This is a genomic window from Sporosalibacterium faouarense (genome assembly GCF_016765695.1).
GTDB classification, from domain to species: Bacteria; Bacillota; Clostridia; order Tissierellales; family VENL01; genus Sporosalibacterium; species Sporosalibacterium faouarense.
In genome coordinates this window covers 57,672-106,341 of record NZ_JAETGO010000068.1, presented here as the reverse complement: position 1 = coordinate 106,341, position 48,670 = coordinate 57,672, and the positions used below count along the sequence as shown (strand labels likewise).

At 30.6% G+C, this 48,670-nt stretch carries 43 protein-coding genes and 1 other annotated feature (1 of these 44 running past the window's edge); of the genes, 27 read left to right on the top strand and 16 right to left on the bottom strand.

Going from position 1 to position 48,670, the window contains the following annotated elements:
* Positions 1-190: 190 nt before the first annotated feature.
* The 5 genes from JMO20_RS13370 to JMO20_RS13350 all read left to right on the top strand — a co-directional run bounded on the left by JMO20_RS13370 (position 191) and on the right by JMO20_RS13350 (position 5,429).
* On the top strand, positions 191-1,327 hold the full coding sequence (locus JMO20_RS13370) for a pyridoxal-phosphate-dependent aminotransferase family protein (protein WP_202710185.1): 1,137 nt from the start codon (positions 191-193) through the stop codon (positions 1,325-1,327).
* Positions 1,328-1,466: 139 nt separating this feature from the next.
* Entirely contained in the window at positions 1,467-2,438 is a 972-nt protein-coding gene (locus tag JMO20_RS13365; RefSeq protein ID WP_202710184.1) for a phosphotransferase, read from the top strand.
* 70 nt (positions 2,439-2,508) lie between these two features.
* Positions 2,509-3,162, top strand: a complete 654-nt coding sequence (locus JMO20_RS13360; protein ID WP_243414739.1) for an NUDIX hydrolase — start codon at positions 2,509-2,511, stop codon at positions 3,160-3,162.
* Between the two features lie 67 nt (positions 3,163-3,229).
* On the top strand, positions 3,230-4,783 hold the full coding sequence (gene cls / locus JMO20_RS13355; protein WP_202710183.1) for a cardiolipin synthase: 1,554 nt from the start codon (positions 3,230-3,232) through the stop codon (positions 4,781-4,783).
* A 145-nt stretch (positions 4,784-4,928) separates the two neighbouring features.
* On the top strand, positions 4,929-5,429 hold the full coding sequence (locus JMO20_RS13350; protein WP_202710182.1) for a GAF domain-containing protein: 501 nt from the start codon (positions 4,929-4,931) through the stop codon (positions 5,427-5,429).
* 176 nt (positions 5,430-5,605) lie between these two features.
* Here JMO20_RS13350 and tyrS read toward each other — a convergent pair whose 3' ends face one another.
* The 4 genes from tyrS to JMO20_RS13330 all read right to left on the bottom strand — a co-directional run bounded on the left by tyrS (position 5,606) and on the right by JMO20_RS13330 (position 8,839).
* Positions 5,606-6,835, bottom strand: a complete 1,230-nt coding sequence (gene tyrS, locus JMO20_RS13345; RefSeq protein ID WP_202710181.1) for a tyrosine--tRNA ligase — start codon at positions 6,833-6,835, stop codon at positions 5,606-5,608.
* 26 nt (positions 6,836-6,861) lie between these two features.
* Entirely contained in the window at positions 6,862-7,338 is a 477-nt protein-coding gene (locus JMO20_RS13340; RefSeq protein WP_202710180.1) for a GNAT family N-acetyltransferase, read from the bottom strand.
* Positions 7,339-7,454: 116 nt separating this feature from the next.
* Positions 7,455-7,657, bottom strand: a binding site (T-box leader).
* A 288-nt stretch (positions 7,658-7,945) separates the two neighbouring features.
* On the bottom strand, positions 7,946-8,317 hold the full coding sequence (locus tag JMO20_RS13335) for a class II SORL domain-containing protein (RefSeq protein WP_202710179.1): 372 nt from the start codon (positions 8,315-8,317) through the stop codon (positions 7,946-7,948).
* A gap of 147 nt (positions 8,318-8,464) precedes the next feature.
* On the bottom strand, positions 8,465-8,839 hold the full coding sequence (locus JMO20_RS13330) for a class II SORL domain-containing protein (protein WP_202710178.1): 375 nt from the start codon (positions 8,837-8,839) through the stop codon (positions 8,465-8,467).
* A gap of 396 nt (positions 8,840-9,235) precedes the next feature.
* On the opposite strand from JMO20_RS13330, the gene JMO20_RS13325 reads away from it, so the two are divergent.
* Entirely contained in the window at positions 9,236-10,372 is a 1,137-nt protein-coding gene (locus JMO20_RS13325) for a THUMP domain-containing class I SAM-dependent RNA methyltransferase (RefSeq protein WP_202710177.1), read from the top strand.
* Between the two features lie 93 nt (positions 10,373-10,465).
* Positions 10,466-10,813: a cupin domain-containing protein gene (locus JMO20_RS13320; RefSeq protein WP_202710176.1), complete on the top strand. Its 348-nt coding sequence runs from the start codon at positions 10,466-10,468 to the stop codon at positions 10,811-10,813.
* Positions 10,814-10,881: 68 nt separating this feature from the next.
* Here JMO20_RS13320 and JMO20_RS13315 read toward each other — a convergent pair whose 3' ends face one another.
* A complete protein-coding gene (locus JMO20_RS13315) occupies positions 10,882-12,243 on the bottom strand; it encodes an MATE family efflux transporter (RefSeq protein ID WP_202710175.1) in 1,362 nt (453 codons plus the stop codon).
* Positions 12,244-12,636: 393 nt separating this feature from the next.
* Between JMO20_RS13315 and JMO20_RS13310 the strand changes: the two genes are divergently transcribed.
* Positions 12,637-13,788: a Card1-like endonuclease domain-containing protein gene (locus JMO20_RS13310; protein ID WP_202710174.1), complete on the top strand. Its 1,152-nt coding sequence runs from the start codon at positions 12,637-12,639 to the stop codon at positions 13,786-13,788.
* Positions 13,789-13,900: 112 nt separating this feature from the next.
* On the opposite strand, the gene hcp is transcribed toward JMO20_RS13310, so the two are convergent.
* Positions 13,901-15,547 carry a hydroxylamine reductase gene (gene hcp / locus JMO20_RS13305; protein ID WP_202710173.1) on the bottom strand — a complete coding sequence of 549 codons (1,647 nt, stop codon included), beginning with the start codon at positions 15,545-15,547 and terminating at the stop codon, positions 13,901-13,903.
* A 352-nt stretch (positions 15,548-15,899) separates the two neighbouring features.
* Between hcp and JMO20_RS13300 the strand changes: the two genes are divergently transcribed.
* The gene (locus tag JMO20_RS13300; RefSeq protein ID WP_202710172.1) at positions 15,900-17,393 is read left to right on the top strand and encodes a B12-binding domain-containing radical SAM protein; all 1,494 of its coding nucleotides are present in this window, start codon (positions 15,900-15,902) and stop codon (positions 17,391-17,393) included.
* A 115-nt stretch (positions 17,394-17,508) separates the two neighbouring features.
* Positions 17,509-18,567 carry a 4Fe-4S dicluster domain-containing protein gene (locus JMO20_RS13295; protein ID WP_202710171.1) on the top strand — a complete coding sequence of 353 codons (1,059 nt, stop codon included), beginning with the start codon at positions 17,509-17,511 and terminating at the stop codon, positions 18,565-18,567.
* Positions 18,568-18,587: 20 nt separating this feature from the next.
* Here JMO20_RS13295 and JMO20_RS13290 read toward each other — a convergent pair whose 3' ends face one another.
* Both JMO20_RS13290 and JMO20_RS13285 read right to left on the bottom strand, forming a co-directional pair.
* Positions 18,588-19,580, bottom strand: coding sequence for a DUF4003 family protein (locus JMO20_RS13290; protein WP_202710170.1), 993 nt, complete (start codon positions 19,578-19,580; stop codon positions 18,588-18,590).
* Between the two features lie 77 nt (positions 19,581-19,657).
* On the bottom strand, positions 19,658-20,503 hold the full coding sequence (locus tag JMO20_RS13285; RefSeq protein ID WP_202710169.1) for a hypothetical protein: 846 nt from the start codon (positions 20,501-20,503) through the stop codon (positions 19,658-19,660).
* Between the two features lie 174 nt (positions 20,504-20,677).
* Between JMO20_RS13285 and JMO20_RS13280 the strand changes: the two genes are divergently transcribed.
* Entirely contained in the window at positions 20,678-21,202 is a 525-nt protein-coding gene (locus tag JMO20_RS13280; protein ID WP_202710168.1) for a cob(I)yrinic acid a,c-diamide adenosyltransferase, read from the top strand.
* 130 nt (positions 21,203-21,332) lie between these two features.
* Here the strand turns inward: JMO20_RS13280 and JMO20_RS13275 are convergent, their stop codons facing one another.
* Both JMO20_RS13275 and JMO20_RS13270 read right to left on the bottom strand, forming a co-directional pair.
* Complete coding sequence (locus JMO20_RS13275) at positions 21,333-21,698, bottom strand: DUF5362 family protein (RefSeq protein ID WP_202710167.1); 366 nt, start codon at positions 21,696-21,698, stop codon at positions 21,333-21,335.
* A 195-nt stretch (positions 21,699-21,893) separates the two neighbouring features.
* Entirely contained in the window at positions 21,894-22,406 is a 513-nt protein-coding gene (locus tag JMO20_RS13270; RefSeq protein ID WP_341534029.1) for a peroxiredoxin, read from the bottom strand.
* 174 nt (positions 22,407-22,580) lie between these two features.
* Here JMO20_RS13270 and JMO20_RS13260 point away from each other — a divergent pair, with 174 nt between their 5' ends.
* The 6 genes from JMO20_RS13260 to nadC all read left to right on the top strand — a co-directional run bounded on the left by JMO20_RS13260 (position 22,581) and on the right by nadC (position 28,953).
* Complete coding sequence (locus JMO20_RS13260; RefSeq protein ID WP_202710165.1) at positions 22,581-23,699, top strand: SpoIIE family protein phosphatase; 1,119 nt, start codon at positions 22,581-22,583, stop codon at positions 23,697-23,699.
* Between the two features lie 255 nt (positions 23,700-23,954).
* Positions 23,955-24,779, top strand: a complete 825-nt coding sequence (locus tag JMO20_RS13255) for an ATP-grasp domain-containing protein (RefSeq protein ID WP_202710164.1) — start codon at positions 23,955-23,957, stop codon at positions 24,777-24,779.
* A gap of 234 nt (positions 24,780-25,013) precedes the next feature.
* The gene (locus JMO20_RS13250; RefSeq protein WP_202710163.1) at positions 25,014-25,319 is read left to right on the top strand and encodes a hypothetical protein; all 306 of its coding nucleotides are present in this window, start codon (positions 25,014-25,016) and stop codon (positions 25,317-25,319) included.
* A gap of 325 nt (positions 25,320-25,644) precedes the next feature.
* On the top strand, positions 25,645-26,556 hold the full coding sequence (gene nadA / locus JMO20_RS13245; protein ID WP_202710162.1) for a quinolinate synthase NadA: 912 nt from the start codon (positions 25,645-25,647) through the stop codon (positions 26,554-26,556).
* A 12-nt stretch (positions 26,557-26,568) separates the two neighbouring features.
* Positions 26,569-28,107 (top strand): L-aspartate oxidase, encoded by a 1,539-nt coding sequence (gene nadB, locus JMO20_RS13240; protein ID WP_341534028.1) that lies wholly within the window; start codon positions 26,569-26,571, stop codon positions 28,105-28,107.
* Between the two features lie 15 nt (positions 28,108-28,122).
* Positions 28,123-28,953, top strand: coding sequence for a carboxylating nicotinate-nucleotide diphosphorylase (nadC, locus tag JMO20_RS13235; protein WP_279380133.1), 831 nt, complete (start codon positions 28,123-28,125; stop codon positions 28,951-28,953).
* A 196-nt stretch (positions 28,954-29,149) separates the two neighbouring features.
* Here the strand turns inward: nadC and JMO20_RS13230 are convergent, their stop codons facing one another.
* Positions 29,150-30,382 carry an aminopeptidase gene (locus JMO20_RS13230; protein WP_202710161.1) on the bottom strand — a complete coding sequence of 411 codons (1,233 nt, stop codon included), beginning with the start codon at positions 30,380-30,382 and terminating at the stop codon, positions 29,150-29,152.
* A gap of 157 nt (positions 30,383-30,539) precedes the next feature.
* On the opposite strand from JMO20_RS13230, the gene JMO20_RS13225 reads away from it, so the two are divergent.
* Positions 30,540-31,877 carry a glucose-6-phosphate isomerase gene (locus JMO20_RS13225; RefSeq protein ID WP_202710160.1) on the top strand — a complete coding sequence of 446 codons (1,338 nt, stop codon included), beginning with the start codon at positions 30,540-30,542 and terminating at the stop codon, positions 31,875-31,877.
* A 39-nt stretch (positions 31,878-31,916) separates the two neighbouring features.
* Positions 31,917-33,431: a DUF92 domain-containing protein gene (locus JMO20_RS13220; RefSeq protein ID WP_202710159.1), complete on the top strand. Its 1,515-nt coding sequence runs from the start codon at positions 31,917-31,919 to the stop codon at positions 33,429-33,431.
* Between the two features lie 185 nt (positions 33,432-33,616).
* On the opposite strand, the gene JMO20_RS13215 is transcribed toward JMO20_RS13220, so the two are convergent.
* Both JMO20_RS13215 and JMO20_RS13210 read right to left on the bottom strand, forming a co-directional pair.
* The gene (locus JMO20_RS13215) at positions 33,617-33,799 is read right to left on the bottom strand and encodes an H-type small acid-soluble spore protein (protein WP_202710158.1); all 183 of its coding nucleotides are present in this window, start codon (positions 33,797-33,799) and stop codon (positions 33,617-33,619) included.
* Positions 33,800-34,051: 252 nt separating this feature from the next.
* Positions 34,052-34,345 carry a nitroreductase family protein gene (locus JMO20_RS13210; RefSeq protein WP_202710157.1) on the bottom strand — a complete coding sequence of 98 codons (294 nt, stop codon included), beginning with the start codon at positions 34,343-34,345 and terminating at the stop codon, positions 34,052-34,054.
* Positions 34,346-35,009: 664 nt separating this feature from the next.
* Here JMO20_RS13210 and JMO20_RS13205 point away from each other — a divergent pair.
* Positions 35,010-36,005 (top strand): zinc dependent phospholipase C family protein, encoded by a 996-nt coding sequence (locus JMO20_RS13205; RefSeq protein ID WP_202710156.1) that lies wholly within the window; start codon positions 35,010-35,012, stop codon positions 36,003-36,005.
* A gap of 137 nt (positions 36,006-36,142) precedes the next feature.
* Positions 36,143-38,524: a bifunctional diguanylate cyclase/phosphodiesterase gene (locus JMO20_RS13200; RefSeq protein ID WP_202710155.1), complete on the top strand. Its 2,382-nt coding sequence runs from the start codon at positions 36,143-36,145 to the stop codon at positions 38,522-38,524.
* A 27-nt stretch (positions 38,525-38,551) separates the two neighbouring features.
* Here the strand turns inward: JMO20_RS13200 and JMO20_RS13195 are convergent, their stop codons facing one another.
* Positions 38,552-39,898, bottom strand: a complete 1,347-nt coding sequence (locus tag JMO20_RS13195; RefSeq protein ID WP_202710154.1) for a Na+/H+ antiporter NhaC family protein — start codon at positions 39,896-39,898, stop codon at positions 38,552-38,554.
* A 153-nt stretch (positions 39,899-40,051) separates the two neighbouring features.
* Here JMO20_RS13195 and JMO20_RS13190 point away from each other — a divergent pair, with 153 nt between their 5' ends.
* The gene (locus JMO20_RS13190; RefSeq protein ID WP_202710153.1) at positions 40,052-40,651 is read left to right on the top strand and encodes a 5' nucleotidase, NT5C type; all 600 of its coding nucleotides are present in this window, start codon (positions 40,052-40,054) and stop codon (positions 40,649-40,651) included.
* A gap of 107 nt (positions 40,652-40,758) precedes the next feature.
* Here the strand turns inward: JMO20_RS13190 and JMO20_RS13185 are convergent, their stop codons facing one another.
* On the bottom strand, positions 40,759-42,045 hold the full coding sequence (locus JMO20_RS13185; protein ID WP_202710152.1) for an MFS transporter: 1,287 nt from the start codon (positions 42,043-42,045) through the stop codon (positions 40,759-40,761).
* Between the two features lie 188 nt (positions 42,046-42,233).
* Here JMO20_RS13185 and JMO20_RS13180 point away from each other — a divergent pair, with 188 nt between their 5' ends.
* On the top strand, positions 42,234-42,914 hold the full coding sequence (locus JMO20_RS13180) for a response regulator transcription factor (protein ID WP_207753504.1): 681 nt from the start codon (positions 42,234-42,236) through the stop codon (positions 42,912-42,914).
* Positions 42,914-44,284 carry a sensor histidine kinase gene (locus tag JMO20_RS13175; protein ID WP_202710151.1) on the top strand — a complete coding sequence of 457 codons (1,371 nt, stop codon included), beginning with the start codon at positions 42,914-42,916 and terminating at the stop codon, positions 44,282-44,284. Before JMO20_RS13180 ends, JMO20_RS13175 begins: the two co-directional genes overlap by 1 nt.
* 27 nt (positions 44,285-44,311) lie before the next feature.
* Here the strand turns inward: JMO20_RS13175 and JMO20_RS13170 are convergent, their stop codons facing one another.
* Positions 44,312-45,775 carry a GerMN domain-containing protein gene (locus JMO20_RS13170; RefSeq protein ID WP_202710150.1) on the bottom strand — a complete coding sequence of 488 codons (1,464 nt, stop codon included), beginning with the start codon at positions 45,773-45,775 and terminating at the stop codon, positions 44,312-44,314.
* Positions 45,776-46,043: 268 nt separating this feature from the next.
* Between JMO20_RS13170 and fabG the strand changes: the two genes are divergently transcribed.
* The 3 genes from fabG to JMO20_RS13155 form a co-directional block, all read left to right on the top strand.
* Positions 46,044-46,784, top strand: coding sequence for a 3-oxoacyl-ACP reductase FabG (fabG, locus tag JMO20_RS13165; RefSeq protein ID WP_202710149.1), 741 nt, complete (start codon positions 46,044-46,046; stop codon positions 46,782-46,784).
* 125 nt (positions 46,785-46,909) lie between these two features.
* Complete coding sequence (locus tag JMO20_RS13160) at positions 46,910-48,088, top strand: acetyl-CoA C-acetyltransferase (protein ID WP_202710148.1); 1,179 nt, start codon at positions 46,910-46,912, stop codon at positions 48,086-48,088.
* Positions 48,089-48,357: 269 nt separating this feature from the next.
* A protein-coding gene (locus JMO20_RS13155; protein ID WP_202710147.1) for a sigma-54 interaction domain-containing protein crosses the window boundary here: on the top strand, positions 48,358-48,670 show its 5' end (the start). The gene runs 1,103 nt beyond the window's last position; the window shows 313 of its 1,416 coding nt (coding positions 1-313); the start codon lies at positions 48,358-48,360; the stop codon falls past the right edge of the window.

Below are 48,670 nucleotides of genomic sequence, written 5' to 3'. Positions count from 1 at the left end.
GGTGGAGTAGAGTCTCCATCTGAAGCCCCGATGTTCTGCTTTAGCAGAACGAGTTCACTAAGTGGATTACATATTTACAAATTAAATATGATGTTGCTTGGAATTTAAATATGCAATTTCTTTAAATATCTGTATTGAGATTAATTAAGAAATTTGAAGTTTAAAATTAGTGTTAGAAAGGAGAGTTACTATGAATAAGAAAATGATTATGACACCAGGTCCAACTAGTATTCACGAAGATGTAAGATTGGCAATGGCAAAACCCATTACAAATCCTGACTTAGATCCAGAGTTTTATGAGTTCTATAAAAACACTGCTGAAAAGATAGGCAAATTAATGAATACAGATAATGAAGTTCTTATTTTATCAGGGGAAGGTATATTAGGTTTGGAGGCGGCATGCGCTTCATTAATAGAGCCAGGAGATAAAGTTCTTTGTATAGAAAATGGAATTTTTGGAAGGGGTTTTGGTGACTTTATTAAGATGTATGGAGGAGAATGCACTTTTTTCTCTGGAGATCCTAGAAGGTCAATTGATATTCACAAGCTAGAGGACTTTTTGAGCGAGAATAATGATTTTAAACTAGCTACAATGGTACATTGTGAAACCCCTTCAGGAATGTTAAATTCTATCAAAGAAATATCTCTGCTCCTTAAAAAGTATAATATATTAACAGTAGTAGATGCAGTATCCTCAATAGGAGGAGAAGATGTAAAGGTAGACGATTGGAAGATTGATATTGTTTTAGGAGGATCTCAGAAATGTTTATCTGCTTCACCAGGATTAACATTTTTGAGTGTAAGTGAAGATGCATGGTATTCTATTAGGAATAGGAAGCAGCCTATAATTGGATACTATTGTAATCTAAATATATGGCAAGACTGGTACAAGAAGAAATGGTTTCCATATACACAACCGATTAGTGATATATATGGTTTAGAAGTAGCCGTGGATAGGCTACTAAAAGATGATAAGAAATTCAAGAGACATGAAAGAATCGCTAATGCAGTTAGATATGCATTAACAGAGAGTGGAATTGAACTTTATCCTAAGGATGGATGGTCAAATACTGTAACTTCCTTTAAAACTCCTGGGGGAATAAAGGAAGAAGAAGTTAGAAATTATCTAGTTAATAATTATGGAATTATGATTGCCGGAGCATTTTCTGATTTAGCTGGAAAAGTTATGAGGATCGGTCATATGGGAGAGAACTGTAGAGAAGAAAAAGTGTTTATGACATTGAAGTGTTTAGATAAAGCTTTGAGATCATTTGGAATAAAATTAAAAAAAGAAATACATAAGGAATTTATAAATTGTTTAGATTAGATAGGGGTGGATACACCTCTATTTTTTATTAAGGAAGTTTTTGAAAATAAATTCTACAGGAGATTAGGAGAAGTATTCCATTTCAAAATATCAAGAAATATTATAAAATAAAGTAAAACTATAGTTATGGGGGATTTAGATGCTACTGCCAGAAATAAGAAATTGGAAGCATTGGGGAGAAATTTTCACCAATGAAGAAATATGGTTACCAATTGTGAAAGCAATATGTAGTAATGAAGGAATATGTTTTGATAATATTCGGGCTGGATATCCTGGCACAAATGCTGTTTTTATATTGGATAATAAATATGTTATAAAAATCTATCCAGAGAGATGTCATAAGGATTATGAGCATGAGGTAGAAGTGCATAAAGCATTACAAGAAAATAGAAAAATACCTATACCTAAAGTTATCTGTAATGGAAGTTTTCAAGATAGGATAGTTTGGCCATATATGATAATGGAATATAAATATGGTAAAGCAATAAGGGATATAAGGGATAAGATAAGCCACGAAAATTTAATGGATATATATAAGGATCTAGGTGAAATAGTAAAAGAAATACATAATACATCTTCAATTAAGCTAGAACAAATGGGTACTTCAAATATTAATTGGATAAAATTTGTTAATAATAGGGAAAAAAATTATATAAAAAATAATAAAGGCATCAGTAGGTTATCAAATACAGCTAAAATAAAGATACCTAGTTTAATCCGACAGTGGTTTGAGAATAATAAAGACTCCTCCTTGAATTTAGTGAATGGAGATTTAACTGAAGATCATTTATTATTAGAGTTTAAAAATAGCAAATGGCAAATTTCATCAATAATAGACTTAGCTGATAGCCTGATTGGTCAAAAGGAATATGAGTGGGTTCCTCTTTGGTTTGGTTTAATTAATAGAAACAAGTTAGGAATGGAGACATTTATGAATGCATATGATTCAAATACTGCATTAGATGAAGAGTTTAGAGAAAAAGCTATGGTATTTACTTTTTTACATCAATTTGGAGAGGAAATTATAGATGAAACTCTGGAAAAATTAGGGGTAAGTAACGTTGAAACTATTGATGAATTAAAGGATATTTTGTGGCCAAATTTTAAATAGTGGAAATTACATGTTCATAATTATAAATCAAATAGAATCTTGTGTAAAATTTAAACATGGGATTTCCATAATGAAGAATACTATATATAAGGAGATGTTTATGGATTTAAATACTATTAAAAATAAAATTGAAGGAAGAAATGCTAAGCCTTTAAACGTAGTAAAAAAGTACTCTGTAATATTACCACTAGTAATTGTTGATGGAGAATTACATATACTATATGAAGTTAGATCAAAAAATTTAAATACTCAGCCAGGTGAAATATCATTCCCTGGAGGTAAAGTTGAAGAAGGAGAAAATTATAAAGAGGCAGCAATTAGAGAGACCTGTGAAGAATTAAATATATGCAAGGACGATATTAAGGTACTAGGAGAGTTAGACTATATAGTATCTCCCTATAATTTTAAGTTACATATATATTGTGGAATTATAGATAACGTTGATGTAAATGATATACGATGTAATAAGGACGAAGTTGATCATATATTTACAGTTCCATTGAACTATTTCCTAAGAAATAATCCAATGGAGTACAATATAGAATTGGAAACAGTTATAGGAGAAGATTTTCCATATCATTTAATTCAAAATGGGAAGGAGTATAACTGGAGAAAAGGATTATATCCTGTATTTTTTTATGAATATAATAATTATGTTATTTGGGGCATGACTGCAAGATTTACGAAAAACTTTATAGATATATTAAATGGAGAAGTAAAGTGAAGTTTTGCCATATAGTGTTTAGGGTATTTATATAATAGATCTTAATTAAAAAAAGTGTGGTGATATTATGACTATAACTAAAAAATCAATAGCAACTCTTATTTTAATAATCGCTGCCGTTACCATAATAACAATTTTTATTTTTGGTATTCAAACGATTGATATTTATAAGGAAGTATTTAAAAGATTAGGTAAATTCTTAGGATTATTTCTTACCTTGTATACTGTATTTATAGCAATAGTAATATTTATGGAAAGCAAGAATCCATCTAAAACCGTTGCTTGGCTCATGGTGTTATTTATTATACCTTTTCTAGGCTTTATTTTATATATTTTTTTAGGTCAGAACATCAGAAAAAAATATAAGTATAAGAAGAAGAAGTATAATGATTATAAACATCTATCTAATAATGTGAGTACTCAGAAAGAACTTCTAAGGGAATCAGGAATCTTTAAAAACAAAGGTAGTAAAGTTAAAAGTAGACTGATTAATTTATTATTAAAAAATTCAGATTCACCATTTACTATAAATAACAAGGTGGAAATTTTGACAGATGGAGTTGCTACTTTTAGTGCTATAATAGATGAACTAGAGCAAGCTACTCATCATATTCATCTTGAGTATTTTATTATAAGAAATGATGAAATTGGGAATAAGATTAAGGATATTTTGATAAAGAAAGCGAATGCAGGGATAGAGGTCAGATTAATATATGATAGCGTAGGTTGCTGGAAAATAGGCAAGAAGTACATTAATGAGATGAAGCTTGCAGGGATAAAGGTATTTGCCTTTTCTCCAACAGCTATACCAGTACTAAGTAGAGAGCTGAACTATAGGAATCATAGAAAAATAATAGTTATAGATGGTAAAGTAGGGTTCTTGGGAGGACTTAATATTGGAGATGAATATCTAGGCCACGATCCAAAACTTGGCTATTGGAGAGATACCCATATGAAGATAAAAGGAGAAGGAGTTTATAGTCTTCAAAATATATTTTTAAAGGATTGGGAATTTGTTTCAGGTGAATATGTATCATCAGAAATATATTATCCAAAGTTAAAGTACTATGGTGAAGAATTGCTACAGCTTACATCTAGTGGACCAGATTCAGACTGGAAATCTATAATGCAAGCATACTTTACAATGATTTCTAATGCAGAGAATAGGATATGGATTGAAACTCCATATTTAGTACCAGGAGAAAGTATTACCACAGCTTTAATGGCAGCTGCGCTAAGTGGAGTAGATGTAAGAGTAATAATTCCAAATAAACCCGATCATTTACTAGTTTATTGGGCATCTAGAGGGAATGTAGAAGATTTATTAAGGGCGGGTGTAAAGGTTTATACATATGAGAAGGGATTTATACATAGTAAAGTGCTTCTTGTTGATGGGTCTGCTGCCACAGTGGGAAGTGCAAATTTAGATATTAGAAGCTTAGAGATTAACTTTGAGGTTAATTCATTTATTTATGATGAAGATGTTATTAATAGGTTAGAGGATGACTTTAAAAATGATTTAAAACATAGTAATGAAATTTTATTGGAAGAATTTTCAAAGCGTAGTATTTTCGAAAAATTTAAAGAGTCATTGGGAGTTCTCTTTTCTCCATTATTATAAATTATTAATCTAATCCTATATATACAAGTAAAAGTCTTTTGTATTATAATTATATATATTAAGAAATTTCATAAATAAATCGAATAATTATTTGAAATGAATTATGAAATTTTTACATATTAAGTATTTTGAAAGAGGTGATTGAATGCAACAGATAAAAAAGATAAAGACTGATGATAAGAAGAAGTTCTATAACTATGTAAATCTAAAGCTTACTGGATTAATCTGTGAAGAACCTGATTGGCTTGCTAATCTTTCTAATGCTTCGGCACTTTTATGGCTATTACTGGATGATATTAATTGGGTAGGGTTCTATCTTCATAAAAATAATGAGCTAGTATTAGGCCCTTTTCAAGGGAAACCAGCATGTACTCATATTGAAATAGGCAGAGGAGTATGTGGTACAGCAGCTGAAAGTCTAGAGACACAATTAGTTAAAGATGTACATGATTTCCCTGGACATATTGCATGTGATTCTGCATCTAAATCTGAAATAGTAGTGCCAATAGTTAGGGACGAGCAGTTAATTGGTGTGTTAGATGTCGACAGTCCTATTGTTGATAGATTTGATGAAGAGGATAAGGTATATCTAGAGAGATTTGTAGCTACTTTAAACAAGTATATGGACTGGAGTAATATAAAATAGAATCTATGTTTCTAAAGAGTTTTCTTATGTTTTTATGGGAATTATATAAAACTCTTCTCTAGATTAATCATTGATATTAATCACTTTTAGAGAAGAGTTTTATTTATGTTTTATGCAGATTTTATGACTTATAATAAATCTTGTTAGGGTATCAAATTAATGTATTCATTTGCTTATTACTTTATAATAACTTGATGATATACTTTTTTACCTTTTCTTATCATTAGCTTACCATCTTCAAAATCATTTAGAGATACTTCTAATCTAAAGTCAGTAACTCTATCCTCATTAACATAAACTCCACCTTGTTTAACTAGACGTCTAGCTTCACCATTTGAGCTTGTTAGTCCTACTTCTGTTAATAATGCTAGTATACCCATACCTTCATCAAACATAGAAGAATCAAGCTCTGTTGAAGGAATGGAAGCTGCCTTATCACCACCAGTAAATAGAGCTTTTGCGGCATCTTGAGATTTCTTAGCTTCTTCTTCTCCGTGTACGATTTTTGTTACTTCAAAAGCTAGTACTTCTTTTGCTTTATTGATTTCAGAACCCTCTAATGCTCCTAGTCTTCTAACTTCATCCATAGGTAAGAAAGTTAATAATGCTAAACACTTTTCTACTACCTTATCATCAACATTTCTCCAATATTGATAGAAATCATAAGGTGTGGTTTTCTTAGGATCAAGCCATAGAGCGCCATCTTCAGTTTTTCCCATTTTCTTACCGTCAGGGGTAGTGAGAAGAGTGAAGGTCATAACATATGAGCTCTCTCCTTCTTTCTTTCTAATTAAATCAATTCCACCTAGCATGTTTGACCACTGATCATTTCCTCCTACTTGAAGTTTACATTCGTATTTTCTATTAAGCTCTAAAAAATCATAAGATTGCATTATCATGTAGTTAAATTCAAGGAAAGTAAGTCCTTTTTCCATTCTTGACTTATAACACTCTGCGCTTAACATTCTATTAACTGAGAAATGTGCACCGATTTCTCTTAGAAATGGTAAATATTCTAAATTCATAAGCCAATCAGCATTATTATCCATAATTGCTTTATCGTCTTCGAAATCTATAAATCTTTTCATCTGTTCTTTAAAGCATTCAGCATTATTGTTAATATCATCTAAAGTAAGCATTTTTCTCATGTCAGTCTTTCCTGTTGGGTCACCAACCATAGTTGTTCCCCCACCAATTAGAATTATTGGTCTATGTCCAGCTTTTTGCATATGGGATATGGCCATTAAAGTTAGGAAATGACCTGCTGTTAAACTATCGGCAGTAGGGTCATACCCACAATAAAAAGTAACAGGTTCCTTTCCAAGTAATTCTCTAAGCTCATCTTCGTGGGAAGTTTGTTCAATAAAGCCTCTTTCCATTAAAATATCAAAAACATTTCTATCCATAGTATTCCTCCTATAATTAATATTTTTTATAAATCAATATACATGGTTTTATTTATGTCAATAAATCCTTTGTTAGAATAAAACTCTACTGCATCTTTATTAAAGGTATAAACCTTCAATTCCACTCTTTTTATACCATTTATATTAGACCAGTTAGTTACTTCCTTTAACAATAAATCTCCAACTCCCAGGTTTCTGAAACCTCTCTTAACTGCTATACTATCTAACTGAACCCATTTTCGCTTTTTAAGAATTGGAAAATCAGGTGATTCAATAATATAGCATTCAGCTAGACCAATAACTTTAGATTCATATTCAGCAACAAACAAAGCCTTGGAAGCATCGTTAATTAATCCTTCAATATAATTCCTTGATCTACCAATGGTATTAGGCTTGACGAAAAGCTCAGTATGTTCTTGTCTATGAAGTTCATCAAGTTCTGAATATATAGTACATAAGTCATGATAATCTTCTATCCTTGCTCCTCTGATTTGAATAGCCATATTAATCTCCCCCTTTATAATAGGTGAAGAAGTTATATAATTCATGATTAAGTATATATTGTATAAAGTTCTATATATAAAATCTTCTCAGAAAAATAAAAAGAGTCTTCTATCCATATAAGGACGAGAAGACCCGTGGTACCACCTTAGTTCACATCAAAAGATGCCTCTATGTCATAGTAACCCTTGACTAGGGCAATGTTTTCCATTGAAACTCCAGAGTGTAATTCATCTTCTTATGAACTGCAACTTTTCACCAACCAGCTTGCTCTCTAAATATTTAGTCATAAGAGACTACTAATTCCTTCAACGTTTATAATTTTCATTTAATTTGCTTTATATAATATTATAATGTTTGCTATTTTGTCAAGTGAAAATTGTATTATTATTATACTAAATCGATGATGATTTGTGATAGATTGTAATTAATCTATGAAACTGTATATTTACTAACTAAATATTTCTTTTACATGATTTGATCCCAAATAGAAGTCAATTATTCAATCTCTTTATTCATAAAATTAGTTGTATAGTAGCTGAATACTGGAGTCATAATGATAGAAACTTGAATAATATTTTAATGTGCAAGTTTGTCAATCAAATCTAATTAAAACTTTAATTCGGCTTTATTTTCCCACAGACCGTGAATATTACAGTAAGCCATAGCGTAGATAAAACCTGGTTTATTTAGAACTACATTAGTAGCTCCTGATGGTTCAGTATATACTCCAGCTTCACCGTGGGCAGTAAAATCAAAATTGGCTATTTGGATTGGGAATTTACCGTTTTCTTCAAAATAGAAGACTTTAATCCATTTAATGTGATGCTCAAGTTTATTGGGATGTTTAACTTCATCACCGATTGAAACCTTTAACTGAAAACCTTCGCTTTTTTTTACACTATCAGGCAAGTGAATTACAGGAACGTGTTTTTCACCTTTCCAATCGCCTGTTTGTAGTAGTTGACCTAAGCTTTGCATGATTACTCCTCCTTATCTAAATTTAATTTATATCAAGTTGTAATTTCTAATTTATTATTACCTATAATTTCAATAATATAAATGAAAATAAAAAAGTGACCGTTTTGGTTACGGTCACTTAAGAGTAGCTATAAATTAAGTAGAAAATTATTCTACTGTGATATCTATACTATTTTCCCACAATCCGTGGATATTACAGTAGCTTAAAGCATGAATAGTTCCTGATTTATTTAGTTTAACATGAGTTAAACTAACTGGTTCATCAAACATGTCTCCTTCGCCATGGGCAGAAAATTGGAATGTACCTAGCTCAACTGGAAACTTACTACCTTCTGCATGGAAGAACACTTTAAACCATGAAATATGATGCTCTAAAGTATTAGGATGCTTAATTTCGTCACCAATAGAAATTTTTAAATCAAAGCCTTCTCCAGCTTTAACTTTTTCAGGTACATGAATTACAGGAACATGCTTTTCGCCTTTCCAATCGCCCGTTTGTAAAAAATCTTTTAAACTTTTCATAAAACAATTCCTCCTTATTAATTTGAACTAATAATTTTATACCCAAATAATTTTAATAACAACATTTTTTTAGAAAAAAGGATAAAATTAAAGGATAAAATTACATGAAGTTCTGTTCATTGGGTTAAAAAACAATTATATGAGAAACTTTTGTAATTTAATCCTATATATACTTATGCAAGATTTAATTTGTTATGTGTATTATGAAGTTTTTCTGTAAAACTAATGATATAGTACATAAAGATTCCAGTTTCAGATATTAATTTTAGTGTGATTTTCAATATCTAAATTTCTTCTCTTAGTATAAAGTATGCTATAATGGATTTTTTCCAATAATATCTGTATAATGTTAATTAAATAGAAAAAGCTTAGAATATTTTATTAGGAGAGATATAAATGTCCACAGTTGAATTAATAGCAACTTCTACCTTCGGATTAGAAGCAGTTGTAAAGAGAGAAGTAACAGATTTAGGATTTGATATAATTTCTGTAGAAAATGGAAAAGTAACTTTTAAGTCAGATTTTTCAGGAATAGCCAAGGCTAATTTATGGCTTAGATCTGCTGATAGAGTTTTATTAAAAATTGGAGAATTTAAGGCAGAAAGCTTTGAAGAGTTATTTGATAAAACAAAAGCATTACCCTGGGGCGAATGGATTACTCAAGATGGAGAATTCACAGTTACAGGCAAATCAATAAAGTCTAAATTATTCAGTGTTCCCGATTGTCAGTCCATAGTAAAAAAAGCAGTGGTAGAAAAGCTAAAAGAAAAATATGAAGTTGATTGGTTTGAAGAAACTGGAGCTAAGTATACTATTCAAGTAGCCCTACTTAAGAATATTGCGACTTTAACTATTGATACCAGTGGAGAGGGATTACATAAAAGAGGATATAGAGAAACGGCTTTAGAAGCCCCTCTTAAGGAAACACTAGCTGCAGCGATGATACAGCTTAGTTTTTGGGATAAGAATAGACTATTAGTAGACCCCTTTTGTGGATCAGGGACTATACCAATCGAAGCGGCAATGATTGGTAGAAATATGGCACCAGGGCTACATAGAAAATTTGCATCTGAGGAATGGCCCCAAATTGGTGAGAAGATATGGAAGGAAGAAAGGGTAAAAGCGTTAAAGGCTATTAGACAAGATGTAGAAATAAATATTATTGCTTCAGATATAGATAAAAGGGCAATTGAAGTAGCAGAAAATAATGCTTTTGAAGCTGGAGTAGATGACTGTATAGAATTTAAGAGTATAGATATGGCAAAATTAAGGCTTAATGAAAAATATGGTGTAATAATATGTAATCCACCCTATGGAGAAAGATTAGGAGAAAAGGAAGAAGTAAGAGAATTATATAAGACTATGGGTATAAAGTTTAATAAGCTAGATACTTGGTCTAAATATGTTATAACTTCTGAGGAAGATTTTGAAAAATACTATAAAAAGAAAGCTGATAAAAAAAGAAAATTATATAATGGTAGAATAAAAGTAGATTATTATCAATATTATGGACCAAGACCACCTAAAAAATAAGGAAAATATAATAGATGAGGAAATTGTATGCAAAGATATATTTAAATTGTAAATATGCAATTTTTTCAAATATAAATAAAGGAGGAGTAAGAAATGATAGTTTCTCATAAAAGAAATGTGAATGGAACTAAGCTTGAAAGCCCAGAGGTAAAGAATGCATTGATGAAGGTGCTAATATCACCTAAGGAAGGCTGGGAAGGGCATGTTATGAGAATAATCGAATTAGAAGAGGGAGGATATTCTCCAAGACATACTCATCCATGGCCACATATAAATTATATAATTAGTGGTAAAGGAATATTGCATCTAGATGGAGAGGACAATGAATTGGAAGCAGGCTCTTTTGCATATGTTCCTGCTGGCAAGTTACATCAATTCAAAAACAATGGTAGTGAAAAGTTTGAGTTTATTTGTATAGTTCCAGAAGAAGGACATAAATAAGGAAAGTGCATATTGAAATTTTGTGCAAGATTATATCCTTTGAATAAGAGCATAAGAAAAGAGGGCGATTAAATAGCCCTCTTTTTTACTACCTTAGTTTCCCATCTTCCAGTCATATATAAGCCTAAACCAACTAAACAAATTACAGCATTACTCAAAATCATTGCATACCATACTGAGTTAGCACCTAAATTAGTATAGTTCTTAAATATAATAATCAGTGGAATTCTTACTGCCCAAAGTCGACCCATCATAATAATCATTGCCATTATAGTATGGCCTGACCCTTGAAAGGTTCCTATAAATATTTGGAAGAAGCCCATAAGAGGTATAGCTGTCACTATTAATTTAAGGTAAAAGGTCCCTTGGCTAAGAACGTCAGGATCTTTTGTAAACAATCCTATTACACTCTCTGAAATCATAAAAATAATTGACCCGCCAATAACTAGAACTACAGTAGATAATATTGCACTAGTTTTAACCGCTTTTTTTGCTCTATGGAGGTTATTTGCACCAAGGTTTTGCCCTACTATTGTAGCTAAAGCATTACCGATTCCCATGGCAGGCATTAGAATTAGAGAATTGATTCTATTTCCAATACCGAAAGCAGCCATTGTTGATTGGCCAAAGGATATTATAAAAATATTCAATATAGCAAACCCTAAGGCAGAAGTAGACTGGCCTAAAGATGATGGCCATGCCACTTTAATTAGCTTAGTTAAAACCTTTTTATTCCATGCTAAATGTCTCTTATGAAGACGTATACCTTCATTCGATAAGAAAAGTCTATATACAGCATATAAGGCAAATATACCCCTAGCAGTTATAGTTGCAATTGCAGCTCCTCTGATACCTAAGTCAAAGTAAAGTATAAGTATAGGGTCCAATATTATATTTAATGCAACTGATAATCCACCATAAATCATAGGGGAAACAGTATCACCTTGCCCCTGTTTAATTGAATTGAATCCAAAGAAAACAAACATAGTAGGAAGCCCTAATAACATCAAACTTAAAAATTCAACTGCTCTATTATAAAGCTCTCCTTCGCCACCCATAGCTTTAACAATATAAGGTGTTAAAAAATAACCTATAACACCTAATACTAAAGATGCTATAAAAGTGAAGGATATAACTTGACCTGCTACTTCAGTTGCGTCTTCTAAATCATTTGAGCCTGTATATTGGGAAATAAGTGCAGTACCAGCTATAGCAACTCCCATTCCCAATGACATCATAAAGAAAATGATAGGCCAAATAAGGGTCATAGCAGCTACTTCAGTCTCCCCTAATTTACTTACCCAAAAAGTATCGGTAAGATTATATATAGTTTGAATAAAATTATTGAGCATAATAGGTAAAGCAAGGGTAATGATTACCTTTGTCATATTTCCATTAAGTATTAAATCTCTTTTTTGTTTGAATTTCATATTATTCCTCCAATTACTTCACCAGTAAGTAATAAAATTTCAGTCCTTCATCATTATATCATGATTTATTTCGAGTATCAAAATAAATTTCTTTTTTATTTCTTCTCTAAGATAAGCAAACGTAGTAAAATACTAAGACGGAATTGTTTTTATAAATAAAATTGGAATGTGTTTATTGGACTAGCGAAAAATTAAGCAAGGGATTTAAAAATAGTTATGTAATTTAAATAGCAAGGGATTCCATAAATTATATAGAATATAAAGTATATAAGTAAAGAAATTGCACGTCAAAAGATTATTCGAATTTACGAAAAATATTTAATTTATAAATAGGTAGTTTCCTCAAATAATTATATATGAGGGATATTATTACAAAAATAGGGGGCAATTATGATGTATAAGGTTTTAATAAACTTATTAAGTGAGAATAACAATGATAATCTTATTCCTATAATGAAATTTAGACCTGAGGTGATAGTATTCATTTTTAAAAATAAAAGAGAAGATATAGAGACATTTAATGAAATTAAAAAATTTTTAGAAGAAAGAATGGATGGAGTAAAGGTAGTTGGAGAGAAGATTAAAGGGAATAGTATTTTAGTAATCGAAGAAATAATATCTAAGTATAAAGGTCAGGATTCATGTGTGAATTTATCGGGAGGAAGTAGAGTAATGGGGATAATAGCCTCTAAATGTGCACATAAATATGGAATTGATAATATAACTATGGATATAGATAATGGATTTATGCTCAGATCTGATGGAAAACAATCTTTAAAGTTAGACAAAGAATTAACTGATATATCAATTGAAGATATAATAGAAAGTACTGGTGGAGAGATTCTCTCAGAGAATAGCTTTACTATAGATATATTAATGAAATATGGTATTGTGAACTATATAATAAATAACACAGATATTTGGCATGAGTTTACAAGGATCTTTGCTGATAGAAAAACGACTATATCCTTTAGTTTTCTAGATAAGCCCCTTGAGATGTTGATAAAATGGGATAGAGTTAAGGATGATATCAAAAAAATCTTAATAGATTTTATGGATAGATTAGATAGAACGGGTCTCATAAATATATTTTATAATACTGAAAAATCAATGAGATTTAAGTTTAGAAATATTGGTCTAAAAAAATATTTTCTTACTTCAGGTAGCTGGCTTGAATCAGTGGTTTATAGTGCATTTAAAGATGTGAAAAACGCCGATGATATTAAAAGTGGAGTTTTCTTTATGTGGGATGATGATGCTAAGGATATTAGAAATGAATTAGATGTAATGGCTTCAATAGATTCCAAACTTATATGCATATCTTGTAAGGATACCTCAAGATTCGATGAAGATGATTTGAATGAATTGCACGTTTACTCTGAAAGATTAGGGGGAAAGAATGTAGTAAAAATACTCGTATCAACTAGTGAATCTTATAAGGGTACGACTGTCCATAGGGCAAGGGAGATGAATATTAGATTAATCCAGTTTGATGGTAATATGGATAGACTAGTAAAGAATCTTAGAAAGGCTATAAAAAAATAGTCAATAGACAAACCACAATAAAAAGCAGCCACTATTTATGTGACTGCTTTAATATTGCTAATAATCGTTCTAGTATATTTATAATACAATTAATTATATAATTTGCTTTAAATTAAGCTCCTAAGAACATTTTCATATCATCTTCTACATTAGTAATTCCGCCGATTCCAAACTTCTCAACTAAAACATTTGCTACATTTGGAGATAGGAATGCAGGTAGAGATGGCCCTAAGTGAATATTCTTCACTCCTAGGTATAATAGAGCTAGAAGAACAATTACAGCTTTTTGCTCGTACCAAGCTATATTATATGAGATTGGAAGCTCATTAATATCGTTTAATTCAAATACTTCTTTTAATTTTAAGGCAATAACTGCAAGTGAGTATGAGTCGTTACATTGTCCAGCATCTAATACTCTAGGGATTCCACTTATATCACCTAATTCTAATTTATTATATCTATATTTTGCACATCCAGCAGTAAGAATTACTGTATCATTTGGTAACTGCTCTGCAAAGTCTGTATAATAACTTCTTCCCTTCATTCTACCGTCACATCCAGCCATTACAAAGAATTGCTTAATTGCACCTGACTTAACAGCATCTACAACTTTATCTGCAAGTTGCATAACTTGGTTATGAGCGAATCCACCAACGATTTCTCCCTTTTCTATTTCTGTTGGAGAGTCACATTTTTTAGCATGTTCGATAATTGCAGAGAAGTCTTTTTCTCCATTTTCGTTTTTATCTATATATTTAATACCTTCAAAACCAACTGCTCCTGTTGCATAAACTCTATCTTTATATGAAGCTTTAGGTGGAACAAGACAGTTTGTAGTCATTAAAATAGGTCCGTTAAACTTTTCAAACTCTTCGTTTTGTTTCCACCAAGCATTTCCATAGTTTCCAACAAAGTGATCATATTTTTTAAATGCTGGATAGTAGTTAGCTGGTAGCATTTCACTGTGAGTATAAACGTCTACACCAGTTCCTTTAGTTTGCTCTAATAACTGCTCCATGTCTTTTAGGTCATGGCCACTAATTAAAATAGCAGGATTATTTTTCACTCCAATGTTAACCTTAGTTAACTCAGGGTTACCATAAGTTGAAGTATTAGCCGTATCTAATAAAGCCATAACATCTACACCATACTTACCTGTTTCCATAACTAATGCAACTAATTCGTCAGCAGTTAAGCTGTCATCAGTTGTAGCAATAAGAGCTTTTTGAATAAAAGCATCTAATTCTTTATTGTGACTATCAAGATTCATGGCATGATGATAATAAGCTGCCATACCTTTTAGTCCATAAATAGTTAGTTCTCTTAATGATCTTACATCTTCATTCTCTGTTGATAGAACACCTACTAATTTAGCTTTTTCTTCAAAAGCTTCAACAGAATTTGCAAACCATAAAGCTGAATCATGGTTTATATCGTCCACATTTCCACCAGCTTCAACTACAGATTTTTTAGTTTCTTCACGTAAGCTTAACGCCTTTTTAATTCTTTCAATGAATTCTGCCTTATTGAAGTTAGCATTTGTAATAGTTGTGAATAAACTTTCAATTATAAACTCATCAGCTTCATCAGTTAAAATATTAAGGTTTCTAGCCTTAGTATTGTAGAATGAAATTCCCTTTAAAGTATAGATTAATAAATCCTGTAAATTAGCTACATCATCAGGTTTACCACACACACCCCTTACTGTACATCCTTGACCTTTTGATGCTTCTTGACATTGATAACAAAACATACTCATATACAATACCTCCTCATTTTATCTAGTATTTTATAAATACACTTGAAATTTTATTTTAAATACGCATCTATGGGATTATTATGCGTAACAAGTACTTAAGTTGGTAAAATCAAATGTTTGCTTATCCCTTACAACTATATGATATCTGATAGAGTAATCTACCACTGTGATTGCTATCAAAGTAAATTGTGATGTATATCACAAAATAGGAAATAGTGTATTTAAATACTATAAAATAGGAAATAATCTAAATGATTGAGGAAATTGCATACTAAAATTTTATATGTAGAAATATATTTAATTTGTAAATATGCATTTCCTCAATCAAGAAAATCAGTTGGAGGGTTTATTTATGAATAAGGTATTATTAATTGGATTTTATAATGAAAAGGCATTAGGAGTTAAATATCTAGCAAATAGTTTAAATAAAAATGGGTTTGTTACTAGTATTGTATATTTTAAAGAGTTTAATAGTGTTAAACCAAGTAAAGGTAGTGAAGTAGAGATAAATTTATTATTGAAATTGATTGAGGATGTAAAGCCAAATTATATAGGATTAAGTGTTATGTCATCACTATATCTAGAGACCGTTATACAGGTCAATAAAGCCATAAAGGCTGAATGTGATATTCCTATAATATGGGGTGGAGTATATCCTACTCTATTTCCAAAGGATACAATGAAGTATGCAGATTATGTAATTAGAGGAGAAGGAGAATTAGCTTTAGTTGAGTTGTTAAGAGAATTAGATAGAAATGGAAACATTGAAAAAGTAGAAAATCTAGCATATGAAACAAAAACTAAAAATATTAAAATAAATGATGTGAGACCTTTAGTAAGTAATCTAGACGAGTTGGGCTATCCACAAATAATGAACAAAGAAAGCTACTTTATACATAATAATAAAATTGAAATAGGTGATCCCCAGGAAAAAGATATAGTCTATGAGATGACTGCATCAAGGGGATGTCCTTTTACATGCTCATATTGTAGTTCTATTAATTTAAAAAGGTTATATATGCACAAAGGCAAATATGTTAGGTTCAGAAGTGTTGATAGTGTTATTAATGAGTTAAAAGATGTTAAAAATAGGATAAAGAGATTAAGAGTAATTCATTTCTGGGATGAGATATTTTCAGACGATCCTAATTGGATTAAAGAATTTGAAAAAAGGTATAAATCTGAAATTAATTTACCATTTAAAATATGGGGGCATCCATTGAAGATAAATCAGAGAACAGTCAAAGGTCTAGTTAATGCAGGGTTATATCAAATGGTAGTAGGAATTCAAAGTGGATCGCCTAAAATAAGAAAAGATATCTTTCATAGAGGAGAAACTCAAGAGGATATCATAGATGCTAGCAGAATATTATCCCATAATAAGGTTCCTAAAGTAATATATGACCTTATGCTTCAACATCCCTTTGAAACAACTGAAAGCTTAATAGAGACATTTGAGCTCTGCTTAGAACTAGCACATCCGTTTGAATTGCAGATTCATGGGTTAAATTTCTTACCAGGGACAGATATCGTAGAAAAAGCAGTATTAAATGGATATCTAACAATGGAAGAAATGAAAAAGACTATGTATGGTAATATAGACAAACAATATGACGCATATTGGGGAGTTGAAGATAGAGATAAAAAAGAGGTTGATAATATTTGGGTTTCTCTAATATATCTTACTCAATTTCCTAAATTAAAGCCAGTGGTCGAATTATTGGCAAATGAAGTTAGAAAAGGACATAGTAAGAGTGTAGTTATTACATTGCAAAAAATCATGTCTCATGCTAAAATGTTTAAAAGCTTGGCACAAAAAGCCAAGTTAGCTTCAGGTTTAAAGTGACCGTGTAAATAGGCAAGCTCCTTACTTTATATTTAATCTTACAAAATTATAAATAGATAAACATTATGGATCTTGCTCAATTAATAATTAGAGTCTTAAAAAAAGGAGATATATAATGAAAAGAATCGACGAAAGAGATACTATGTTTGCGAGAATGAATTATAAAGAAGGAACTGAGCAGTATAATGATTATTATGAAAGAAATAAAGACAAGAAGGAAAAAGATGATGACATAAGACAAAGACCTCAAATATGTGGAGAAGGTACTGCAACATATAGCCCTATTAATTCACCTATAGCAGATGCTAATTTTAGGTTTTTAAGTGATATAAAGGCGTTATCGGAGGGACCTGTAAACCCTAATAAAGTAGAGATAAATGAGGATGAAATGACTAGAAAAATCAAAGGATTGACACTTCATTATGGAGCTAAATTAGTAGGTGTAACTAAAATGGAGGACTATCATTATTATAGTCATAGGGGAAGACATGAAGAAGTATATGGCGAAGAAGTAAAGGCAAATCATTCCTACGGGATAGTTTTTGCAGTGGAGATGGACAAGCAAATGATTAATAGGTCTCCACAGGTATCAGAAGTTATAGAAACTTCAAAGGCCTATGTAGATGCAGCTATAATAGGGATGCAAATTTCATACTATATTAGAGAACTAGGGTACGAAGCAAGAAATCATATGGATGCCAATTACTTAGTCGTTGCACCATTAGTGGCTATGGATGGTGGTATAGGAGATATAGGGAGAAATGGAATTCTTATTACCAAAGAGTATGGTCAAAGAGTAAGGTTAGGTGTAGTAACTACGAATATACCTTTAGTTTGTGACGAAAGAGTTGATTTTGGGGTTAGAGAATTTTGCAAGGAATGTAATAGATGCATTAGAACCTGTCCAGGAAAGGCCATACCATCAGGAGATCCTGTAGAAATAGATGGTATTGAAAGATGGAAGATAATACAGGAAGACTGTTATAAAATGTGGAGGAGTTTAGGAACGGACTGTGGCATTTGTATAAGTAGTTGTCCCTTTAGTCAAGGTGTGCCTTTAGAAATGATTGAGAGAATAAAAGACTCTAAGGAGACAATAAGTGAAGCATTAAGGAGGCATGACGAAAAGCATGGCATAAGGCCATATATAAAAGAGCCACCAGAGTGGCTCTAAAATTTTAGAAATTATGAAAATTATCCAATAGTAGCTGCTGAAGTGGCAGTAATAGAAGATATTAGTGCGGCATTTTGTGCTTGAACTAATGCCTCTATTGATGTGCTAATACCTGTTTCAATAATGGTTATATCATCGTAGAGGTTTTTTATTACACTTGAAATAACTAATAAAGTAGCCATTGTTAGGTTCATATCCTTTGAAGATTTAAACTCTTTAGTATTATTAAATCTATTAGAAATCTCATTTATTAGTGTTATTTCTTCATCTAGCTCTCTGTCTACAATAGACATCAAACCAATTTGAGGATAGTGCATTTTTCTGATTTTCAAGTCTTCATTAATTAGTTGCTCAAGCAATCTATTACATCTATTGATAATAAGTAGTTTATTTTCAGTGTTTGTTAACATGAGTATGTGAGATAAAAACTGTAAGTCATTTCCCTTTTTAAAGTCAAGCTGTGATAGATTAGAATAATAAAACTCAATTTCTTCCATTAGCACTTCAGTTGGTAATTCGGATTTAGATAACAGTATAGCTAATGGATAATCACCTTGAGATGTTAAGAAAAAGTGATAGCCTTTCATACCTTTGTAAATAGCCAAAGCTTTATCAATTCTCTCCTCTAAGCTAATATCATGTTGTCTAGTAGTCATCAAAGCTAAAGCAGATATAATAGTGTAAGGACCCTTTTTAAGGCCTGATGATACTAATAAATCATGCAACTCAATTAACTCATTAAAAGCCTTTTTAGGCTCATCAAACTTAGTAATTAAACTGGCGGCTGTTGTAAACCTTTGATGAGAGCGTAGTGTTGAGAATATACTAGCATTCTTTCTTATATATTCACTTAAGTCTATGAGATCACTTAATACGAATTTCTTTTCATTTATAGTATATAAAAGCGATATCATCATTAAAATTTGATTATTAGTTTTCCATTTAAGTTCCCTATAAAGTTCATGATAGATTTCTAAATAGTTTTCTACACTCTCATGTATGTGACTATTCAAAAAACCAACCCCTTTTTAAAGTATTTGCTTATATTATAGCATAAGTAATGAAAAATATCTTAAGTCTTAATAGCTGATTATTTTTTTATAATAGAAGATTTGGAAAGTATTTCTTTATCACATAAATCAATAGTATCATTATTCGGTGCTAGAATGTATAGGACGAAGGTCATTTTATATTCATCAATATATTTAGCATAAATTCTTCCCTTTAGAGTTCTTATTGGAAATTCTTCTTTAGTATAGTATTTAGATATAGGCTCACCATATTGCAAATAACCTCTTTGATGTTCTTTATACTTATGAATGGGAGTATTTGTTTTTATAGTGGAATCTATCTTCATCCATTGATTTAATCCCAAATAACTTATATTCGTTTCAATATTGTCAACTTTACTTTCAAAGATACGTGAATTGCTAGGACATCCCAGAGAAGAAAGAACTAGCTTTAATTGATCATACTTTGGAATTTGAGTTAGTTCTTTTATGTTTATGGAACCATCTTCGTTAAAGCCATACATATTGTCAGGATTCTCATTATTATATATGACATATCCACCGTAGAAACTGCCAAAATAGGGAGAATTAGGGTCATAATAAGAGGAGCATCCTTCTAAGGCCTTAAAGTGTCCAAAATTATATAAAATAGTCAAAGATAAATCCTGATCTGTATATTTTGAAAAACCTTTATCGCTGTTAAAATACATCATGAAAGGATACCAATCTCTTTTTAAGGTACTATTGCCTCCAGGAATGTTAAAGTCAATATTTTTTTCACATAAAATACTCTTTTTTTCTTGTAATAGACTATAAGGAAACATAATAATATAGCTTCTAAACATAAAATAAATGGGAGTTAGAGAAAATAGGTAAATAGCTAACATAATAAGTAGTATCTTAAAAAATCTTTTCTTAAAAACCATAGACGCCTCCTATTTGACACTAGTTACTATTATATATTTCCAATTTATATAAATAATAATAGTTTTTCAATTTAAATACAATGATATCAATAAAAAAAGATATAAAAGAGTGATTATGGGTAAATATAAAGATAATGATAAAAGCCTTTTTATTAATATTAAGGAGTGATTAGAGTGAATATATATACCAAAACTGGAGACAAGGGAAAAACTAGTCTTTTTGATAGCAAAAGAGTGTCTAAGGATGATCTAAGAGTTGAAAGCTATGGAACTATAGATGAACTTAATTCTCATTTAGGCCTAGCTAAGAATTTCATTGAAGATAAAGAAATGTATGACCTTATTCATGATATTCAGAGAAAACTTTTTAATGTAGGAGCTGAACTTGCAACTAGTGAACCAGAAAAAACGCCAGTCAAGATAAAAGAAGAGGATATAGCCTTTCTAGAGAAAATGATAGATAAATTTATGAATAAAGTAAAAAAACCAGATCACTTCATAATACCTGGAACTAGCAAACCAGCTGGCTTTCTTCATATAGCAAGAACTGTTTGCAGGAGGGCAGAGAGAAGAATAGTTTCATTATCTGGAGAAGTAGAGGTAAATCCTTTTCTTGTAAAGTATGTTAACAGACTTTCGGATTTGATTTATACATTGGCTAGGGTTTCAGAAAAAGAATTAGATGAAGTTGAATTTTAAAAAGAAGTAGTTTCTTTTGAACAGATTATGTTTTTTTATAATAGATAGGTTATAGAATGAAGACATTAAAATACACTCTGGATAGAGTGTATTTTAATGTCTATTCGCAGTTTTCTTGTTAGCAATCTCTTTAATAGTAGAAGCCCTGACTCATAGAAATAAATGATACAATTGCAATAATAAAAGAAATAATACCTAAAGCTAGAGAAATGATAATTAGAATCCCTTGAATTTTAAAATATGAACCTAAATTTTCAAATATACTATTAATTTGGTCACTGCTACCAGATAAGTAAAGGTCAATAGAAGCCTTAGTACTTCTAAGCTTGAGACCTAAAATAATAGCTAAGACTCCAGGTATGATACCTACAATTGAAATACAAGATAAAATTCCAGAAATAATAGTCATAATTCCAACAAAATTCACCCATTTGCTAAGGGTTTCCATTAACAATCTATCAGGGGTAGTATAAGTAGGTTGATTGTTATTTTCCATATTGACACCTCCTATTTATGAGTTTCTTACAACCATTATATATAATATAAAACAATTATATAACAAAAATGGAAAACTAATCAATAAATAGTATGGTTACATAAGTAAGGAAATTGCATAAAATTTTAATATGCAATTTTTTCAAGTATTAAGGGATAACTTTACAAATAAAGTTATCCCCTAAAGTTATTGTAACTATAAGGTTTCTTGACCTTCTTCCCAGTTTACAGGACAGGCGGCTCCTGCTTGCAAAGCTTTAAGAATTCTAAGGATTTCTTCAATATTTCTTCCTACATTTGTGTTATAGATTGAATATTGTTGAAGATTACCATCAGGGTCAATAATAAAAGTCCCTCTTAAAGCAATTCCACCAGCTGCATCATAATAAACTTCATACTCCTTTGAAATTTTCTTATCATAATCTGCAAGCAGAGGGTAGTCTATGCCACCTAGACTATCAATCCATGCCTTATGGGTAGGAATACTATCTGTGTTAGCACCTAAAACAACTGCATTAAATTTTTCGAATTCTTTTAACCTACGGTTAAATTCGGGAACCTCAGTGCTTCAGACAGGAGTAAAGTCTAATGGATAGAAGAATAAAACTACCCATTTTCCTCTTAGTTTACTTAAAGTGATATCTTTATCTTGAGTACTTGGTAGAGTAAATTCTGGTGCTTGTTCTCCAATTTTAATAATAATGTTCACCTCCAAAACAATAAATAGATAGATTTTATAGTACAGCCAACTAATATTAATTATGTCTATAAATAAAAAATTAATTCATGTTTTTATTTTAATCAACTCTTTTTATTTATCTATGTTATAATAAGCTTATATGGAGAAAGTGATAAACTTTTTTCCTTAAATGAGGGGGATAATATGCTAAATAAGAAAATGACTATATCTTCTGAGAAAATAAAGGGTCATACAAGGCTTAATTATGATATATTAGATGGAATGGTTGATTGGGTAAGAGTGATTGATACAAATAATATAATTATATATGCAAACAAGCCTATGAAAGATGAACTTGGAGAGGACATCGTCGGTAGTGTTTGTTATACAGCATTAGGTAAATGTTGTAGTTGCAAAAGATGTATAACCAATACAACTATTACCACAGGATTTCCGTCTGAAAAAGAAGAATCAGTAGGTGATAAGATATATTCTGTAAAAAGCTCACCAGTAAAGGATAAAGATGGAAATATATATGCAGCTGTAGAAGTATTTAGAGATGTTACTAGAGAAAGAATCTTAGAAAGAGAAATAAAAAAGAAGAATAAAAAAATGAGTAAGGATTTAAACTTTGCAAAGACACTCCAAGAAAAAATATTACCATCTAAGGGTCAATATGATAATGTTAATATTGATTATATATATAGACCATCAGAGATGTTAAGTGGTGATATTTTTGATATATTCCATATTGATAAAAACCATATTGGAATTTACATCAGCGATGTAGTTGGTCACGGAGTGACATCTTCAATGATGACTATGTTTATTAGGCAAACTATGAAAGCTATTAAAGATGAAATATTTGAACCTGGTAAAGCTTTATCTGAACTCCATAAGAGGTTTTTATCTCTAAACTTAGATGATGATAGATACTTCACAATTTTCTATGGTGTTTTAGACAAACGCGATAATATTTTTAAGTATGCTAATGGTGGACATAATAGTATTCCGATATTGTTTAACAAAGATAGATTTCGATTGCTTGAAGCAACTGGTTTTCCAATTTCATATTTATTTGAAAACATTGAATATGAGGAAAAATTAATTAAGCTAAAGCAAAGAGACAAAGTGGTTTTTTATACTGATGGTATAATAGAGGCTAAGAATAATTTGCGTGAACAGTTTGGGTTAGATAGACTTGTAAATATAGTTAAGAACTCAAAAGATAAACTAATAAACAATATAGAAAGAGAAATATATGATTTTAAATGTGATGAACAGGAAGATGATTTCGCTATTTTAACAATGGAAATACTTTAAATATAAAATTAGTCGTATTAATACGGCTAATTTTATTATTTCATATACAGTCTATAATGGAATCGATGTAGCCATATATACAAAGTATATTTTAAGCTAAGGTAAGCTAATGATAAAAATTAAATTAAAGCTTCTTATCTTAAAAAGAGTTTGGAATATAAAAATGTTAAAAAAATACTATTGACTGTACCATTGTATGGTTGTAATATATTCTTAGTGTATTTTTCTTTAACCTAAGGAAGGGGGATGGCAGCAGTGAAGTTAATTTCTTTTAATCCATTTAGAACCATTGGAATACCGGGGATAACATATATTAAACCTGAGAATTTATTTAAGGAAATTGAAATAGTAAAAGAGGCAGATTATATTCTGTTTCCAGAATATTGGCAAGTGAATTTATTGGTATATGGGTTAGGGAAGAAAATATTCCCTAATATTAGCACATTCCATTTAGGTCATAACAAGATAGAAATGACTAGGGGGTTATGGGCAACCTTCCCTGAAAATGTACCATATACAAAAATAATGGGTAGAAACGATTCAGCTGTTGCTGCTACCATTGATGTAGTTGAAGATGAACTAGGATACCCCTGTGTGGCGAAGGAAATCAAAAACTCCATGGGTCAAGGTGTGTTCCTTGTTAATAATAAACAGGAATTAAAAGAGTATATTAATAGGAATGAGACTTTATACATTCAGGAAAAACTACCAATAGATAGAGACTTAAGAGTTGTATATGTTGGAAATCAAGTTATAGCTGCATATTGGAGAATTGCCCAAGAGGGTAGTTTTCATAATAATGTTGCTAAGGGGGGATCCTATAGTTTTGAAAACATCCCAATAGCTGCGGTAGATTTAGTTGATAGAATAGCGAAGGAATTAGGAATAAATCATGCTGGCTTTGATGTGGTTGAAGTCGGTGATAAATATTATATATTAGAGTTTAACGTTCTTTTTGGTAACGAGGGGCTCAAAAGTCTAGGAGTGTCAGTAGAAGATAAAATATACGAATATATTTTATCAGACTTAGGTCCACATAAACCAATAACTCCTCCAATGGGAAAGAAGAGAATATCTTAAGAGTTGGATTGATTTCAGCTCTTTTTTTATACAGTTTTCATATATTTTATTTACAAGTATGTGATATTTTGGTGATATTATATAGTATGAGGAGAACTATGTTATTTTATTAACAATTAATTTAAAATCAAACTAACTGAATATAAATAGTCTCTAAGGGTATATAGTTAACACAAAGAAAGTTATTGTTTTGAAGTATTTAATAATAGGAAAACTTATTAGGAGGGTTCGCAAATGGATAACTTTAAAAAGATAAATCGTGGAGATTTAGCATTATTTTCTTTTGATACAAAATCTGGCAACCAACTTATATTTTCCTTAAACTTGAGCGATGCTAATGACAATATAGATATTGCTTCGGTAATTAAAAATGAAGATATAATAGAAGTAAGAGAATATATAGAAAATCGGCTTAATAAGTTGTATTACAAAAGAAATGTAGATAAAAATGAAGAGCTTGAGGAAATAAAAGTGAAAGATCTTAAGAGTGAAGAACTGATAGAATTTGCACTTAAGCTCTTTGAAATGATTAGTGAATAAATATAAGATATTAGTAGTGATAGTGTAAAGAAAAAGCTAAATGTTGACAGGTTTTTAACATAACTTTGTTCATAAATAAACAAAGTTATGTTTTTTTATTTTGTTATTGGAGTATTGGATTCAATATGATAGTATTATAATGATAAAAAAACTTTTTAGTTTAAATATAGATATAAATCAATTGAATTATGAGTTAAAATGCATATAATATCAAATAATATGTAAATATAACACTACAATTGATTACTTTGTTACAAAATGTTATACTTTTCTTATACAGGCGACTAAAAACTGTAAAAACAAATACTTAAAGGAGTAATGTCAAATGAATCAAAAAGATATGATAAAAGAAATAGATAGGTTAAAGAAGGAGAAAGATGTTATAATTTTAGCTCATAATTATCAAGTCCCTGAAGTGCAGGAAGTGGCCGACGTGATTGGAGATTCATTAGCTTTAAGTAGAGCTGCAGCAGAGGTTGATAATAAAGTTATTGTTTTCTGTGGAGTGCATTTTATGGCAGAAAGTGCAAAGATACTTTCACCAAATAAAAAAATACTTTTACCTGCTAAGGATGCAGGTTGTCCAATGGCAGATATGATAACGGCTGAAGATCTAAAAAAATATAAAGCTGAAAATCCTAATACTACGATAGTAACCTATGTAAATTCATCTGCAGAAGTTAAAGCAGAAAGCGATATATGTTGTACATCTTCAAATGCTTTAAAGATAATCGAAAGCTTAGATGCGGAGAATATTTTATTTGTACCAGACCAAAATTTAGGTAGATATGTGAAAGAAAAAGTTAAAAATAAAAATATAGAGTTATGGCCTGGATTCTGTATAACTCATCATAGAGTTAAGGGAACTGATGTTGATAAAGTTAGAAAAGCTCATCCTGATGCAGAGATATTAGCTCATCCAGAATGTAATGAAGAGGTTGTTAATGCAGCAGACTTTGTTGGAAGCACTTCTCAGATAATCAAATATGCCTCAGAGTCTGATAATGACAAGTTTATAATAGGTACAGAAATGGGAGTTCTTCATAAAATGGAAAAGGATAATCCAGATAAAAAGTTCTATTTATTATCAACTGGATTGATTTGTAATAATATGAAGAAAACTTCTTTAAAAGAAGTTTATGAAGCATTGAAAAATGATCAACATGAAATTGATGTTGATGAAGAAATAAGAATTAAAGCTTTAAAATCACTTGATAGGATGTTAGAGCTTAGCTAGAGGTGAGTACTTGTGAAATTAAACTATAATGTAGATGTTGTTATAGTAGGAGCAGGATTAGCAGGAATGTATACTGCATTAAAGATTAATCCTGATTTTGAGGTATTATTATTATCGAAAGAAGCAGTTGATGAAAATAATTCATCCCTTGCTCAAGGTGGAATTGCTGCCTGTGTGAAAAGTGACGATTCTTTTAAATTGCATATTGAAGATACACTTGAAGCTGGTTCTAATATGAATGACATTGACAAATTGGAGCAGCTTGTTAAGTGTGCTCCGAATAATATAGAAGAATTAATTGCTCTAGGTGTAGAATTTGACAGAGAAGATAATGGAAGTATTAAATCTACCATGGAGGGTGGACATAGTCGAAGAAGAGTCCTGCATGCTGGCGGTGATGCAACAGGCAGAGAAATAGTGAAAGCGCTTAGCATACAGGTTAAGAATAGGAGTAATATAACTGTTTTAGAAGATATTATGGCTTTAGATTTAATCTTGAATGATTCAAAATGTGTTGGAATAACTGCATTAAAGGATAGTAAAATTCTAAATATATATTCAAATGACACAGTTATAGCTACTGGAGGAATAGGAGAAATATATAACAATAGCACAAACTCTACTATAGCTACTGGCGATGGTATAGCTATGGCTTATAGAGGTGGCTGTGAAATTAATAATATGGAATTTATACAGTTTCATCCAACTGCCTTTTATTCTAAGGATAAAGGGAAAAAATTTCTGATATCTGAAGCCGTAAGAGGAGAGGGAGCTGTTCTTAGAAATAAATCTGGAGAAAGGTTTATGGAGAAATATCATCCTAGTAAGGATTTAGCTCCAAGAGACATAGTATCACAATGTATTTATAAAGAAATGGAAAAAAGTAATACAGACCATGTTTATTTAGACATTACTCATAGAGATAAGGAATATTTAGAAAATAGATTCCCTACCATATACAATCAATGCTTAGCAAATGGAATAGACATGTCTAAGGACTTAATACCCGTATTGCCAGTTCAACATTATTCCATTGGGGGAATTAAGGTTGATATGGTAGGCAGGACCAATATACCTAGTTTGTATGCTTGTGGGGAATGCTCTAATACAGGAGTTCATGGAGCAAATAGATTGGCTAGCAATTCCCTACTTGAATGTATAGTATTCGGAAAGAAAATATCTAACGATATAAATAAGAATTTAGAATGCTTTGAACAAGCAAAACTTTCAGATAAAGATACTCTCGTAAAGAATCAATATAATGTTCAATCAAATACTGATATAGATATATACAAAGTAAAGAAAGAGATTAAAGAAACTATGGAAAAATATGTTGGCATAGTCAGATGGGAATCAGGCTTATTGAATGCAAAAAAGAAAATTGAAGGATTAAGTGAAAAGCTTAAATCATGTCTTGAGAGTGAGAGAGCGTGTCAAGAAGCTAAGAACATGATAACCATTGCGTTATTGATAATCAATGCTTGCTTGGATAGAAAAGAAAGTATTGGATGTCATTTTAGAATAGATAAAAATAATGGTGAGCAGATATAAAAAGGAGGGCTTTGTTTGAATATCTTAAATCTTGATAGATTGATTGAAATGACCCTTATTGAAGATATGAATAATGGGGATATAACTACGGATAATTTGATAGATGCCTCATCTGTATCAGAAGCTGAAATTATGGCCAAAGAAGATGGAGTAATTTGTGGGCTAGAATTAGCTGAGAGAATCTTCACATTTTTGGACGGAGCGGTTAAATTCAATAGATTAAGAAAAGATGGAGATTCTGTTAAGAAAGGCGATATAATTGCCAAAATACAAGGAAGCACTAGGACTATATTAACAGGAGAAAGAACAGCGCTAAATTTTATGCAAAGATTATCAGGAATTGCAACTATGGCATCGAGATATTCAGAACGTGCTAAAGGGTACAAGGCTAGAGTTGTTGATACTAGAAAAACAACACCGGGATTAAGAGCTTTAGAAAAATATGCGGTGAAGACAGGTGGAGCATATAACCATAGATTTAATCTTTCTGATGCTGTGATGATAAAGGACAATCATATAAAAGCTGCTGGTGGAATTAAGGAAGCAGTGGAACAAATTAGAGTTAAAATTCCTCATACAGTTAAAATAGAAGTAGAAGTGGAAGATTTAGAAGGACTGCAAGAAGCATTAGATGTTAATACTGATATTATTATGCTAGATAATATGAGTGACGAAGAAATGAAGGAAGCAGTTGAAATAAATAATGGAAAAGCGATATTAGAAGCGTCAGGGAACATAACATTAGAGAGAGTTGAGAGCGTGGCTCAAACTGGTGTAGATGTTATATCTGTTGGAGCTCTTACTCACTCGGTAAAGGCTTTGGATATTAGCTTAAATATATTATAATTAGGTGGAAACTTAAATATCAAACTTCTTTTAAATAAGAATCCCCAGCTTTTTTAAGTGGGGAAGGTTCAAATGCTATTAATAATTTAAGAAGAAATGAAAAAAGAGATGAGTTTCTAGTTAGAAACGCATCTCTTTTTTAAATGAGCAAATTACATATTAAAATTTTATGAAAGATTATATTTTCGTATATATTTTATTTATCCCAGTTACCTTTTCTAAAAATAGGTTCTATTTTTCCATCGGGGGTTTCACCATCTATATTTAGTTCTGCTGACCCAATCATAAAATCAACATGGATTAGGCTAGTATTAAGATCGTTACCCTCTAGTTCATCCTTACTCATTTTGCCACCATTCTCAATACAGCTTGCATATGCACTTCCAACAGCTAAATGGCAAGAAGCATTTTCATCAAAAAGAGTATTGTAGAATACAGTTTTGGTATTGGATATAGGAGAATCATGGGGAACTAATGCAACTTCTCCCAAATAGGGTGAAGTTTCGTCAGTTTCTAGCATTTTCTTCAATACCTCATATCCTTGTTCTGCACTAAAATCAACTATTTTTCCATTCTCAAAGGTAAAGGAAAAATTGTCTATTAAACTTCCATTATAACTCAGTGGTTTAGTGCTCTTCACAGTACCATTTACAGTACTTTTAAGTGGAGCTGTAAAAACTTCTTCAGTAGGGACATTTGGTACACAGAAGATTCCACTTTCAGTAGTCATTCCACCGCCTATCCACACTTGGTCATCAGGAAGATTCATTGTCAAATCAGTGCCGGGCCCTTTAAAGTGTAATTTTTTATACTTTTTACTATTTAATAATTCAAGTTTTGCTTGTAGATTATTTATATGTTCTTTCCAAGCAGATATAGGATCAGGTGTAGCTACTCTTGTTATTTTAAAAATATCATCCCATAGCTTATGTAATCCATCTTCTGTAGTTAAATCAGGATATACTTTTTCTGCCCAAGATTCTGTTGGAATTACTAGGGCAGTCCAATTTACTTTACCAGAACGCATCATAAAGCTGAAATCTTTCATTGCCATTGCAGAAGTCTTACGAGATAATGCTACTCTACTAGGATCAATATCCTTCAATAAATCAGGATTAGGAGCAGAAACAGTCAAAAATGCAGTTCCATTCTTGGCCATTTCAGCATATCCTTCAGCCTTCCATTTAGGAAATTCTTTAAGAGCTTCTTTTGGAGCATTCATAAATCTAATTAATGAGACTTCGTCATCGGACCACTCCACTAACACATCCTTACCACCAGCCTCATAAGCTTTTTTTACTATTTTTCTAACTATATCCTTAGCATTGATAGAAGCTCGAATAACTAAGCTTTGATTTTCCTGTAAATTAACTCCAATTTTTATAGCAATCTCAGCATATTTTTCTAAGTTTTTTTGAAAATCAGTCAAAGAAATTTACCTCCTTGTTATAGTTTTCTCTTTTATTGTAGCACTTTTCAAGTGATTCTCAAAATAAAATTGATTTGAAAATAATAGATACTAAAAGTAAAATATAATTAATGTGTGATATGATGAACTAAAGTAAAAAAATATAGGAGGTTATACAATGGGGGAAATAACTTTAGACATTTCAAAAACAAAATTACAATTAGAAGATTTATCAAGTATTAATGATGAATTATTGAAAGCTCACGGGAATTTACATAATAGAACAGGATTAGGCAAGGAATTTATAGGATGGATAGACCAAGCACTAAGGTATGATTACGATGAGTTTCAGAGAATAAAAGAGACTGCTAGTATAATTAGGGAAAACTCAGATGTTTTTATTGTTGTTGGCATTGGTGGATCTTATCTGGGGGCTAGAGCAGCAATAGAATCTTTAACCCATTCATTTTATAATCAACTTCTTAGAGATCAAAGGAAGGCTCCAGAAATATATTTTATTGGAAATAATATAAGTGGAAGCTATTTAAATGAACTATTAGAAATAATAGACGGAAAAGATATTAGTATCAATGTTATATCTAAATCAGGAACTACAACAGAACCTGCTATAGCTTTTAGGATATTAAAAGAATATATGGAAGAAAAATATGAAAAGAGTGAAGTGAAGAAAAGAATTTTTGCAACTACTGATAAGTCAAAAGGGGCATTAAAGGAGCTAGCTAATCAGGAAGGATATGAAACTTTTATAATACCAGATGATATAGGAGGTAGATTTTCTGTAATAACTCCTGTAGGACTGTTACCAATAGCTGTTGCAGGATTGGATATTGATAGTATGGTAGAAGGCGTTAAAGATGGTGTAGAAGAATATAAAAATGAGAAATTAGATGAGAATCCATGTTACCAATATGCAGTAGTAAGAAACCTTTTATATAGAAAGAATAAATTAATTGAAATCCTTGTAGGCTATGAGCCATCCTTATTTTATATAGGAGAGTGGTGGAAACAGCTCTATGGGGAAAGTGAAGGTAAGGATGGAAAAGGAATTTTTCCAGCTTCAGTAACATTTTCTACTGATCTTCACTCTCTAGGACAATATATACAGGAAGGCAGAAGAAATTTATTTGAAACTGTTATAAATGTAGATAAGCCTAAGAGTGATATTAGAATTAAGGCAAACTCTGATAACCTTGATAATCTAAACTATCTCAAGGGTAAGACAATGAACTTTGTAAATAAAAAAGCCATGGAGGCAACTGCTCTAGCCCATGAAGATGGTGGAGTTCCAAATATCATAATCAATGTGCCAGAAATGAATGAGTATTATTTTGGTAAATTAATATATTTCTTTATGAAGGCCTGTGGAATAAGTGGATATATATTAGGAGTGAATCCTTTTAATCAGCCAGGAGTAGAGTCCTATAAGAAAAACATGTTTGCTTTATTAGGAAAACCAGGATTTGAAGAATTAAGGAATAAGCTAAACGAAAGATAAAAGATAAGGATATTTTTACAAAAGATAAAGGAGTGATTTATGGAAATGGGATTATGGGGAATGGTTTCATCTATAGTTTTTGTATTAATAATCATTGCAATATCTGAAACTTTAAAAGTTAAAATGAAATTAAGCAATGAGGCTACCAGAAAATTTATACATATAGGTGTGTCCCATTGGTGGATTTTCTCAATGATTTTTATTCCTGAAATTGAGTACGCTATAATTCCACCTATTTTATTTATAATTTTAAATTATATTTCCTATAAGAAAAGTGTTTTTAAGAGTATGGAAAGAAATGAGAGTAAAGCAGATTTAGGAACGATATACTTTCCAGTATCCTTGTTATTTCTAATAATTTTAACTTGGAAAAATGGACTATTAGGAAATAATTTGAAGTATATTGGAGCTGTAGGAATACTAGTCATGGGTTATGGTGATGGGTTTGCTGCAATAATAGGGAAAAAACTAGGGAAAAATAAAATTAAAATCTATAATAATGTTAAGAGCTTAGAAGGCTCTATAACCATGTTTATACTTTCTTATCTAGTAGCATTATTAATATTAATATTTTCCAACGGATATAGTTTTAAAATTTTAGCAATTAGCTTTATCTTAGCAGTAATAGCAACTGTAGTAGAAGCTCTGACTCCTTGGGGATTAGACAACTTAACAGTTCCTTTAATAACAGCTTTAAGTGCATATTTCTTACTGAAGATTTCAATTCAATCTCAACTGTTTAATATATTACTTAGGGGTGGTATTGGTTTAATTTTTAGCGTATTTATAGCCTATGTCGCCTATAATGTAGAATCTTTAAGTGTGAGCGGTTCAATAGGAGCTATTATTCTAGGAACAGGAATATTTGCAACATCAGGAATATATGGAGCTGCATTAATGATATTGTTTTTTATTAGTTCAAGCATACTTAGTCACTTTAAGAAGAGTAAGAAGAAATCTATAGCCGACCAATTTGATAAAACTGGAAAAAGGGATATAATACAGGTATTTGCCAATGGTGGGGTAGGACTTATATTCTCTATTCTATATGCTATCACTGGTAATGTAAGCTTCTTAGTGGTCGTAGCTATTTCCTATGCTGCTGCAAATGCAGATACTTGGTCAACTGAGCTAGGTGTATTGAATAATAGTAAACCTTTGTCGTTAAGGACATTTAGGAGGGTAGCCAAAGGAACTTCAGGAGCGGTTAGTTTATGGGGAACTCTAGCTGGATTCTTTGGTTCAGCTTTCATATCAGTTTCTTTTGTTATTTTAATATCCATAATAGGAATAACAGGTTTAGATATAGATATTTTAAGTATTTTTCTAATAGTAGCTATATGTGGATTTTTAGGAGGAATAATAGATTCTATTTTAGGAGCAACAGTCCAAGGAATATATTATTCAGATGAAGCCGCAAGGGAAACAGAGAAAAAGGTATATAGAGGTAAGCCAACAAAGTTAATAAGAGGGGTTAGTTACTTTAATAATGATTTAGTTAACTTCTTAAGTATAGGATTGGCTGCCTGCATTTCCTTAGGAATCTTAATATAATGGTGCAATTTTTATGAATCTAGATAGACTTATAGTTATAATAATGATTTTATCGTTAAAAGCACTGAGTATAAGTCATTAATAAGAACAGAAAATTAAGTTAAAGAAAAGCAAGCAGTAAATATAACTCTTAATGAACTAAAAGGCTATGATTGCTAATCATAGCCTTTTAGTGTCATATTAGATTAACTATTTATTTCTCGAAGATCTGATATAGGGACCTCCATATCCGTATTGTTTCTTAGGCTTTCAACATGAGCTATACCTGAAGATTCATCTAAGTTTTTAATCCAAACTGAGTCATCATTATAGAAAACTTCTATTTCAACATTACTATTTATGATATTCTTAGCTCTACTAATATCCATTACTAGCCCTCCTTCTATGCAATTATTGTGAAGAAAATTATAAAATAATATTTCCTTCAAATTGCTATTTTAATATATTTTCTCAAGTTCTACTTATAATATACAATTTTCATAAAAAAGAACTAATAGATATTGATAACAAGAGTAATTTATAAAATACTTTCATAATTATACTAATTATAAAGCAACTAAGTACTATAGCATTTAGATTAATTTTGCATGTAAAGTTAATAGCTAAAGCTTATTATAAATTCAATCAATTATTGTTAAAACATCATCTAGAGATTTACGAGGAGGTCTGCTTGGCTTAGAATCCTCTGGAATGCCTAAAGGAGTCATGGTAGCTAGATGATAGCCTTCCTTTTCGAATCCTATTAATTTTTCAATCTCCTTAGCTGCATAATTTGGGCCAGTCATCCAACATCCACCATAACCCATGTTGGCAGCAGCAAGAAGCAGATTTTCCATAGCAGCACTTATATTTTGGATTCCTGATGAAGACTTAATTAAGTTTTTTATATCTTCTTCATTATTTTTTTTAGCCATTAAAAATTCTATTCCAGTGCTGTCATAAGGACCTGCATATATTAATACGACAGATGTATTTTACTATATTATACTCATGAATTAGTAGAATTACAAATAATATCAAATGAGCATATTTGATTTTCAAGTGATATAATGAATAATTATAGGGAAAGAATTATTAGATTTCTAATATAGGCTAGTTAGAAATACACTCCAGTGGGTAAATAATTAAAAATTGATAATTGAATATATGTATATTCTTTTAAATATAATAACTGTTAGGTGAGGAAATAATATAATAAATATATATTGATAGATATAGTGAGAAAATAGGTAGTCTTATTGAGGTTAAAGACTGGAGGGATTACATTGGAAATTAAAATAAGTGATAAAGTTAAAAGATATCTTAAGGATTTAGGGCGGAGCTCAATCACTGTTTATAGCGAAAAAATAGGAAGTTGTTGACAGCCTATTGAAGAAGTCTTTGTAAAGACTATAGCACCAAAGGAAGAGGAGAAGTTTACTCAATACCATATAGAAGGATTTAACATATATTTTCATGAAAAAATAAAAGTTGGTAATACAGTAATGGTAAATATGGCGGAATATACTTCGGACTTGCCTAATAAAGAAATAGAAGTAAGTGGAATAGAAATAATATAGTTTATATAGGAGGTAATATATGCCAGATATTATAACCCATATTCTGTTCGGACAAGATATGCTTAGTAAGCTTAAGGATAATGAATTTCACAAAAACTTTGTAGATAATAAAGGATTATTTATTCTTGGATGTCAGGGACCAGATATATTTTTTTATAATGATTTTTTACCATGGGTTAAGGATAAAAGAGGTCCTAAGATAGGTAAATTAATGCATCTAAAGAATACAGGTGAGTTTTTTATTGAAGGATTGAAGTATATAAAAAACAAAATAAATAATTCAAATGAAAAAAAAGTTTTATTCACATATCTATCAGGGTTTATGTGTCACTTTGCTTTAGATAGAAAGGCTCACCCTTATATATATTATTTTACTGGAGAATATGATAAAAATCGCCCAGATACATATAAGTATAAAGGATATCATAAGAGATTTGAATTAATAATAGATACCATTTTGCTTATGAAGAAACAAAATAAAAGAAGCTATAAATATAAAGTTACTGACAAAATTAACGCTGGAGAAAATTTACCTGATTCTATACAGAAATTTTATAATTATATAATAGAGCTATTATATAAGATTGAAATAGATTCTCATTTAGCTAATGATGCTTATAGAGATATGAAAAAGGTATTTAAGCTTATATATGACCCAATAGGAATAAAGAAAGGGATGCTTTGTATATTAGAGATACTATTAAATGATAAAGGAAATTATTGTAATCTTACTTATCCACGTCATATAGAAGATGATATAGACTATATGAATGACCTTAAGTTACAATGGAATCATCCATGTGATAAAAAAGATGTTTGTAATGATAGCTTTTACGATATTTATAATAAAGCTTTAGATGATGGAAGACGAATGATACTTAATGCTATAGAATATATACAAGGAAATAAGAATATTGAAGATATTGTATATATTTTTCCCAATACCACATATACAACCGGAAGATTACCAGAAAATGACTCAGTCAAGAAATACTTTTCGCCTATCTTTGATTAAGATAGGTAATGATATTTGTAAAAAAATTTTAAAAAAAGATACACTATTAGTAACTATATAATTAGAACTGAATATATCAAAGGGGAAATATACTATATGATGAATAAATTAAAGGTTAAGAACCATAGGTGTATAGAATGAGAAGCTTTAAAGGCATAAAAGGAAAGTTTCTAATTTTATTTTTTACAACGGTTATTATAATAACAGCACTTCCAATAGTAATGGCATATAGGCTTTCAGCTAATAGTATAAAGGATATTGTGAATACAGAAGGGCAGAAGGATGCTACTGCTTATTCAGAATATATAAATTATTGGATTAGTGAAAGAAGAAGTGAAATGGACATATTTGCTCAAAGTCCATTTGTGGAGAATTTAGAATGGGATAATATCAATTCTCTTTTTGACAAACAATTGAATATGGGAAACAATATGTATGAATATTTATTTATTGCAGATACAAGAGGAAACTACTATTCTACATCAGATTATAGCTATAATAATTCGACACTTCGAAAGCTCATAGAAGAAAATATGTATGGAAAAACAACAATTTCTGATCCGATATCTACAAACACAGAGTCAAAAGCTGCTTTCTTTATATTTTCACCTATAGAAGATGAAAGTGGAAATAGAGTTGGAATACTTGGTGGAGCCATTGATTTAAAGAGCATGTATGCATATATTAGGGATTTTAGAGTAGATTATGATAGCTCATATTCTTTTTTGGCTACAGGTAAAGGTCTGATTTTTGCCCATCCTGATTCTAATATATGTATGAAGGAAAATATTATGATATCTTCTGAAGTTATGACTGAAGAAATGGTAACTGCTGTAAAGAAAAATATGGTAGAAGAAAAAGGTTTCTTTAGATTTTATTTTAGGGGAAAAGAAAGTTTATACTTTTTCAATAGAATACCTAATACAAATAACTGGAGTATCATAACGAAAATTCCTATTGGATATGTGTATTCACCTATAGAGAGTATGAATAAATATCTTATTTTTATTGGTATCTTAAGTATAATATTAGCATATATTTTTGGTAGTATTTTTGTTAAAACAATTTCAAGGCCGATAATTAACTTAAAAAATATGTTTGTAAAGGCAGCCAATGGAGATATGACAGTTAGAGCTAAGAATATAACAGATGATGAAATAGGACAAGCTAGCAGAAGTTTTAATAAAATGATGGATAAAATAACACGTCTAACCTACTACGATAACTTAACGGGATTACCCAATAGAGATGTTTTTACAAATCAGCTAAATCTATCAATAGCCCATTGTAAAAGAAATGATGAGAGATTAGCAGTTGTTGTGATAGGTATGGATAAATTTAAGAAAGTTAATGATACTTTTGGACATGAATTAGGAGATAAACTTCTGGAACAGGTGGCAGTAGAGTTAAAGGGACTATTGAAGAAAGAAAATGTAATATCTCGTATTGGTGGAGATGAATACGGAATACTTATACCAGAAGTTACAAATATAAAGAAAGTAATAACTTTAGTTGAAGACTTGATTAGGAAGATTAAGTCTCCTAGAACAGTAGAAGATCATGAACTATTTGTGACATACAGCATTGGTATATCCTTCTACCCCAAAGATGGAGAAGATGAATTTTCATTATTAAAGAATGCGAATATTGCTATGCATAGAGCTAAGGATATGGGAGGAAATACATATCAACTATATTCCCCATCTATGAAAGAATCTTTACTGGAGGAAATAGCCCTTGATGCCAGCATGAGATATGCTTTAAAAAATAATGAGTTTATACTATATTATCAACCAATAGTAAATGGTCAGAGTAGAAGAATTGAGGGTATGGAAGCCTTAGTTAGGTGGATGCATCCCAAATTAGGAATGATTTCACCAGCTAAGTTTATACCTATAGCGGAAGAAAATGGACTTATTATTCCTTTGGGAGAAAAAATATTAGAAACTGCGTGTATTGAAGCAAAGCAATTGCAAGAGCAGTATAATCAGAATCTATTTATATCAGTAAATATATCGGCAATACAATTTAAAGAAGAAGGTTTTATAGATAAAGTGGCAAGAATAATAAAGGAAACAGATTTTGATCCTAAGTTTCTAAAGCTTGAGATTACTGAATCAATGGCAGTTACTAATACTAATTATACTATTGAGACATTAGAGGCATTAAAGAAAATGGGTATAAGCATTTCAATTGACGATTTTGGAACTGGATACTCGTCACTTAGATATTTAAAAGAATTTGCCATAGATAATTTAAAGATAGATCAATCTTTTGTAAAGGACATAACTGAGCATTCAAAGAATGCTGCGATTGTGTCATCAATTATCGCTATAGCACAAAATCTAAACCTTGATGTAATTGCAGAAGGGGTAGAGACTGAGATGGAATTAGATTTTTTGAAGAAGCTTGACTGTAAGTATATGCAAGGATATTTATTTAGCAAACCAGTAAGTATGGGCACACTAAAAGAGATGCTTGATGGATTTGATGAGGTGGCAATAACCTTAGATGAGTAAAAAAAGTGAGATCAGATTAATCTGATCTCACTTTTTTTCAAAATAACTTAATACCATAGTAGACAGTGGTAATAAATAGCATAAGATAGCAAATGGAGCGTATTTAATTACACTTGCACCTAGTGCCACTGATATAACTAATCCATTAATATTCCAAGGGATTAAAGGTGCTACAACAGTTCCAGAATCTCCAATGGTACGGGCTAATATATTGTTAGATACGTTAAGTTCTTTATAAGTATTTTTCATAGATTTTCCTGGGACTATTATGGATAAGGTTTGGTTAAGAGTGATGATATCCATAAGTATACTTAATATACATGTTTTTATAATTAAAGAAGGAATGGTATTAATATTCTTTATAAAGGAATTTATAATAGGTTTAATCATATTTGTACCTTCTAAGATACCATACAATGCTGTTGCACCACCAACTATAGATAGAATTCCCTTCATAGCTATAAATCCTCCACCTGAAATGATTTCATTTATATTTGGGTTAGAGCTATTAAAGCCGAATATGGCAGTCTGTATAATTTCGTATATGTTACTATTTTGATATATAAAGGATAGAAGTATTCCTAAGATTATGCCTGAGATCAAATTATACTTAATATTAACTTTTAATAGTGACATTACTATTATTACTACTGGTGGCAATAATAGTAAAGGACTGATATTAAAATTATCATTAATAAGGGATTTGATAGTGCTTATTTCTCCTAATACATTTTGAGTCAAAACATAATTTTTCCCTATGAGATAATAGAATAATAATGAGAATATGAGAACTGGAATCAGGGTTACAATCATGTATTTAATATTTTCATAGAGATCTGTATCTGTAATTACGGCTGTAAGATTTGCACTACTTGACATAGGCGAGGTTCTATCTCCGAGGAAAGCTCCTGAAACTATTGCTCCAGCCGTTACATATGGTGGAACACCTATACCGATGCCAATTCCCATTAAGGGAATCCCTGCTGTACTTATGGTGCCTACGCTAGTACCTAAAATTAGTGATATGAAACTAGAAATAATAAATGTAGCTAAGGTGAAATTAGTATTCGATAAATAATTAAATCCATAATACATAAGTGCTGGAATTGTACCACTACCCATCCAAATAGAGATAATAATACCTATTAATATCATAATTATTAGAACAATATAGGCTGACTTAATACCATTATAGGCCATATCTAGAATATTGATAAAACTAAATCCATTTATTTTACTAAATATTACACAAACTATAATTCCGCCTAGTATACCCCAGAAAGCAGAATAACCGAGTAAAACAGATGAAATTATTAAAATTAAAGTAGAAATTATTGAAGTGATAGAATGACTTAATGGGATATTTCTTGTCATGATTTCTCTCCTCTCTGATTAACTATTTCAGTATATCATAATTTAAAAGTAGGGAATATAAGACAATAATATTTAACTATAAATTAATTTAACTATAATATTGGATTAAATATGGATTGTTAATATATAACTAAAACATATAGGAGGGATATTATGACAGGATTAAATATTTGCATAGACATTGATGGAACCATAACAGAGCCGTATTGTTGGATAGACATAGCTAATGAATATTTTAAGGTGAATCTACAGCCAGAAGATGTAACTGAATATGAAATACACAAGGTTTTAAATATCCCTAGAGAAGATTATTTAAAATTTTATGAAAAATGGGGTAAGGAAGTTCATAGAAGAGCAACTATAAGAGAAAATGCCTATGAAATACTTCATAAAATACATGATGAACATAATATTTACTATGTAACTGCAAGGGAAGAAAAAATGACTGAGATAACAAAAGATTGGTTAGTTGAAAAAAGACTTCCACAAGCCCAGTTATTTTTACTAGGTAGTCATTATAAGGTTGATAAAGCAAAGGATTTAGGCTGTCATGTATTTATAGAAGATAGGTATGAGAATGCATTACAATTGTCAATGGCTGGATATAAAGTACTATTAATAGATTGCTATTATAATAGATATCCTATTATGCCAGGAATGACAAGAGTGAGAAATTGGAAAGAAATTTTTAGAGAAATCAATAGATATGCTTCAACTCTGGTTCAAAACAAAAACTGCCAAGGAATAGCGTAATATATAAAACCCACGATGATCATCGTGGGTTTACTTATTGAGCCTTACTTCTATACAAATTAGGATTGTCTTACGTAATATTTAGATTTGTTCTTTTATAGTACATATTATAGTTGAGCAACTTTCCTACCTTCATCTTCATTTACCCTTGAAAGAATTATAAGTCCAACTATAAAGAACAATATAAGCGAGAATATGCCATATCTACTTGAGCCAGTTAAATCTGCAACTAGAGCAAAGGTAAAGGGACCAAAGATAGCTGCAAATTTGCTTGATATACCTAAGAAACCGTAAAACTCTGCTGATTTATTCTTCGGAACCATGGATCCATATAGAGATCTACTTAAAGCCTGACTTCCACCTTGAACGGTTCCCACTAGAACAGCTAATATCCAGAAATCTAATGCAGAATCTAAGAAATATCCCCATGTAACTATAATAATATATACAGTTAAAGAGATGTAAATAGATTTTTTGGCTCCTATCTTTTTAGCAATATACCCAAATAGAAAGGAGAATGGAAAACCAACAAATTGAGTTAATAATAGGGCTCCAATAAGATCAGTTTTTCCAATACCTATTTCTCTTCCGTAAATAGTAGCCATCCTCATAATAGTTCCTATTCCATCATTATATAGCCAAAACGCCATAAGGAACTTAAATAATTCCTTGTATTTTTTTATCTCTTTAAAGGTTTTAAAAATTCTTGAAAAGCCTATGGCTACGTAGGATTTGTTATTTTTATCTTCTGGTACTCCTTCTTCTTTAAGATTTCTTAATAATGGAATTGAGAATATAAACCACCAAATACCAACTGTTAAAAAAGAAATTCGAGTAGCCCATAGTGTATTAGGTATGAAGAATAGATGAGGCATTTGAATCATTAGTAAATTTACAATAAGTAGAAGTCCACCACCTAGATAACCCATGGCGAAACCTTTTGATGAAACATAATCAATTTCATCTTTATCGGCAATTACAGGAAGAAAACTATCATAAAATACATTTGCACCTGAAAAGCCTATATTTCCAAATATAAACAGCACTGAACATAGTAAATAGTCACCAGTGCTTACAAATATTAGTAAAGAAGTTGCTATAATTCCCATGAAAGCAAAAAAACGCAAGAATTTCTTTTTGGCTTTTGAGTGGTCGGAGATTGCTCCTAAGATTGGAACTAGAATTGCTATTATAAGCATAGCAATAGATGTTGTATAGCCCCAATAAGATGTGGCTTTAGTGTTTTCTAGGCCTGAGGCAGCTACATCGGTATAGAATATAGGCAGTACAGCAGCCATTATAGTTGTAGCAAAAGCTGAATTAGCCCAATCATACATAACCCAACCTCTAATGGTTCTTTTCTTTTTTAAATTATCTAACGATGTATCTTTCAAAACATAAACCTCCTTTCAAAATTGAAATTATTATTATAAGTATTCTAATAATATCAATAGAAATCCTTTTTATTTTAATAATGTATAATAATATTGTAAATCAAAAGGAATAAAAATAGTTAAGAAATATAAAAAATCATGTTATTTTATGGTAAACTAAAAATAGTATAGCAAAAGGGGGAATTGCTTTGAATATTTTACTAGTTGATGATGAAAGACTATTAGTTAAGGGGCTAAAGAATAGTTTAGAGCAAGAAGGTTTTGAAGTTTTCACTGCATATGATGGCAATGAAGCAATAAATATAGTTAAATATGAAAAGGTAGACTTAATAGTATTGGATTTAATGCTTCCGGAAATAGACGGAATGACTGTTTGTAAGATAATAAGAAGTAACAAGGATATACCAATAATTATGTTGACAGCTAAAGATGATTATATAGATAAAATATTGGGACTAGAAATGGGAGCCGATGATTATATGACTAAGCCATTTCACACAAGGGAATTGATAGCGAGAATTAAGGCAGTACATAGAAGATTTAAAAAGAATCAAAGAGAAAATAATGTGATTAAAGTTCATAATCTAAAACTATACCCTCTAGAAAGAGCATTTTTCATAGATGATAAGGAGGTAACATTGACTGCTAAAGAATTCGATATATTAAATATATTTTTTAGTAATCAGGGAATAGTTTTTTCAAGACAAAGTTTATATGAACATGTATGGAATGAACCAGGTTTAGATACTAGAACTGTCGATGTACATATTAGCAAACTTCGAGAAAAGATAGAAGAGGATCCATCAAATCCTAAAGTAATTCTTACGAAATGGGGTGTTGGGTACTATGTTAAAAAGGATAGGTTATGATGTTTAATAAATTAAGTATAAAGATGACTTTTTTATATGGATTAATCATAATTATTACTATTGTGTATTTAATATTTATACTTATGTTTAAGTATGAAGATAATCAGTTTAAGAAAAATGAGATTGAATATCTGTCATATGTCAATATGTTTAGTAATTTATTAAAGGATGATATGTCAAATATTACTTCATTAATAGATAAGACGCCTGAGTATGGAAAAAGTATTGATGGAAGGATTCTAGTGCTTAACTCTGATGGATATGTTATATCTGATGAGTATAATAAGATTATAGGTGAAAAGATAACTAATAAAGAAATGACGAGCTCTATAGACAATAAAGAGGAGTCTATGGGATATTATAAAATGGATAATGAGTATATAATGATAATAACAGCTCCCATTTTACAAATAAATGAAGTTGTAGGAGTCGTGCTTATTTCCACAAGCGTAACTCATATTAAGCAAGATGTACAAAGCTTGAGAAACCAAGCAGCAGGGATATCAGTTATAGCGATAATAATAGCATTTGTACTATTAATTTTTACTGGCAAGAAAATAACCAAGCCTGTAAGTAAGCTTACTGATGCTTCGCAAAGTATTCTTAAAGGTCAGCTAAATACAAAAGTTGATATCACAAGGAAAGATGAAATAGGAAAATTAGCCTTAACATTTAATAAAATGAGTGAGGAGCTATATAAGCTTGACGAAAATAGGAGAAGGTTTATAACAAATGTTTCCCATGAATTAAAGACACCTCTAGCATCAATAAAAGCTTTAATCGAATCTCTAATAAACAGTAAGAATGATATAGATACATATAATGAGTATCTAACCGATGTAAATGTTGAGATTGATAGACTATCTGGATTAGTAAAATCATTATTGGCAGTAGCTAGGCTAGAGGAAGAAAAAATAAAGAAAGAACCTATGAATCTCTATTTAGAAATACAAAGAATAATAAGAATGTTTGAACCATTAACTAATGAAAAAAATATTAATATAATAAATAAGTGTAAAGAGGATATTGTAATAGTAGCTGATAAGTATAAGTTCAAGGAAGTAATTATTAATTTAATAGATAATGGGATCAAATATAATAGAGATAATGGGTATGTTGAAATAAGTTACAGAGAAAAAATGTGGAGGAAAATGTTGATAGTTAGAGATTCTGGGCAAGGTATTCCCAAAGAAGATATTAATTTAATCTTTGACAATTTTTATAGAGTAGATAAATCTAGAAAAAATGAAAAAGGCGGAAGTGGTATCGGTCTATATATAGTTAAAAAAATTATAGATTTGCATCAATGGTCTATTACGGTAAATAGTCAATTGGGAAAAGGAACTGAGTTTATAATTGAAATTGGTTAAACAAAAGCTAGATCTTATACTTAAGGTCTAGCTTTTAAAGTCATCGATATTAGGATCATATAGGGGGCGAGTAATTTCACTAAGAGTCTCATTATTTATTGGAGTATCAATTCTTACTTTTTCTATAAATATATTGCTCTTATGTCCGTCTATAAGAAACATAACATTTTCTACAGAATCTAAATCACAAAGACTTTTAACTATTGAAGATATAATGTCCATCTCTATACCTTTGTAAGTATCTTTGTATAACTCTAGGTCACCACTGGAAAAATTAATAAATATGGTAGTGTTTTCTTGAGTAATATTCACAATATATGGTAATGTAAAATTCGGATCAATTTCTTGATGTGGTGGCGTAATCAACAAACTGGAAATAATATCTACTGGGGTAGGAGAAGATAAGAAAGATCTTTCCCACCTAACGAATTCTAAAGGCACATTAGATGATGTAGGATGGTATATATTTGCTACGAAATTTTTCTTATCAGTTGAAGGAGGAACATCATCCTTAACTACAAAATCGGATTCAGTAAAAGGTTCATCAATAGCAATTTTCTCTATCAATCTAAAACCTTTTTTCCCATTTATTAAGAAAACTACCTTGTCTGTACTATCTAGTTGTAATAGAGATTTAGTAATGGAATTTTGTATATTGTATTCTATAGAATAATTTCCTTTATATAAAAAGAGGTTTTTGCTAGAAAGATTTACATATGTAGTACTTGTTTCTGACCAAACATCTAGAATTTCTATATTTGATGGAATGCATCCCTTTGCCACAGGGCTTGTAGGACCAATTAAAAGATTTCCTATAACCGTTTTAGGATTAGGAGAATGATTAATTAACCTCACTTCTTTAACTAACTTTGAATAAAAGTCACCATTTTTATCTGGAAACCAAAGGGTAAGTGGATATAAAGACTCTTGGTCTTTAAGTAATATGTCAACAGAATCCTTAGTAAAATAATTCTGAGTAGCTATGTTACCCATAAGAGAATCAGTTTTTTTTCCATCGACCAAGAAATAAACTTTGCTAATTTCACCCATTTCAGTTAGTGTTTTAACAATAGAGGCAATTAGTAAAGACTCTTCTTTCTTACCACCATAAAGGTTCTTACTTGAAAAATTAACAAAGATACTTTCTTTAGCTACGTTAACGTCTAGAATTTCTAAATGAGGAGCCATAATATTTTTGAATAGAATATTATTCTTAGGCCCCGATTTGAGGGCAGATAGAACTGCTTCTTCTAAATGTCCAGGTGAATATTCTATAGTGGCAGCTTCTTTATAAAGACTTGAAATTCTGGAAGGAGATAACTTGCCGAAATATAAATCTATTTCTTTAGTTAATACTTCGGGAAAAGGATTAATAACTTTATCATCAAAATCATCACTTGAAACCTCTATATAATTGATAGAGTTGCTACAAGAACTAAGAGACAAAGAAATTATTATAACTGTGATAATTTTAAGATATACATTATTCATACGAAAACTCCTCCTTAAATACTATAATACTAGATTTTTTATTACGTGTCTAAATAATATTCAAAAGCATATGTCTATTTATCAAACATAGTGTACTAAATTTAGTACACTATTTGTTATAGTAGGTAGAAATATAAGTATTATTAAATTGGGTAAAATAAATATTATACCTCATAACTTACCTTTATCACTTTACAAAAAATGATGGCATAATAATTGCACTATATTATTTTGTAAATAATAAGGGAAAATTTGAGGAGGTTATAAAATGAGATTAAAGGGAAAGGTTGCAATAATAACTGGTGCAGGAAGAGGTATTGGTGAGTTTACTGCTAAAAGATTCGCAGAAGAAGGAGCTAAGGTAGTAGTAGCTAGTATTGCACAAGAAGAAGTAACCCAAGTCGTAGAGGAAATAAAAACTAACAATGGAGAAGTGATGGGACTAGTAGTAGATGTTACAAAGGGTGATCAAGTTAATGATATGATTAGTCAAGTAATAAATAAATATGGAAAAGTTGATATCATTGTAAATAATGCGGGGATCACTGCAGATGCAACACTTCTAAAGATGAATGAAGATCAATGGGATAAAGTAATAGATGTTAATTTAAAAGGTGTATATAATTGTGGTCAAGCAGCAGCTAAGGTGATGGCTGAACAAGGTAGTGGAGTTATATTAAATGCATCGTCTGTAGTTGGTCTTTATGGTAATTATGGGCAAACAAACTATGCTGCTACAAAATGGGGTGTTATTGGAATGACAAAAACATGGGCAAAAGAACTAGGAAAGAAGGGTATACGAGTTAATGCCGTAGCTCCTGGTTTTATTCTTACTCCAATGGTTAAGAAAATGCCTGATAAAGTTCTAGATATGATGAAGAAAAAATCACCATTAGGATTACTTGGTGAGCCTGAGGATATTGCTAATGCTTACTTATATTTGGCATCTGATGAAGCAAGATTTATAACTGGATCAGTATTAGAGATAACAGGTGGAGTTATATTATAATTAGAAATTAAGAAAACAGGAAAGAAAATGCTATCAAATGAAGAGTTTGAATATTAAAATTTTATGAAGAAATATTTTTATTTTGTAAATATGCAATTTTCTAAATAAAAAGAGGAGGCTAGAAAATGAGAGATGTTGTTATCGTATCAGCTGCTAGAACTCCCATAGGAAGCTATGGTGGAAGCTTATCTAAACTATCAGCAGTTGATCTAGGAGTTGTAGCTGGAAAGGGAGCAATTGAAAGAGCAGGCATCGATCCTAGTTTAATTGATAATGTTCTTATTGGAAATATTTTATCAGCTGGATTGGGACAAAATCCTGCAAGACAGATATCCATTAATGCGGGAATTCCAGATACAACTCCAGCTATGACTATAAACAAGCTTTGTGGTTCAGGCTTAAGAACTGTAAGTATGGCCGCACAATTTATAATGCTTGGTGATGCAGATGTGGTATTAGCTGGAGGGGTCGAAAGTATGAGCAATGCACCATACTTGATTCCAAAGGCTAGGTGGGGGCATAGAATGGGTCATGGTCAGCTTATTGATACCATGATTTCTGATGGATTAACTGATGCCTTCAATGACTATCATATGGGAATTACTGCAGAAAATATCGCTGATCAATGGAAAATTTCTAGAGAAGAGCAGGATGAATTTGCAGTGAAGAGTCAAAATAAAGCTGAAAAAGCTCAGAAAGAAGGAAAATTTAAAGATGAGATAGTTCCAGTTATGATACCTCAGAGAAAAGGAGAATCAATAACTGTAGACGTAGATGAATACCCTAAACATGGTGTTACAATTGATAAATTGGCAAAGTTAAGACCTGCTTTTAAGAAGGATGGAACTGTTACAGCAGGAAATGCTTCAGGAATAAATGATGGTGCAGCTATGTTAATTGTTATGGCTAAAGAAAAGGCAGAAGAGCTTGGATTAAAACCTTTAGTAACGATAAAAGGATATGCATCGGCTGCCCTAGATCCTAAGATAATGGGATATGGACCAGTGCCTGCAACCAAGAAAGCATTAAAAAGAGCTAATATGTCTATAGAAGATATTGACTTAATTGAAGCAAATGAAGCTTTTGCTGCCCAATCAATAGCAGTGACTAGAGATCTTAGTCTTGACTTGGATAAAGTAAATGTGAATGGTGGAGCAATAGCTTTAGGGCACCCAATAGGTGCATCGGGAGCAAGAATCCTAGTTACATTAATATATGAAATGATTAAAAGAGATTCTAAAAGAGGACTTGCAACTCTTTGTATAGGTGGCGGACAAGGAACTTCTTTAATAGTTGAAAGATAGGGTTTTAGTTATTGTAATAAAGGAAGAAGATCTCATATTTATTAGAGGTCTTCTTTTTTTAGAGTTAAATTAGGATTTAAATAATAATTTAGAAAATATATTAAATGAGTATCTAATCTTAACATTGGGTAATAAGGGGGACAAATACTTTCAATAAAATGCTTAATATTCTATAAAAATAGGTTTAAGTAATGTTAAAGGATTTCTCTAAAAATTGTAGAAATAATATAGTACTAGATAAAAGGATGCATATTGGGAGGTATTCGTGAATGATTAAAGATAATAGTCAGACTGAACAAAATAGTCAAGATCCTGTATTAACAGATTATCTTGTATCTACCCTTCAAAAAATATTTGATCCTGTTCCAGTTCCAATAATTTTAGTAGACCATGAGGCTAAAGTTAGAATGATTAATCAAGTTTTTGCCAATTACCTTGGATATAATATAGAAGATATAATAGGAAAAAAGGTATTTGAAGTAGATAAACATACCAGATTTCCATATGTCCTTAAAAATAAGAAAGCAGAAATAGCATGGAAGCATAGATTTGAAAATGGTCATACAGCCATTGTTCATAGAA

Bases quoted from the DNA above. Each gene is read 5' to 3' on its own strand.
- JMO20_RS13225 (WP_202710160.1), top strand. From the start codon at position 30,540: ATGGGGGAAATAACTTTAGACATTTCAAAAACAAAATTACAATTAGAA.
- JMO20_RS13160 (WP_202710148.1), top strand. From the start codon at position 46,910: ATGAGAGATGTTGTTATCGTATCAGCTGCTAGAACTCCCATAGGAAGC.
- JMO20_RS13360 (WP_243414739.1), top strand. From the start codon at position 2,509: ATGAAGAATACTATATATAAGGAGATGTTTATGGATTTAAATACTATT.
- JMO20_RS13220 (WP_202710159.1), top strand. From the start codon at position 31,917: ATGGAAATGGGATTATGGGGAATGGTTTCATCTATAGTTTTTGTATTA.
- cls (WP_202710183.1), top strand. From the start codon at position 3,230: ATGACTATAACTAAAAAATCAATAGCAACTCTTATTTTAATAATCGCT.
- JMO20_RS13210 (WP_202710157.1), bottom strand. From the start codon at position 34,345: ATGGCTAAAAAAAATAATGAAGAAGATATAAAAAACTTAATTAAGTCT.
- JMO20_RS13195 (WP_202710154.1), bottom strand. From the start codon at position 39,898: ATGACAAGAAATATCCCATTAAGTCATTCTATCACTTCAATAATTTCT.
- JMO20_RS13175 (WP_202710151.1), top strand. From the start codon at position 42,914: ATGTTTAATAAATTAAGTATAAAGATGACTTTTTTATATGGATTAATC.
- JMO20_RS13335 (WP_202710179.1), bottom strand. From the start codon at position 8,317: ATGCAAAGCTTAGGTCAACTACTACAAACAGGCGATTGGAAAGGTGAA.
- JMO20_RS13325 (WP_202710177.1), top strand. From the start codon at position 9,236: ATGTCCACAGTTGAATTAATAGCAACTTCTACCTTCGGATTAGAAGCA.
- JMO20_RS13350 (WP_202710182.1), top strand. From the start codon at position 4,929: ATGCAACAGATAAAAAAGATAAAGACTGATGATAAGAAGAAGTTCTAT.
- nadA (WP_202710162.1), top strand. From the start codon at position 25,645: ATGAATCAAAAAGATATGATAAAAGAAATAGATAGGTTAAAGAAGGAG.
- JMO20_RS13295 (WP_202710171.1), top strand. From the start codon at position 17,509: ATGAAAAGAATCGACGAAAGAGATACTATGTTTGCGAGAATGAATTAT.
- JMO20_RS13330 (WP_202710178.1), bottom strand. From the start codon at position 8,839: ATGAAAAGTTTAAAAGATTTTTTACAAACGGGCGATTGGAAAGGCGAA.
- JMO20_RS13310 (WP_202710174.1), top strand. From the start codon at position 12,637: ATGTATAAGGTTTTAATAAACTTATTAAGTGAGAATAACAATGATAAT.
- JMO20_RS13315 (WP_202710175.1), bottom strand. From the start codon at position 12,243: ATGAAATTCAAACAAAAAAGAGATTTAATACTTAATGGAAATATGACA.
- JMO20_RS13275 (WP_202710167.1), bottom strand. From the start codon at position 21,698: ATGGAAAATAACAATCAACCTACTTATACTACCCCTGATAGATTGTTA.
- JMO20_RS13215 (WP_202710158.1), bottom strand. From the start codon at position 33,799: ATGGATATTAGTAGAGCTAAGAATATCATAAATAGTAATGTTGAAATA.
- tyrS (WP_202710181.1), bottom strand. From the start codon at position 6,835: ATGGATAGAAATGTTTTTGATATTTTAATGGAAAGAGGCTTTATTGAA.
- JMO20_RS13200 (WP_202710155.1), top strand. From the start codon at position 36,143: ATGAGAAGCTTTAAAGGCATAAAAGGAAAGTTTCTAATTTTATTTTTT.
- JMO20_RS13190 (WP_202710153.1), top strand. From the start codon at position 40,052: ATGACAGGATTAAATATTTGCATAGACATTGATGGAACCATAACAGAG.
- JMO20_RS13365 (WP_202710184.1), top strand. From the start codon at position 1,467: ATGCTACTGCCAGAAATAAGAAATTGGAAGCATTGGGGAGAAATTTTC.
- JMO20_RS13320 (WP_202710176.1), top strand. From the start codon at position 10,466: ATGATAGTTTCTCATAAAAGAAATGTGAATGGAACTAAGCTTGAAAGC.
- fabG (WP_202710149.1), top strand. From the start codon at position 46,044: ATGAGATTAAAGGGAAAGGTTGCAATAATAACTGGTGCAGGAAGAGGT.
- JMO20_RS13340 (WP_202710180.1), bottom strand. From the start codon at position 7,338: ATGGCTATTCAAATCAGAGGAGCAAGGATAGAAGATTATCATGACTTA.
- JMO20_RS13370 (WP_202710185.1), top strand. From the start codon at position 191: ATGAATAAGAAAATGATTATGACACCAGGTCCAACTAGTATTCACGAA.
- JMO20_RS13170 (WP_202710150.1), bottom strand. From the start codon at position 45,775: ATGAATAATGTATATCTTAAAATTATCACAGTTATAATAATTTCTTTG.
- JMO20_RS13285 (WP_202710169.1), bottom strand. From the start codon at position 20,503: ATGGTTTTTAAGAAAAGATTTTTTAAGATACTACTTATTATGTTAGCT.
- JMO20_RS13205 (WP_202710156.1), top strand. From the start codon at position 35,010: ATGCCAGATATTATAACCCATATTCTGTTCGGACAAGATATGCTTAGT.
- hcp (WP_202710173.1), bottom strand. From the start codon at position 15,547: ATGAGTATGTTTTGTTATCAATGTCAAGAAGCATCAAAAGGTCAAGGA.
- JMO20_RS13300 (WP_202710172.1), top strand. From the start codon at position 15,900: ATGAATAAGGTATTATTAATTGGATTTTATAATGAAAAGGCATTAGGA.
- JMO20_RS13250 (WP_202710163.1), top strand. From the start codon at position 25,014: ATGGATAACTTTAAAAAGATAAATCGTGGAGATTTAGCATTATTTTCT.
- JMO20_RS13260 (WP_202710165.1), top strand. From the start codon at position 22,581: ATGCTAAATAAGAAAATGACTATATCTTCTGAGAAAATAAAGGGTCAT.